Raw genomic sequence first — 56891 nt, forward strand, 5'->3', positions numbered from 1 at the left:
TTGGGGGCGCGGGCCTCGCGCAGCATCGCGTCGAGTTCGTCGCGCCCGAACTCCTTGGGGCGGCAGACGAGCGTGGCGAGGAGGCGGGCGGCGGTGTCGCCGGTGGCCCACAGGTCGCGCGCCAGCTCGTGGCGGGTCTTGAGCCGCTTGGCGATCGCGCGCAGCTCGGTGAGGTTGACGCCGTGGTCGTCGCCGCGCCGTTCGTTGACCTCGCGCATCCGGGGGTCCTCCAGCGCGGCCAGCTCGGCCAGCAGCTCGTCGACCGTCGCCCCGATAGCCCCGGCCTCGCCGGTCGTGCCCTTCGCCGTCCCGGCCATCCGGTCCTCCTGTCCCTCGCGTGCGGCCTTCAGCCTACGGGGGATGCGGGGGGAGCGGACGGGGTGGAGGATCGGTGGGGCGGTGGGGCCCCTTCACCGTCCGCCGCCCCTTTGCTTCCCATGAAAAGGCCGTCGCCCATGGAACTCCGCGATCCGAGGCTCTCCGACCGCCCCGCCGACGCCCTCCGCGTGGCGCCATGAGCGACGGGACGGACCGGGGCGGGTACGGCGAGGCCGTGTTCCGGCCCGAGATGGCGGGTGAGGGTGCGCGGATCGACTACGGGGCGCTCGCCTACGACGACCTCACCCTGGCGCGGCTGCGGGCGCTCGGCGCGGGGCCGGGGTGGCTCTGCCTCGACGTCGGGGCCGGTACGGGCACGGTGTCGCGGCGGCTGCTCGCGGAGGCGGGGGTGGCGGGGGTGCTGGCGGTCGACCGCGACGTGCGGTTCCTCGCCGGGCGTCCCGTGGCGGGGCTCCGGCTGCTTGAGGCCGACGTCACCGCCCCGGACTTCTCCCCCGGCCGGTTCCGGCTGGTGCACGCGCGGTTCGTGCTGATGCACCTCCCGGAGCGGGAGCGGCTGGTCGCGCGGCTGGCGGAGCTGGTCGAGCCCGGTGGGGTGCTGGTGCTGAGCGACGCCGTCGACCTGACGAGCGACGTGGCGCCCGGGACGCCGTACACGCGGGCGATGCGGGCGATGTGGCGGGGGCTGCGGGAGTCCATCGGCACCGACGTGTCCTGGGTGCCGTCGTATCCGGCCATGCTGCGCGCGGCGGGGCTGCGGCGGGTGGGCGCCGAGATCCATGTGCCGCCGCTGGTGCCGGGCGGCCCGCTCAGCCGGTTCTGGGCCGACACCTGGGAGCGGAGCAGGGCCGCGATGCTGGCCACGGGACTGGTCGACGACGCGGCCCTCGACGAGGCGGTGCGCTATCTGGAGTCGGAGGAGTGCGCGGCGCTGTCGGCCGGGATGCTGACCGTGTGGGGCCGGCGCCCCGACGCGCCCTAGAAGTCTCCTCGGGTTCAGGCGAGGGCGGTGACCAGCAGCGTGAACGCCGCGATGATGACGGCCACGCGGACGTAGTGGTAGCGGTCCCAGCGGTTCTTCTGCTCCTTCCAGTCCGCGGGGCGGTTCTCCGGGGTCCAGGTCTTGCCCCGGTTGTTGATCGGGACGAGCAGCAGGACCGACATGATCACGCTCACGATCAGCAGCGCGCCGGCGGTGACGACGAGTCCGGTGCCCTCGTGGCCCCAGCCGGTGGCGGCCCAGACCGCCACGAGGACGAGCGAGCCGATGTACCAGACGGGCATCACGGCGCCGAGCATCCGGCCCCCGTGGGCGCGGCCGAGTATGCCGCTGTCCTCCGGGAGGGCGTTGAGGATCGGGTTGATGACGAAGGCGACGGAGAACTCCACCCCCACCATCAGGCCGACGGCCACGGTGGTGAAGATCTCGAGTGCGTTGAGCATGATGACCCCTCCTGGGAACTAGCGGCGCTAGCTGTTGAGGCAACGCTAGTACTGCTGCCGCTTGATTGTCTAGCGGTGCTAGAATCCGAGCCATGTCGGTACAGGAACGCAAGGAACGGGAGCGCGCGGTCCGCGAGCGCCTCATCGTCGCGACGGCCCGCGAACTCGCCGAGCAACAGGGCTGGGACGCGGTCACCACCCGCCGGCTCGCCGAGCGCATCGAGTACAGCCAGCCCGTCCTCTACAGCCATTTCCGCGGCAAGCGCGAGATCATCGGCGCCGTGGCCCTGGAGGGTGCCGCCGAGATGGCGGTGGCGCTGCGGGCCGCGACGGCCGCCGCGTCGTCCGGCGCGCCCTCCGCCGCGGCCTCGGCTTCGGCTGCTTCGGCTTCGGCTTCGGCTTCGGAGGGGCGGCGCGCCCGGGTCGGCGCCCTCGCCCGCGCCTACCTCGCCTTCGCCGAGCGGCATCCGGCGGTCTACGACGCCATGTTCCAGCTCGACGGGGGCCTGTTGTTCGCGGACGCGGAGACCCCCGAGCCGCTGAAGGACGCCTTCGCCGCCCTGCTGGAGACGCTCGGCGAGGTCGCCGGGGAGGACGTCCACCCGGGGCTGTTCACCGAGGTGTTCTGGGCGGCCCTGCACGGTCTGGCGACCCTCACCCGGGCGGGGCGGCTGCCCGCGGCGGAGGCCGAGCGGCGAGCCGAGCTGGTGGTGGACCGGCTCGCCGTACTCTGACTCGACGCCCTAGGAGGGCGTACCGGCTCCCCTGCCTTCCCCCGCGCCGGTACGTCGCAGCAGGTACGCGGCGGCCGAGGCGACGAGCACCAGCATGCAGGCGATGAAGACCAGGCCGGCGCCCTCCAGGCCGAGGGGGTCGGCCAGCAGGCCCACGCCGATCACCGGGATCGAGATGCCGGTGTACGCGACGACGAAGAGCGACGAGATGACGGCGGCCCGCCGGTCGGGCGGCGAGGCCGCGGCGACGGCCGAGAGCGCCGCGCGGAACGCGAGGCCCTGCCCGGCGCCGCCCACGAGGGCGGAGAGGACCACGAAGACGAGCTGGTCCGTGGCGAGGGCGACGGCGAGCAGCACCAGGCCCGCGAACAGCACCGCGCAGCCCAGCGGGAGCGAGCGGGTCGGGCCCACGCGCCCGGCGGCGACCTGCCCGGCGGTGGAGGCGAAGAAGGCGAGGGCGACGACCAGGCCGCTGACGGCGTGGTTGTCGACGTGCAGGTAGCGGGCGAGGAAGGCGGGGCTGACGGAGGTGAAGACGCCGAAGAGGGCGAAGCCCACGAAGGACGCGACGGCCGCCGGGACGAACACGGCCCTCACGCGGGCCGGCAGGGCCGGCTTCCGGGGCCGTACGGCGCTGAGGGGCCGGGGTTCCGCCACCGTCTCGGGCAGCCACTGGAGGACCAGGGCCGAGAGCGCGACGAGGGCGAGGTGGACGGCGAAGGGCAGCAGCAGCGGCTCGGGCGCGTACTCGGCGAGCAGCCCGGCGAGGAGCGGGCCGCACCCGAGGCCGCCCATGTTCGCGGCGGTCGCGACGAGGGTGGCGCGGGCCGTGCCGCCGGGCGGCGCCAGCTCCATGACGTACGCGGTGGCGGCCCCGGTGAAGAGGCCCGCGGAGAGGCCGGACAGCAGCCGGCCCGCGTACAGCCAGCCCAGGGCGTCGGCGCACAGGAAGCAGACGGCGCTCGCCGCCGCGAAGGCGAGTCCCCAGCGCAGGGTGGGGCGCCTGCCGATGGTGTCGGAGGCGTTGCCCGCGAGGAGCAGCACGCCGATGACACCGAAGGCGTACACGGCGTACACCACGGTGACGGTGAGTTCGGAGAAGCCGAACTTCTCCTGGTAGAGGGGGTACAGCGGGGTCGGGAGCGTGGTGCCGGCCATGCACACCACGAACACCGCTCCGCCGAGCAGACACCGCAGCCACCCGCGTCGATCACCGGCCATACCGGCGACCGTAACCCGCGCGCCCGCTCCGCCCGCGGCAGCGCGGCGGACCGGCCACACCTCCGGCCGTCAGAGCCCCTTCCGAGGTCCCTTGGGGGCGCGATCGGTCAGTCGCCGGGCACCCAGTAGTTGTGGACGGACACCACGCGGGGCATCGGCTGGTCGTCCCAGCCGAGCTCCGCCGCGATCGGCATCATCTTCTCCGCGAAGGTCTTCATCTGCGCTTCGCTCGCCCAGATGTCGAAGATCTCCAGGCCGTCGTCGGTGGGCACGCAGGCGTGCGAGAGGCACCCGTCGAACATCCCGGGGACCGACTGGAGCTTGTCGTTGAGCGTGTCGTACTGGTCCGTGGTGACTCCGCCGAGGGCGGCGTGGACGAGGATCGCCATGATCCCTCCTCGTGAGGGACGGTCCACCCCCCCTCCCCACCAGCACACCACGCGGGGACGGGGGCGGCACCTACAGCGCGAATCCCAGGAGGGCCACCTCCAGCGGGAGCGCGGGCCGCTCGGGCAGGGCGGGCGGCTCCTGGCCCCGGCCCTCGTGGGTCGGCCGCACCGGGCGCAGCGCGGCGAGGCCGTCGGCGGCCCAGCCGGCGTCGGTGGCGGGGAGGGAGAGCGTCATCCTCCGGCCGTCGGCCAGGGTGGTCTCCAGGGTGTTCGGGTCGTTCGTCCGCATGGCACCTCGCTCGGGTCGCACACGATGGATCAACGTTTCCTGGTAGGAGGACGGCCGGACGGGCCGGAAGGTTCCCGGCCGCGACCACCCCTCCCGGTCCCCGATCGCCGCTTCAGCCCTCGGTTCAGCCCTCGGCTGAGCCCTCGGTTCAGCCCTTCTCGGGAGCCGTCGTCGACGTGGCCGGTTCCGGTTCCGCCGTTTCCATGGTCTTGGCGCGGCGGGTGAGGCGGGTGCCGATGCCCAGCTGGGCTCCGGCGGCGATGACGGCGACGGCGAGGCAGCCGATCCAGAGCGGGGCGGCGCCCCAGGTGTGGATCACCCAGCCGCCGACCAGCGGTGCCACGACCGCGGAGCCGGTCCAGGACACCTGGTAGAGGCCCTGGTAGCGGCCGCGCAGGTGGTCCGGGGAGATGCGGGCCACGAGCGCGAAGCTGGTGGGGGTGTTGCCGATCTCGCCGAGGGTCCACACGATGATGGAGGCGCCGTAGATCCAGGCGGAGTGGCCGAAGAGGAGGACCGAGTAGCCGACGCCGATCAGCGCGGACGATCCGGCCAGCACCCAGGATTCGGGGAAGCGTTTGTAGAGCCGGGTGAGCGGCAGTTGGACGGCGACGATCACGATGCCGTTGAGCGCGGCGACCTGTCCGAAGGTGCTCGGTGAGAATCCGTCCTGGCCCATCGCGATGGGCAGTCCGCTCTCCGACTGGAGGAGGACCGTGAGGACGAGGAACTGGGCGGCGACGAAGGCCACGAAGCTCCGGTCGCGCAGGACGGCGCGGAAGCCCTCGCCCTCCTCGCCGTCGGGCGGCGCGGCGACCGGGGCGCGGCCCGGGACCCGGATCGCGATCATCACGGCGCCGATGAGGGTGGTGGCGCCGTTGAGCCAGAAGAGCGCGGTGTAGCCGGTGAGGGAGACGAGGCCGACGGAGAGCATCGCGATGGAGTAACCGACGTTGATGGCCCAGAAGTTGAGAGAGTAGGCGCGGACCTGGTCCTTGGCGGGGATGACGTCGGAGATGAGCGCGTTGTGGGCGGGCCGGGTCGCGTTGTTGACCACGCCGACGACGAACGCGCCGAGGAGGAGGGCCCACGGCGAGCGGGCGTAGGCGAGGCCGATCATGCTGACGGCGGTGGCGCCGAGCGCGCCGACGAGCGTGGGCTTGTGGCCGAAGCGGTCGCCGAGCGCGCCGCCGAACGGGCCCGCGAGGAGGGATCCGACGCCGATGCCGGCCACGACGGTGCCGGCGAAGGCGGCGCTGCGGTCGAGCTCCTCGGTGATGTAGAAGGCGAGCAGGGGCATCACGAAACCGCAGGCGCGGTTGATGAGTTGAGCGGTCCAGAGCCACCAGAAGCCGGACGGAAGCCCGCCGAAGGTCGTGACGAAGGAGGAGCGCGCCCTCGTCAGTGGCTGGAATCGCATGCGTTCCCCTTCGTCGTGCGGCCCGTGGGACGGGGTGGATGGTACGAGACCCGCGTTCCGCCGGTCCGAACACCGAATGAATACCGGCCGGAGCGGTTCCGCGAAAGGCGTGAACGCGCCACTCGGCTCTCGGACATCGGGGCGGAGGGGATGCGTGAACCGCCCATGTATGGGGTTCACCGACGGGATAGGGAAGCTTTCGGCGGAAGAGTGCCGGTGTTCCCCGCCGGGCGCTACGTTGGTCTGCGGCCACGGCGCGAAGTAAGCGGATTCTCTTCGGAAATGACGAGGTGTCATGCAAATGACGAGGTCAGCGGGGTCTTTCGCCGCGCCCTCGCAAACTCTATGATCTTATCGATCAACGGCCCCATGCACGGATGTACCGCCTTTTATGAGGATCCGTCAGAGCCTTCGTACCCTGACCAGGTACGGGTACGGCGCATGCGGATCGGCTGCGTTCCCAGGCTGTTCAAGCACCTTCCGTACGGACGATCCACGACAGTTCGGAGGCGAAGAGCACGTGTCGGACATGGAGCACGCCCCACGGGCGGGGGCCACCGCCGGATGAACCCCCTGACCTACTCCCCGCGCCTGGTGAAGGCGCTGCCCCCGGTGCACGTGAACGGGCGGGCCCTGAAGGCGTACGCGATGTTCGCGGACCCGGAGCGCGCCGGCGACCTGCCGAAGCCGGAGTGGCTGGAGCACCACGCGGCGACCGTGCTGAGCGAGCCCCCGCGCGGCGGCGACCACGAGGCCGGCTTCCTGATCCTGCACCACGGCGCGGAAGGAACGTATCTGCTGGTGAGCCAGTGGTACGACGCCGACATGCTCAAGCACTGGGTGCGCGGTGCGGTGACCGATGCGGAGGGGAACACGGCCTTCGCCCCGCTCCCCGAGCGGGACCTGATCGCCTGCGTCTGGGAGCTGGAGGTCGTGAAGTTCGAGCGCGACGCCTGGATCAGCACCGTGCTCGCGCGGGGCAGTACCGACCGGGAAGCGATCGACGCGTACCTGGACACGACCTTCTCGGGGTGGGTGTGAACCACGACATCGAGGTCCGGCCGATCGAGCCGGACCACCTGGACGCGCTGCTCGCGCTCTGCGTCGAGCACGCGGCGTACGAGAAGGCGGAGTTCACCGAGAACGGCCAGGTGGAGCGCTGGCGTGCGGCGTTCTTCGCGGAGCGCCCGGCGGTGCACGGCTGGGTCGCCCTGGACGACGGCAGGCCCTGCGGCTTCATGACCGTCACCACGGACTTCGCCACCTGGAGCGCGGAGCCGTTCGCGTACATGGACTGCCTGTATCTCCAGGAGCCCTATCGCGGTCTGGGGCTCGGCCGCGTCTTCCTGGAGCGGCTGCGGGAGTTCGCGGTCGCCGAGGGGTGCGGCTGGGCGGAGTGGCAGACACCGCCGGACAACGAGGCGGGCATCGGCTTCTACCGGCGCATGGGCGCCCGTACCAAGGACAAGGTCCGTTTCTCCTACGACGTCGGGGCGGGGGAAGTCTCGTGACGCGGGGTTCCGCACCGACGGACCGGCCGGCCGCGCTGCCGCCGTGGTCGATCGATCCGGCCGACCAGGACGGCCCCGCACCGGAGTTGGGTGACCTCGTCCGCGCGGCGGCGGCGAACTGGCCGGACCGCCCGGCGCTGCACGACGGACGTCTCGGGCTGACCTTCGCGGAGCTGGAGCGGCGGGCCACGACGCTCGCCGCCTGGCTGGCCGGGCAGGGCGTCGGCCCGGGCGACCGGGTGGCGATCCTGGCCGAGAAGAGCGCGCTGATGCCGGTCCTGGCCATCGCGGCCTGGAAGTGCGGCGCCGTCTACGTCCCCCTCGACGGTACGGCCCCGGTGCCGCGGCTGCGCGGGCTGCTGGACCGGCTCGGGCCGCGGGTGGTGCTCGCGCTCGACGACCGGGAGCCGGTCGCCCCGGGGCCGCGCTGGGCGGGCCGGACGGAGCTGGACGAGGTGCTGTCGGGGCCGGACCGGGAGTGGCCGACCGTGCCGCACCGCCCGGACTCGACGGCGTACATCATCTTCACCTCGGGCTCCACGGGTGAGCCGAAGGGCGTGGAGATCACCGTCGCGAACCTGGTCGCGTACTTCGGGAACCACAACGAGGTGCTGCGGTTCACGCCGGAGTCGCGGGTGTTCAGCCTGTCGCCGTTCCACTTCGACGTGTCGATCGAGGACACGCTGCTGCCGCTGTCCCTGGGCGCGTACGTCCACCAGTTCCGCGGGATGCACGCCGGGGCCGTGATGCGGGCGATCATCATGCGCGAGCGGATCACCCATCTGATCGCGGTCTCCACGCTGTTGACGATGATCACCGAGGGCGGGCGGCACGTCACCCGGGAGAACTTCCCGGCCCTGGAGATGGTGATGACGGGCGCGGAGGTCTGCGACCCGGGTGTCATCAACGTCTGGAAGGACGGCCTGCCCGAGGTCCGGGTGATCAACGTGTACGGGCCGACCGAGGCGACGATCGTCTGCGTCGCCCACGAGATCGAGCGGGTCGACCCGGACCGCGTCAGCGCGTACCCGATCGGCCGCCCGCTGCGCGGGGTGACGGCCCGGATCATGGACGACGGGACGGAGGTCCACGAGCCCGACCGGGTCGGCGAGTTGTGGATCGGCGGCGAGCAGGTGATGCGCGGCTACTACGGGCAGCCGGAGGAGACCGCGCGTCGCGTGGTCGAGGTCGACGGCGTCCGCCACTACCGCACCGGCGACCTGTGCAGCTACGACGCGAACGGCGACATCGTCTTCCGCGGCCGGAACGACGACGAGGTGAAGCTGGCGGGCCGGCGGATCCATCTGGGCGAGATCCGGCAGACGGTGCTGAGCGCCCCCGGTGTCGAGCGGGCCGCCGTCGCCCTGGTCGAGCGCCTCGGCCACGACGTGATCGCCCTCGTGGTGATGGCGCCGGACCGGGCGGTGGTGGCGGACGTGGAGAAGCGGCTGGCCGAGCTGCTGCCCGCGTACATGCTGCCGACCGTCGTCGCCTGGTCGCCCGAGCTCACCGTCTCCTCCACGGGCAAGACGGACGAGAAGCTGCTGATGCGGCTCCTCGCCGACGCCGCCCGCGAGGAGAGCGCGACCCACTTCGTGTTCACCCCGGACGGGGACGTCGCGCCCGTCGGCGGGGACGGCCATGCCTGACACGGGAACGGCCACCCTCCACCCCGAGTTCGGGCGGCTCGCCGCCGCCCGCAGGATCATGGCGGTACGGGGACCCACCGGATCGCCCGCCGAGGACCGGGCCAACGCCGAGCGCTGGATCGCCCGCTTCGGAGGCGCGGCCGATCCTGACGACGGCGCCACGGTCGCGGCGGGACCGCACTCGGTCACCGTCCGGCCGGCCCGGGAGGCGGCGGACAGCCCGTGGGTCGTCTACGTCCACGGGGGCGGGATGGTCTACTACTCGACCGCCGTCTTCCAGCCCTTCTTACGCAGGCTGGCGACCGAACTCCGGTCGCCCGTCGAGGCGTTCGACTACCTGAAGGCGCCGGAGCACACCGTCGAGGAGTCGGTGGAGCGGCTGGCGGAGCGGATCGCCTCCCGCTGCCGGGAGTTGACGGACCGTCCGATCGTGCTGGCGGGCGACAGCGTCGGCGGACTCCTCTCGCTCTACCTCGCCCTGCGGGTGCTGCCCGGGGTGTTCTCCCGGGTCGTGCTCCTCTACCCGGTCCTCGATCTGCGGACCGAGCGCCCGTCCTACCGGGACTTCGGCGAGGGCCACTTCCTCGACCGCGACGTCATGCGGCTCTTCACCTCCTTCCTCGCCCCCTTCTTCGCCGCCCGCGACTTCGATCCGATGGACCTGGCGGAGGACGACCTGGCCCGGCTGCCGGACTGCTCGATCGCGACCGCCGGCTGCGACGTACTCCGCGACGAGGGCCTGGCCTGGGCCGAGTTCATGGCCGCCCGCTCGCCGGGCCTGCGCCACCGGCACTTCCCCGACCTCCCGCACGACTTCTGCCTGTACGCAGGACGGCTGGCCTCCGCCGGGAGCGCCGTCACCGAGATCGCCAGGACCGCCTTCCCTCTCGAAGAACGGGGCCGACCGTGGTAGCCCGAGCCCATCCGCCGACCCTGCCGCCCTGGTCGGCCGACCCGTCCGGCGCGGCCGGTCCGCCGCCCGCCCCGGGCGATCTGCTGGTGGCCCCGGCCCTCAAGTGGCCGGACCGCACCGCGATCGACGACGGGACGGCGAGCCACACCTTCGCCGAGCTGGAGGAGGGCGCCCTGGCGGTGGCGGGGTGGCTCGCGGGCCAGGGGGTCGGCCCGGGCGACCGGGTGGCGGTCCTCGCCGAGAAAAGATCTGTCATGCCCATGATCATCCTGGGCATCTGGAAGCGCGGCGCCGTCCACATCGCGCTCGACGCCACGGAGCCCGAGCCCCGGCTGCGGAGCCTGCTCGACCGGCTGCGGCCCGCCGCCGTCCTCACCCTCGGCGACCGGGAGCCGCCCGCCCCCGGCGCCCGTCTGCTCGGCGGGGAGCGGCTCGCGGAGGTCCTCGCCGGGCCCGCCGCCCCGCACACCACCGTGGCGCACGGGCCGGAGGACGCGGCGTACATCGTCTTCGCCTCCGGGGCGACGGGCGAGCCGCAGGGCGCCGAGATCACCGTCGACGGCCTGTACGCGCACTTCACCGGCCACAACGAGGTGCTGCGCTGCACCCCCGACTCCCGGGTGCTGAGCCTCTCCCCCTTCCACTTCGACGTGTCGCTCCTCGACACCCTGCTCCCCCTGTCCGTGGGCGCCTTCGTCCACCAGTTCCGCAGCCTCCCGGCGGGCGCCGTCATGCGGTCCGTGATCGCCCGGCAGCGCGTCACCCACCTGATCGCGGTCACCGTGCTCCTCGGCCTGATCACCGGCGACGGACGGCAGATCACCCGGGCCAAGCTGCCTGACCTCCAGCTGGTCATGACCGGCGCCCAGGTCTGCCACCCCGACGTCCTGCTCCCCTGGACCCGCGAGCTGCCGGAGACCCGGATCGTCCAGGCGTTCGGCCCGCCCGAGGCCACGATCTTCGGCTTCATCCACACGGTCACCCCCGAGGACACCGCCCGCACGGCCCCCTGCCCGGTCGGCAGGCCGCTGCGGGGCGTCCGGGCGCGGCTCGTCCAGGACGGCGCCGAGGTCCACGGGCCCGGCGCCGAGGGCGAGCTCTGGGTCGGCGGGCCGCAGGTCATGCGCGGCTACTTCGACCAGCCCGAGGAGACCGCCCGGCTCGTCGTCGAGGCCGACGGGACCCGCTGGTTCAGGACCGGGGACGTCTGCGTCCGCGACGAGGGCGGCGCCCTCGTGCTGCGCCGGCACGCCGACGAGCGGATCACCTGGCTGGCGGGACGCCGTACCCACCTCGACGAGATCACCCGGGCCGCCCTCGGCTGTCCCGGGGTCGACCGGGCGGTCGCCGCCTCGGTCCGGCGCGACGGGCGCGACACGGTCGCCCTCGCCGTCGCCGCGAAGGACCGCCGGACGCTCGCCGAGGTCACGGAGCACCTGCGCGGCCTCCTGCCCGAACCCCTGCGCCCGGCCCTGCTGGCCTGGACGCCCGCCGCACCGGCCCCGCAGCCCGAGGAGCGGGAGCTGGTCCGGCGGCTCACGGAAGCAGCTCAGCAGTCGCACGCCCCGTACGTCGCGCTGTCGGCCGACGGCGCCGTCGAGCCCATGGATGAGGTGGAGACATGCCCGTAACGGTGAACGACACGGTCAAGGAGAAGGTCGCCGAGTACCTGGAGGCGGCGCTGGGCAAGCCGGTGGACCTCGCCCCGCTGCCCGACAGCACCCCGCTCAACACCCTCGGCCTGGACTCGCTGCTGACGATCAGCGTCCTGGTCACCCTCCTGGAGGACTGCGGCGTCGACCTCGGCGAGCACGCGGACTCGCTGGTCACGCCGAGCACCCTCGGCGACCTGTACGCCATCGCCGACCGGTTCCTGGGCGAGCCGGAGGCGGCCCCCCAGGCCGCGGCCGCCGAGACCGCCGCCGAGACGCGCGAGCACAGCGCCCAACTCGCCTACTACCAGGCCAAGCTCGCGTACGAGATCGACTCGGCCGACCTCCGGGACGCGCTCGCCGCCGGGCAGGACCTCGTGGTCGTCGACGGGCGCGGCAGCGAGTCGTACGCGGCGGAGCACATCCCCGGCGCGGTCAGCATCCCGCACCGCTCGATCTCCCAGGACTCCCTGGCCGGCCTCTCCAAGGCGCCGCTGTACGTGACGTATTGCGACGGCATCGGCTGCAACGCCTCCACCAAGACGGCGATCAAGCTGGCGACGGCGGGCTTCCGGGTCAAGGAGCTGATCGGCGGCCTCGACTGGTGGAAGCGGGACGGCCACCCGACGGAGGGCCACGCCGCCCCCGAGCACACGCACCACGCCGCCTGCGGGTGCTGACCCGGGCGACGCGTCAGGCAGGTCAGGTCACGACAGGTCGGGCCGGTCAGGTCACGGCAGGAGTCCGTCCGAACAGAGAGTGGGAGCCGAACCATGAGCACCGAGGAGTACGACGACGCGCCGCTGGACGTGGCGGTGGTGGGCGGCAGCCTCGCCGGCTGCGCCACCGCCATCCACTTCGGCACGATGGGGTACCGGGTGGCGGTCTTCGAGAAGAAGGCGACGCCCGATCCGTACTACAAACAGCTCTGCACCCACTTCGTGCAGCCGCACACCGTGTCCCTCCTGCCCGCCCTGGGGCTGGCCCATCTCCGCGAGCCGTCCTGGTCGGTGCCGACCAAGGCCGTCTTCGTCACGCCGGGCGGCGTGGTCGAGACGCCCGGCACCGGCTACGACCCCGAGCGGCCGGACTCGTACGCGCTCAACCTGGAGCGGCGGGTGCTCGACCCGGCGATCCGGGAGTCCGCGCGGCGGCACGGCGTCCGCTTCGTGGAGTCCACCTCCGTGGAGAGCCTGGAGCGGGACGCGTCCGGCTGGACCCTCGACACCCGGAGCGAGGCCGGACCCCGGCGGTACCGGGCCCGGCTGGTGGTCGCGGCGGACGGGCGGCGCTCGCGGCTCGCGGGGCTGCTCGGCAACGAGACCGAGAGCCGTCCCAACGAACGCGCCGCGCTCTTCGGCTACTTCAAGGGGATCCCGGCCCCCGAGGACAACCGCTCCGTCTTCGTCATGAACGACCGTGACCTGGCCTGCACCTACCCGCTCGTCGACGGCAGGACCGAGCTCGTCCTCTTCGCGGACAAGGCACGCGTGGAGGGGTGGCGGGGCGCCGACGGGCGGATGCAGGAGTTCCTGAAGTACTTCGACGGGCTGGCGCAGGGGCCCGCGGTCGCCGACGCGGTCCCCGAGGGGCCCCTCCTCGGCTACGGCGACTACCCGAGCCTGATCCGCCGGCCGGTCGCCGGCTCCGTGCCGTTCGTCGGCGACGCGGCGCTGTCGCTCGACGCCATGAGCGGCGTCGGCTGCGGCTTCGCGCTGCTCTCGGCGCAGCTCCTCGCCCACGCCTTCGCCGGCCGCGCCCTGGACGCCGAGGGCGTCAGGGACGGACTCGACGACTACCGGCAGCGGTTCGAGAAGACCGTCCTGCCGCACGCCGAGGGAATCTGCGGGGACTCCCTCGTCGAGAAGGACGAGGCGACCCGCCAGAGGATGTTCGAGACCATCTGCGGCAATCAGGAACTCAGCCAGAAATACCTGGCGTTGACCGGCCGCATGATCCTGCCCGCCGAATTCCAGCGCGCTTTCATGCGGGGCCTCATGGCCCGTGGTTCCGGCGCCGCGCGGAAATAGCCTCCAGATTCCTCCTGACGAAATCGCCGGTTCCCACCGGGAATTCACCACGAAAGGACACAGGCCCATGTCGCGTGTCGCGTTCACGACGTTCGCGATCCTGAAGAAGCCGTACGGGAATCCCGAGGTCCAGGAGTTCGACGACCTGACGCCGCCGACCTTCGAGGAGGCGGAGCGCAGCCCGGGATTCGTCGCCCGGGCGAAGGAGGACCCCGGCCAGAGCCATCTCACCAACTTCCAGCGCGACTGGGGCGACTGGGGCAAGTTCGAGGTGCCGCGCTTCTACACCGGGGGCCGCACCGACGAGACCGACAGCCGGGCCTCCACGCTCTCCCTCTGGGCGGACCTGGACTCCGTCTTCGCGTTCGTCTACGCCGGGCTGCACCGCTCGACCCTGAGCCGCCGCCACGAGTGGTTCCTCAAGCCCGAGTGGCCCTCGTACGCGGCCTGGTGGGTCGCCGACGACGCCACCCCCACCTGGGCGGACGCCTGCGCCCGGCTGGAGCACCTGCACGACCACGGGCCCTCGCCGTTCGCGTTCTCGTTCCGCCGGCCCTTCGACGCCGACGGCGCCCCGACGAAGCTGCACGGTCCGGCCGAGCGGGGCGGCTCCGGCGCCTGACGCCGTACCGCCCGTCCCTTCCACTCCACCAGGGGGTCCCCTTGATCACGCGTGCCTTCGACCGGTCGGCGATGAGCTGGTCCTACGAGATGCACCTGCAACCCATGCTGTCCGCCACCGACATCGAGGGGCTGCCGTTCGGCTCCGTCTTCGGCAGCGTCCCCGGGCACACCGTCTCGAAGCGCCACGCCCACCAGGACGGCGAGATGTTCATCGTCCTGGCGGGCAGGGCGGTCGTCGTGCTCGGGGACGAGGAGCGCGAGCTGGGGCCGGGGCAGGTCGTGCACCTGACGCCCTTCGGCTTCCACGAGATACGCAACGACCACGACGAGCCCTTCGACATCGTGTCGATCTACTGGGAGCACATCCCGAGCGCCGTCGCCGTCCTGGACAAGGCTCCGCCGCGCGATCAACTCGCGGACCGGACCCTGGTGTTCTGCCCGCCGCCGACTCCCAATGGCGGCCTCCACCTCGGTCACCTCGCCGGCCCGTACGTCCGCGCCGACATGCTGGTACGCGCGCTGCGGAGCATGGGCCGCGACGCCCGGTACGTCACCGGCACCGACGACCACCAGTCGTACGTGGCCGCCGCCGCCCGGCTGCGCGGTGCGGCCCCGGCGGAGGTGGCCGCGGCCGAGGGCGACGCCATCGTGGCGACCCTGCGGGCGGCCGGGGTCGGCGTCGACCGGCTCACCCGCCCGGGCGGGGACCCGGAGCACGCGGGCCGGATCCGGGAGCTGCTGGCCCGGGTGGCGGCGTCGCCCGCGGTGCGGGAGGAGGAGCGGGAGACGGCGTACTGCGCGGACTGCGACCTGTCGCTGCACCAGGCGTTCGCCCGCGGGGCCTGCGCGCACTGCGAGGCGTCCAGCGACGGCGAGATCTGCGAGGCGTGCGGCCGGCCGAACGAGGCCCGGGAGCTCACCGGCGTCCAGTGCCGGATCTGCGGCGCCGCGGCCGCCACCCGCCCGGAGCGGGCCCTCTGGCTCGACCTGAACGCGTACGCGGACGAGCTGCGGGAGTACCTGCGGGTCTCCGCCACCTCGCCGGACCTCCAGATCCTGGTCGAGCGGCTCCTCGACGAGGGGCTGCCGCCGTACCGGCTGGCGCGGACCTCCGAGTGGGGCGTCGACCTGGGCGAGGGCCGCTCGCTCGACGCGTGGGCGGACCTCGCCCTCACCTTCCTGGACGCCGCCCGGAGCGAGGCGGAGGAGGGCGGGCCCGCGCGGATCGCGCTCTTCCTCGGCTACGACAACAGCTTCTACTACGCGGTGCTGCTGCCGGTGCTCGCCTTCGCGGCCGGTCTCGGCGAGCACCTGCCCGCCGCGTTCGTCACCAACCAGTTCCTGCACCTGGGCGACGAGAAGTTCTCCACCAGCCGGGGCCACGCCGTCTGGGCCGACGACGCGCTCGCCGCGGCCGGACCGGACGCCGTCCGCCTGGCGCTGCTGCGCGACGCCCCGGAGGGCCGCGTCACCCGGATCAGCGAGGAGCGCGCCGGGCGGCTGACCGAGGACCCGCTGTACGTCGCCGCGCACGCGTGGCTCGACGGCTTCGCGGCGCTGGACGAGAAGGGCGACGGCGCGGTGCCGGGCACCGGCGCGTGGACGGACGCGCACCGCGAGTTCTACCGCCACCTCAACCTGATCACCCGTCAACTCGACGGCCTGGTCCTGCCGGAGGCGTTCAGCGCGCGCGGCTACGTCGACCTCCTGGACTCCTTCGTGAAGCGCTGCGCCGAGTTCCGGGCGACGGAGCAGGTGGCCCGCCAGGTCCCGTCGCTGGCGGAGGAGGCCCGCACGAGCCTGGCCCTGGAGTACCTGGCGGCCAAGGTGTTCGCGGCGCTGGCCTGGCCGGTGACGCCCGGTCTCGCCGAGCGGGTCTGGGCGTGGCTGGGGCTGCCGGGCGAGCCGGTGCGCGAGGCCGACTGGTCCTTCCTGCCCTCCGGCACCCGGTGCGCGGCGCCCGCGCCCGGCCGCGCGGCGGAGCACGTACCCGCCGCGAGCGTACGGTCGTGAACGACCCCGGCGGGACCGGCCCGGCCGGCTCCCCCCACGGCGGGGAACTCCCCGCGGCGGCGGACGTCGTGGTGGTGGGCGCCGGGATCACCGGCGCCGCCGTCGCGCACCACCTGGCGCGCCGGGGCGCGTCCGTCGTCGTCCTGGAGCAGGCGCCCCGCCCCGGCGCCGGGGCGACCGGGGCCTCCGGCGGCATGGTGCGCGCCTACGACCCCGATCCGGAGACCGCCGCGCTGGCCCTGGCCGGGCTTGCGGTCTACCGGGACGCCTCGCGCTGGGCGTCGGGCCGGGCCCCGCTCCGCGCGGTCGGCGCGGTGACCGTCGCGGACCCCGCGGAGGAGGCGGCCTTACGGGCGGCCGCCACGCGGATCGGGGCGGCCCTCGGCACCCCGGCGCACGTGGTCGCGGGGCCCGCCGAGGCGGCGGGCGTCGGGCTGGCCGGCGGGATCGCCCTGGTCGAGCCGGAGGCGGGCTGGGTGGCCCCGGCGGAGGTCACGGCGGACTGGCTGGAGCAGGCGCGCGCCGACGGCGCCGTCGTCCGCTGCGGGGTGCGCGTCCGGGCGGTGGAGGCGCGCGGCGGGCACCCGGTGGTGGCCACGGACGCGGGCGAGGTCCGGGCCGGGGCGGTGGTGTCGGCGGTCGGGCCCTGGGCGGCCGACCCGGTGCCCGGGCTGCGGCCCGCCGCGCCGGTCCGCTCGCGGTCGATCCAGGTGAGCGTCGTCGGGCGCCACCCCGGCGTCCCGGCCCACGCGACCTTCGTCGACCTGCGGACCGGGCTGTACGCCAAGCCGGTCGGCGCGGACCGGACGCTGATCGGCATGCCGCACCTGGTCTGGGACGCGCCGGTCGACGCCCGGCCGGACCCGGCCCACGCGCGGGCGACCGCCGCCGCGCTCGCCGCCCACTTCCCGTGGCTGGCGACCGCGCCGCACCTCGCCACCGTCCGCGCCGCGGACGCGTACGGCCCGCCCGGCGACGGCGGTCCGGCGTCCGGGCTGCTTACGGGCACCGGCGTGCCGCACGTGTGGGCGGTGCGCGGCTGGAACGGCGGCGGCGTCAAGACGGCCCCGGAGGCCGGCCGCCGCATCGCCGCATCCCTCCTGGACGCACCGGAAACCAGCTCGGGAAGCGCCACCGGAAGCGCCACCGGCTCCGGCTCCTGTCCCGGCTGACGCTCCGCACCGGTTCGACCGCCTGCGCCCGCCGCCCGACGGCACCGCCGCCGGGACCGCTCCATCCCATCCGTCCGCATTCATCTGTCCGCATTCCATCAAGGGGGAACAGTGACGCGCTGCCACGACGTGCTCGGCATCGGCTTCGGTCCGGCCAACCTGGCACTCGCCATCGCCCTGGAAGAAGAGGGCCACGACCTCGACATACGGTTCCTGGAGGCCCGTCCGGGCCCGTCCTGGCAGAGCGCCATGATGCTCGACGGCTCGGACATCCAGAACCACCCCGTGCGCGACCTGGTGTCCCTGCGCAATCCGCGCAGCCGCTACAGCTTCATCAACTACCTCTTCGAGAACGGGAGGCTGCTCGACCACCTCAACCTCCCGATGGAGTACCCGCTGCGCAAGGAGTACGCGCAGTACGTCACCTGGGCCGCGGGCCACTTCGACCGGCTCGTCGACTACGGCACGCACGTCACCGGCATCTCCCTCGGGCAGGACGCCGACGGCCGGCCGCGCTACACCGTCACCACCTCCGCGGGCGAGACCCTCCAGGCGCGCGTCCTCGTCGTCGGCACCGGCCGCGCCCCGTTCGTCCCCGAGCCGTTCGACACCGTGGACTCCGCGCGGGTCTTCCATCTGACGCGCTACCTGCCGGCCCTGCGGGAGCTGGAGGAGCGGGGCGGGGCGCCGCGCAGGGTGACGGTCGTCGGCGGCAGCCAGTCCGCCGTCGAGCTCACCCTCGACCTCGCCCGGCGCTATCCCGAGGCCGAAGTGACCACACTCGTACGGTCGCTGACGCTCCGTGAGAAGGACACGAGTCCGTTCAGCGAGGAGGGGTACTTCCCCGGGTTCACGGACTACTACTACGGCGCCTCGCGGGAGCGGAAGCAGGCCATCGACCAGTTCATGCGGCTGACGAACTACTCGTCGGCCGACGGCGACGTGCTGCGCGAGCTGTACCGGCTCATCTACGAGCAGCGGCTCGACGGCGAGCAGCGCGTGTTCGTCAGCGGCAGCCGCCAGGTGCGCGCCGTCGAGGCGGGCGAGGACGGCGTGCGGATGACGGTCGACGAGCTGAACACCGGCGCGTCGGAGGAGCACGAGGCCGACTTCGTCGTGCTGGCCACCGGCTTCCGCGACCTCGGTCCCGCCGCCCACCAGGAGCGGGTCCCGGCGCTGATGCGCGGGATCGCCGAGGAGTTCGCGTTCGACGCCCACGGCTATCTGGCCGTGGGCCCGGACTACGAGGTGCGGCCGGTGGCGCCGGACACCCCGGCGCTCTTCCTGAACGGCCTGTGCGAGTCCACCCACGGCATCGGCGACGCCGGGTCCTTCAGCCTGCTGTCGCTGCGGGCCAAGGTCATCGCGGAGAGCCTCCGGAAGCGCCTCCCGTGAGGGAGCCCCCCGGGGCGGCCGGCGCGGGCGCGGCGCGCCGACCGGAGCGGGCGGTCGCGGGCCGGGTGGCCCGGGGCGTCCTCGGTGCCGGGATGCTGGTCATGCCTCCCGTCGTGGGGGCCCTGGCGGGCGGGGACGCGCTCCTCGTCTGGACGGCGCACGTCCTCCTGGGGTGTGCGGTGAGCCTGGTGCTCGCGGCGCTGGTCCGCACCCGGGTCGGCCCGGCCTCCCTGGCGGGGGCCGTCGGGGCCCTGCTGGGCACGTGGGCCGAGCGGGCGGTGGACGGCGTCTTCGCCGTGGCCTTCACCGCCGGGCAGGCGGCCATCGCCTGGTTCGCCGCCACCGCCCTGCTGACGGCCGCCGACGGCGCGCCGCCCGGGGCGGGGACCGGCGGCCTGCCGCTGGCCCTGGGCGTCCTCGTGGTGGCCGGGGCGGCGGCGACCGGCCCGAGGACGCTGCCCGCCGCCGTCCTGCGGTGGCGTCCCTGGGTCACCGGCGTCCTGGCCCTCGCGTGCGCCGTGTGGCTCTGGCCCGGCGACCCGGCGGCGCTCACCGGCAGCGCGCTGGCGCCGTCGGGGCTCACGGAGGGCGGTGCGCTGTGGCTGGCCCTCGCGGCGCTGTTCTTCGCCGGTGTCGGCTGGGAGGTCGTCACCGGCGCGGTCCCCGCGACCGCCGCCGGGGCGGGGCGGACCGCCGTCGGCGTGCTGCTGGGGGCGGCCGTGGTGGCCGCCGCCTATCTGGGCCTCGCGGCGGTCCAGGGGCAGGGGGCCTCAGGAGCGGCGCCCGCGCCGCTGCGCTGGGTGCTCGCCGGGGCGACGGCGGCCGTCCTCACCTCGTACGTCTTCACCAACGTGCGCACCGCCGCCCGGATCGCGGCGCGGCTGTACCCGGGCGGGCGGCGCTCCGCCGAGCGGGGCCCCGCCAGGGCCCTGGTCGTGGCCGTCGGCGCGGCCTGCTGCGCCTTCGCGTGGGCGGGGGCCGGGGGCGGCGGCGTACCCCTGCTGCTGCTCGGGCCGGCCGCGGCGGCGCTCGTCGGGTACTCGCTCGGCGCGGTCGCGGCCGTCCGGCACGGCGGGCCGCTCCTGCGGGGCGCCGGGGTCCTGCTGCTGCTCGTGCTCGCGGGCGTGGCGGTGCTCGGCGTACCGGCGCTGTCCGGTGCGTGAGGCACGGCCCGTGGCCCGTACCCCCTCGTGACTCCTCCCTTCCGTACGGCTCCCTTTCCACCCCCCATCTCCGAGGAGACCCCTCATGAACGCCTCCCCCCTCGAATCCGAGGTCCGCAGCTACAGCCGGAACTGGCCGGTGGTCTTCGACCGGGCCCGGGGCAGCCGTCTGTCCGACCGGGACGGGCGCGCCTATCTGGACTTCTTCGCCGGTGCGAGCGCCCTCAACTACGGGCACAACCACCCGGTGTTGAAGCGGGCGCTGATCGACTACCTGGAGCGGGACGGGATCACGCACAGCCTGGACATGCTGACGGTGGCGAAGGAGGACTTCCTGGCCGAGTTCGCGGCGCGGGTGCTCGGTCCGCGCCGGCTGGACTACCGGGTGCAGTTCCCCGGCCCGACGGGCACCAACAGCGTGGAGGCCGCGCTGAAGCTGGCGCGGAAGGTGACGGGCCGGCACACGGTGGTGGCCTTCACCGGCGGCTTCCACGGGATGTCGCTGGGCTCCCTGGCCGTCACCGGGAACGCGTCCAAGCGGGGCGGCGCGGGGGTGCCGCTGGGGCACACGTGGCGCCTGCCGTACGACGGCTTCGCCGGGGGCGAGCTGTCCGGGCTGAGGCTGCTGGACGCCATGCTCGACGACAGCAGCAGCGGCATGGACCTGCCCGCCGCCGTCATCGTGGAGACGGTGCAGGGCGAGGGCGGCGTGAACCCGGCCGGGCCGGCGTGGCTCGCGGACCTCGCGGAGCTGTGCGAGCGCCGGGGCATCCTCCTGATCGTGGACGACATCCAGATGGGCTGCGGGCGGACCGGGCCGTTCTTCAGCTTCGAGGTCGCCGGGATCACCCCGGACATCGTGTGCCTCTCCAAGTCCCTGAGCGGGTACGGGCTTCCGATGGCGCTGACGCTCTTCCGCACCGAGCTCGACGTGTGGCGGCCGGGCGAGCACAACGGCACGTTCCGCGGCAACAACCCGGCCTTCGTCACGGCGGGCGCGGCGCTGCGGGAGTTCTGGGCGGACAGCGCCCTGGAGAAGCAGACCGAGGCGCGGGGCGCGCTGTTCGACGAGCGCCTCGGCGAACTCGCCTCGCGGCACGCGGCGCACGTGTCCGGCCGGCGCGGGCGGGGCCTGGCGTGGGGCCTGGCCTTCCGGGACGCGCCGGTCGCCCGGCGGGTCGCCGACGCGGCGTTCGCCCGCGGTCTCCTGGTGGAGACCTCGGGCTCCGACGACGAGGTGGTGAAGCTGCTCCCGCCGCTGACCGCCACGGACGACGAGCTGGCCGAGGGCCTCGACATCCTGCGGGAGTCGGTCTCCGCGACCGTGGGCACCTGAGCCGGTACGAGCTCCGCGCGGTCACGCCCGCGCGGTGTCAGGCCGTCGGCAGTGCCGCCTCCTCCTCCGTGCGGGGCGTCGCCTCTCCGTCGGGGCCGCGTTCGGTGAACCAGTGGGTGCGGACGGCGTCCGTGGGCCGCGGGTCGCCGAGCGCGTCGAGGCCCCAGCCGGCCAGCGCCTCGACGACGGGGCGCAGTTCGGCGCCGCGCGGGGTGAGCTGGTAGACGGTCGCGTTGGCGGGGCGCTCCAGGCGGCGGCGCTCGACCAGCTCCTCGCCCTCCAGCTGCTTGAGCCGGCTGGCGAGGATGTCGGTGGAGACGCCCGGGAGGTCGGCGTGGAGGTCGGTGTACCGCCGCGGGCCGTGCAGGAGCTCCCGGACGATCAGCAGACTCCAGCGCTCCCCCACCGCGTCCAGGGCTCGGGCGACGGCGCAGTACTGGTCGTAGCTTCGGCGTGGCATGGTGGCCAGCATAGCCAAAGGGTTGGACTTTCCAAGTAGGTACTTGGTAGAACGAAGCAGCCATGGCGGCGCGGATGACGGTCACGGTCGGGAGGCCGCAGATGAATTTTCGACAGTCCAGCAAGTTGAAGGACGTGTGCTACGAGATCCGTGGCCCGGTCGTCGACCAGGCCAACGCCCTTGAGGAGGCGGGTCACAGCGTCCTGCGGCTGAACACCGGCAACCCGGCGCCGTTCGGCTTCGAGGTGCCGGAGGAGATCCTCCAGGACATCATCCGCAACCTGCCCAACGCGCACGGCTACAGCGACGCCCGGGGCATCCTGCCGGCCCGGCGCGCGGTGATGCAGTACTACCAGCAGCGGGGTGTCGGCGGCGTGACCGTCGACGACGTCTACCTCGGCAACGGCGCCTCCGAGCTGATCCAGATGGCCGTGCAGGCGCTGGTCGACGACGGCGACGAGGTGCTGGTCCCGATGCCCGACTACCCGCTGTGGACGGCCGTGGTGCGGTTCGCCGGCGGCAAGGCCGTGCACTACCTGTGCGACGAGGGGGCGGACTGGTTCCCCGACCTCGACGACATCGCGTCGAAGATCACCGACCGCACCAAGGCCATCGTCGTCATCAACCCCAACAACCCGACGGGCGCGGTCTATTCGAAGGAGCTCCTGGAGGGCATCCTCGAACTCGCCCGCCGCCACGGCCTGATGGTGCTCGCCGACGAGATCTACGACAAGATCCTCTACGACGGCACCGAGCACCACTGCCTCGCCGCGCTCAGCGACGACGTCGTGACCCTCACCTTCAACGGCCTCTCCAAGTCCTACCGGGTGGCCGGGTTCCGCAGCGGCTGGCTGGTCGTCTCCGGGCCGAAGGAGCAGGCCGGGGACTACCTGGAGGGCCTGACCATGCTGGCCGGCATGCGGCTCTGCCCGAACGTGCCCGCCCAGTACGCCGTCCAGGCCGCGCTCGGCGGCCGCCAGTCCATCCACGACCTGACGCTGCCGAACGGCCGCCTCACCGAGCAGCGCGACGTGGCCTGGCGGGCGCTGAACGAGATCCCCGGCGTGAGCTGCGTCAAGCCGAAGGGCGCCCTCTACGCCTTCGCCAGGCTCGACCCGGACGTGCACAAGATCGTCGACGACGAGCGTCTCGTCCTCGACCTCCTCCTGCGCGAGAAGATCCACCTCGTCCAGGGCACCGGCTTCAACTGGCCCCGCCCGGACCACTTCCGCTTCGTCACGCTCCCCCGCGCCGACGACCTGGAGACCGCGATCAACCGCATCGGCCGCTTCCTCTCCACCTACCGCCAGTAGACCGCCGCGGCCGGACCGTTTCCGGCCAATTCCGCCGCCCGGTCCACGAATTGACGCTTCGGCGGACCGTGGACACGGCGGGCGGGCAAGCTAGATCATTCAGTGACCGTTCCTCGCACCCGTCGCACCGTGGTGCACCCCATCGGAGGAGCTCCGTTGAACCGTCAGAGCGAACGCCCGCCCGCCGTGATCGTCATGAGCGACCTGGCGGCCCTGGCCCGCCAGCACCGCCTGATCACCGACATCGCGGAGCGCGGACTGGCGCCGCTGGTCGTCGTCGGCCCCACCACGGACCTGGCCAAGCTGACCGGCCACATCGAGGACCCGGCCCATCCGCTCTCCCGCATCGAGTCCGTCCGGCAGTTCCCGGACGCCGTGATCGCGGGCGTCCTCGCCTCGGTGCAGGACTGGATCGCGGCGTACGACATCCGCGGCGTGATCTGTAGCGGCGAGGTCTTCGTCGACCCCTGCGGCGTCCTCTCCGAGGCGCTCGGCCTCCCGGGGCCCGGCGCCTGGGCGGCCCGGGTCTGCCGCGACAAGGTCATGCAGCGGGTCCTGCTGCGCGACCACGGCCCCGCCTGGCGCGCCTTCGCCCCCCACGAGCGGGACTCCGCCGACTCCGACACGTACCCCGCCGTCGTCAAGCCGGCCGGCCGCATGTTCAGTTCCGGCGTCGTCCGCGTCGAGAACGACGAGGAGCTGCGCGCCGCGCTCACCGCCTACGAGCCGGACGAGACGATCCTGGTCGAGGAGCTCGTCACCGGCCCCGAGTTCTCGGTCGAGGCGCTCGTCCACCGGGGCGAGCTGGTGTGGAGCGGCGTCACCGCCAAGCTCACCAACGAGGACAGCAGCCGCTTCTTCACCGAGATCGGCCACACCAGCCCCGCCGACGTGCCGCTCGCCCACACGGACGCCCTGGTCGCGGCCAACGCCGCGATCCTCAAGGCCCTGCGCTTCGACAGCGGCATCACCCACGCCGAGTTCCGCCTGCGCGACGGCCAGCCCGTCCTCATGGAGATAGCCGCCCGCCTCCCCGGCGACGCCATCACCATGATGTGGCACCTCGCCACCGGCCTGCCCATCGAGCCGGCCATCGTCGACCTCGCCCTCGGCGTGCGCCCCGACTACCCGGCGCCCACCCGCCGGGCCGTGCAGCGCTTCGTGGAGCACCGCCCCGGGCGCCTCACGGACGTCCGCTACGAGGGCGAGCCGGTCTCCTGGATCGCCGACGACGCCTTCTGGCCCACCGTCGAGGCCACCACCCCCGACGCCCCGGCCCGCTGCGCCTCCGTGATGGTCGGGCTGCCCCGGGGCTCGCGCCTGGGCACCCTCAACGACTCCTCGGGCCGCTCGGCGTACGTCGTCGCCGACCTCCCGTGGGACGCCGACCCCGACACCGAGGTCCGGGCGTACACGGACCGCGTCGAGCTGACCATCGAGGCGGACCCGGCCTGACCCCCGCCCACCGGGGCCCGTACAGCGCACCGGCCCGGCGCGCCGTCCTGAGGACGGTGCGCCGGGCCGGTGGTGTGACGGGGAGGGGAAAGCCGGGAGGTCAGGCGGCGGGCTGCTGCTGGGTCACGCAGTGGATGCCGCCGCCGCCCGTGCCGAGGCGGTCGATGTTCAGCTGCTCGATCACCCGGTCCGGGTAGAGCCGGGCCAGGGTGGCCCGGGCCGCCTCGTCGGCGCGGGTGTCGCCGAAGTGGGCGCTGATGACGGCGTCGTTGCAGAGGTAGTAGTTGGCGTAGGAGGCGAGGAAGTTCCGGTTGGTGGAGCGGATCTTGTTGTAGTCGGGGCCCTGGAGCTGCGAGACGTCCATCGGGCGGCCCGTGGCGGTCGTCGCGGCGGACAGCACGGCGTACTGCTTGCGGGCGTCGCGGGCGTAGACGTCGTTGTCCGAGGACAGCGGCATCTGGACGAGGGCCTCGCCGTGGGCGAGGAAGCGGGACGTGGCGTCGACGTGGTCGTCGGTGATGTCCTGGCCGTAGACGCCGTCGAACCAGATGACCTTGGACGCGCCGTAGGCGTCGCACATCGCGGTCTCCAGCTGCCGCTCCGACATCCCGGGGTTGCGGTTGCGGTTCACCAGGCTGCTGCGGGTGGCCATGAGGGTGCCGGCGCCGTCCTGCTCGATGGCGCCGCCCTCGCCGACCAGGTCGGCGTAGGTGATCGGGACGCCGGTGTACGCGGCGATCCGCTCGGCGACCCGGGCGTCCTTGGCGTGCGCCTGCTTGTTGCCCCAGCCGTTGAAGTTGAGGCCGACGGCGTCGAGGCCGCCGGCGCCGTCCGTGCGGAAGACGGGTCCCGAGTCCCGCATCCAGCAGTCGTCGACCGGGATGGAGCTGATCACGGTCACCGTGGAGCCGCACATCGTGCGGGCCTTGGCGGCGCTGCCGGAGTTGGCGCACAGGACGACCGGCTCGTACTTGGCGATCGTCCGGGCGATCAGGGCGATGTCCGCCTGGACGCCGCTCAGCTTGCTGCCCCAGATGGAGGTGCTGTCCGGCCAGGCCATCCACGTACGGGTGTGCCGGACGTCCTCCAGCGGGACGCGGAACGCGCCGGCGGCGCGCGCCCTGCCCTGCGTGGTCGTGGTGGCGAGGACGGCGCCGGCGGCGGTGGCTCCGGCGGCGACGAGGAAGCCTCGCCGGTTCATGCCTCGGATCATTCATGCCTCCTGTGTGGGGGTTGCCTGCGGGGACGACAGCTCCTGGCGGGCCGCCGCGATCCGGTCCGGGTTCCAGCCCGGACGCGGGACCGAGTCCAGGAGCAGCCGGGTGTAGGGGTGGTGCGGCGCGGCGAGCACCTCCGCGGTGGCGCCCGCCTCGACGACGCGGCCGTGGCGCATGACGAGGACCTCGTCGGTGACGCACCGGACCACGCCGAGGTCGTGGGTGATGAACAGGTAGCCGATCGGGGTCTGTTCGCGGATGTCGGCGAGCAGGTTGAGGATCTGGGCCTGGACGGAGACGTCGAGGGCGGCGACGGCCTCGTCCAGGACGAGCACGGCCGGTTCGACGGCGAGGGCGCGGGCGATGGCGACCCGCTGACGCTGACCGCCGGAGAGGCTCCGGGGCAGGGCGTCGGCGGCGCGGGTGCCGAGGCCGACCTGGTCGAGGAGTTCGCGGACGCGGGGCTCGGGGTCCCGGTCGGGGAAGTGCAGGCGCAGCGTCTCGCGCAGCACGCGGTCGACGGTGGTCCTGGGGTCCAGGGACAGGTAGGGGTCCTGGAAGACCATCTGCACCTCGCGGGCCCTGGCGAGGCGCCGCTGCCGGCCGCGGACCCGGGCGGGCCGTTCGCGGCCCCGGAGCCGTACCTCCCCCTCGTCGGCCGTCTCCAGGCCGACGACGATGCGGGCGGTGGTGGTCTTGCCGGAGCCGGAGCCGCCGACGATGCCGAGCGAGCCGCCCTCGGGCAGGGTGAAGGAGACGTCGTCCACGGCGCGTACGGCGCCGAAGGCGCGGCTCAGGCCGGTGACGCGCAGCAGGGGTTCAGGCATCGAGGACCGCTCCTTGGTCGGCGAGCCGGTCGCTGTGGTGGCAGGCGGCGTGGTGGTCGGGCCGGCCGGGGGCCGGGTGCGCGGCCGGGGCCGTCTCCCGGCAGGTGTCGGTCGCGAGCGGGCAGCGGGCGGCGAAGGCGCAGCCGGTGAGCGGGGTGCGCGGGTCCGGCGGCTGCCCGGGGATGGCGGAGAGCCTGCCGCCGGGGGCGGTGTGGCGGGGGGTGGAGGCGAGCAGGGCGGTGGTGTACGGGTGCCGGGGCCGCGTGAACAGGACGTCGGCGGGGCCGGATTCGACGATCCGTCCGGCGTACATGACGTGGACGCGGTCGCTGATGGCCGCCGCGAGGTCGAGGTCGTGGGTGACGAAGAGGAGTCCGGTGCGGAAGCGCTCCCGGAGCCGGGCGAGCAGGGCGATCACCTCGGCCTGGGTGATGACGTCGAGCGCGGTGGTGGGTTCGTCGGCGAGGAGGAGGACGGGGTCGCCCATCAGGGCGGCGGCGATGACGACGCGTTGCAGCATGCCGCCCGACACCTGTCCGGGGTACTTGCCGAGGGCGGTGTCGTCGAGGCCGACGGCGCGCAGCAGTTCGCAGGCGCGGGCGGTCGCGGCGGCGGCGTCCAGGGTGCCGGAGGCGCGGACGCCCTCGGTGAGGAAGTCCCCGATGCGGCGCAGCGGGTTGAGGGTGGCGCGGGGGTCCTGGAAGACCATGGCGACGCTGCCGGTGCGCAGGGCGCGCAGCCGGTCCGGCGGGGCGGTGAGGAGGTCCTCGCCCTCGACGAGGACGGTTCCCTCGGTGACGGCTCCGGCGGGCAGCAGGCCCAGCGCGCTGCGGGAGGTGAGGGACTTGCCGGAGCCGGACTCGCCGACGAGGGCGACGGTCTCGCCGGGGGCGACGGTGAGGTCGACGCCGTCGAGGACGGGGCGGGCGGCGCCGGGGAGGGTCAGTCGCAGCCCTCGTATCTCCAGGGCGGGTGGGGTGGTCATCGGTCTCTCCTGGCGACACGGTCGGCCCAGCGCTCGCCGGCCACGTTGAAGGCGACGACGGTGAGGACGACGAGGACGCACGGCAGGACCGCGGAGAGCGGGTAGCCGTGCTGGACGGCGGTCTGCCCGTCGAAGACCATCCGTCCCCAGTCGGGCGTGAGCGGCGGCACGCCGAGGCCGAGGAAGGAGAGTCCGGCGAGGTCCATGAGGGCGTAGCCGAAGTTGATGGTGGACTGGGCGAGGACGACGGGCGCGATGTTGGGCAGGACGTGGCGGAGGCAGATCTGGAGGGCGGAGTGCCCCTGGACCTGGTAGGCGCTGACGTACGGGCGGGCGCGTTCGGCGAGGACGAGGGTGCGGGTGAGCCGGCTGACGTACGGCAGGTAGGCGACGCCGAGGGCGACGACGGGCGCGAGCAGGCCCTCTCCGTAGATCGAGACGACGAGGATCGCGAGGAGCATGCCGGGGAAGGCGAAGACGAGCTCGGTGGAGCGGGAGATCAGGGTGTCGAGGCGGCCTCCGCGCCAGGCGGCGGCGGTGCCGGCGGCGACGCCGAGGAGGGTGGAGAGGGCGACGACGCCGAGCGGGCCGAGGAGGGAGGTACGGGCTCCGTGGAGCAGCCGGGAGAGGGTGTCGCGGCCGGCGGTGTCGGCGCCGAGGAGGTGGTCGGCGGAGGGGCCGGCGAGCGCGGCCCCGAGGTCGACGGCGTTGGGGTCGTGCGGGGCGAGCCAGGGCGCGAACAGCGCGGCGAGGACGACGAGTCCGGCGAAGCCGAGCGCGGCGATGTGGAGGGGTGAACGGCCGCCGCGGGCGGCGACCTTGGCGAGTCCTGGGCGCCGGGTGAGGACGAGGGTCATGCGGCGGCCCCTCTCGTGCCGAGCGTGATGCGGGGGTCCACCAGGGGCAGCAGCAGGTCGACGACGAGGTTCACCGTCATGAACAGGGCCACGATGATCAGGGAGACGGCCTGGACGGTCGGGAAGTCCTTGGTGGTGGTGGCCAGTTCGAGGAGCTGGCCGATGCCGCCGATGCTGAAGGCGGTCTCGACGAGGATCGTGCAGACCAGCAGGGTGGCGACGATCAGGCCGCCGGTGGTGAGGACGGTGCCGAGCGAGTTGCGCAGCACGTGGCGGCGGATCACGAGGCGTTCGGGGACGCCCCGGCCGCGGGCCACGGTGACGTGCTCGCTGCCGAGGGCTTCGAGCATCGCGGTCCTGGTGACCCGGGCGAGCATGCCGATCAGGTAGAGCGCCAGGGCGACGGCGGGCAGGGTGAGGTGCCAGATCCGGTCGAGGAGGCCGTCGCCGGCGCCGCTGCTGGGGAACCAGCCGAGCCGGACGGCGAAGAGTCCCTGGAGGAGGACGGCCGCGACGAAGGACGGGGTGCCGACGGCGAGGGTGGTGGCGACGAGGACGGCGGCGTCGGTCCGGCCGCCGCGCACGGCGGCGATCCGGCCGAGGAGGAGCCCGACGACGACGACGATCGCCAGCGCCATGGTGACGAGGAGCAGGGTGGTGGGCAGCCGGTCGGCGAGCAGCCGCGAGACGTCGGTGCGGTAGGTGAGCGAGCGCCCGAAGTCGCCCTGCACCATGTCGCCGAGCCAGTGGAGGTAGCGCACGGCGAACGGGTCGTCGAGGTGGTAGCGGGCGTTGACGGCGGCCAGCGCCTCGGGCGAGGCGGAGCGGCCGTTGAGGAGGAAGCTCGCCGGGCTGCCGGGGGCGAGGTAGAGGGCGCCGAAGACGGCGAAGGAGGCGATGAGGAGGGTGACCGCCATCTCGGCGACCCGCCGCGCCGTGAACCTCAGGAAGGCGGCGGTGTTCACGGGGCGGCTCCCGCGGCGGCGGCGCCGATGTCGGCGGCCCACGGGTAGTACATGTACGAGATGGTGGTCGGGGCGCCGGTGATCCGCTGGTTGAGGAAGACGGCGGTCGGCCACTCCGCGACCGGGATCCAGGGGAGCTGTTCGGCGGTCCGCTTCTGGAGCTCGGCCTCGATGAGCAGGCGCCGGTCCTTGTCGTAGGTGGCGGTGGCCTGTTCCACGAGGGCGTCGTAGCGCTGGTCGCTGAACCCGGCGAAGTTGAGGTAGGCGCCGGTCCTGAAGTTGACCAGCAGGTCGAGCGGGTCGGTGATGGAGTCGTAGTAGGTGAGCGGGAAGGCGTCGATGCCCTCGCGTGCCTCGGGGTCGGTGAAGAGGGCGGTGAAGGCGTTGGGGGCGACGGACTTGAGCTCGACCCGCAGGCCGATCTCGCTGCCGGCGGCCTGGACGATGGTGGCGAGGAGGGAGACGTCCTGGCCGATGGAGCTGGTGGCGACGGTCAGGGTCTTGCCGGTGGCGCCGGCCTCCTTGACGAGCGCGCGCGCCTTCTCGATGTCCCGGCCGGTGGGCGGCAGTCCGCCGAAGGCGGCCTCGCGGACGGCGGGCGAGGCTCCCGCCCAGGCGGCGCGCGTGGTGAGGGAGGTGGTGGCGGTACCGGCTCCGCCGAGGCCGGCCTGCACGAAGCCCGCGCGGTCCAGGGCGAGGGAGAGCGCCCGGCGGACCCGGACGTCGCCGAGCGGGCCCTTCATGTTGGTGATGCCGAGGTTGACGGTGCTGAGGCCCTCGCCGAAGTAGAGGGTGCCGACGCCGCTGGTCTTGAGGCGGGCGTAGCTCTCGGTCGGGATGAGGTAGCCGCCGTCGGCCTCGCCGCTGAGCAGGGCGTTGGTGCGGGCGGACGAGTCGGTGAGGAAGCGGAAGACGACCTTGCCGGCCTTGGCGCGGGTGCCGTGGTAGCCGTCGAAGCGGCGCAGTTCGAGCGACTGCCCCTTCTGCCAGTCGCCGAGGGTGAAGGGGCCGGTGCAGGCGAGGCCGCCGGAGGTGCCGTAGTCGGCGCCCGCGGCGAGGACCCCGGCCTTGGAGGCGACGACTCCGGCCGCGGTCGCCATGTACTGCGGGAACTGCGAGTCGGCCTTCTTCAGCTTGACGGTGACCTGGAGGGGGCCGGTGGCACGGATGCTCGCGACGTTCTGGAAGTTCTGCGCCCAGGCGGCGGCGTTCGCCGGGTCCCGCTGCCGGCCGAGGCTGAAGACGACGTCGTCGGCGGTCATCGTCCGCCCGTCGTGGAAGCGCACCCCGCGCCGGAGGTCGTAGACCCAGGTGAGCGGGTCGGGGTTGGTCGCCTTCTCGGCGAGCCCGGGTTCGAGGGTGAGCCCGGGGGTCCACCGCATCAGGCTCTCGCAGACGTTGGAGAGGATCGTGTTCTGCGGGTAGTCGAACGCCGTCGTGTAGTCGAGCGTGGGCGGTTCCGCGTAGACGGCCCAGGTGAAGGAGTCGATCTCCCCCGCGGGCTTCGGCGTACCGGCGGAGAGCGCGTACGAGCCTCCGGCTCCGCCTCCCCCGCTCCCGGGCGGGCCGGCGCAGGCCGGGACGGCGGCGAGGAGGGCGGCCGCGACGAGGGCCGCGAGCGCGGTCCTGACCGGGCGGCGTCTCCGGACGCGGGGCGGGGGTGCAGCGGTGCTCATCGTCGCGCTCTCTTTCGGTACGGCGGGGGAGGGTGTGCGGGAGGGGGGTCCCGCGGGGTCACGCGCCGGGGCGCGCCGCCGGGATCTGCTGGGTGATGCAGTGGACACCGCCGCCGCCCCACGCGATGACCGGCGCCGGTACGCCGACGACCTTGCGGTCCGGGTACGCGGCGGCGATCACCTCCATGGCGGCCAGGTCCTGCGCCGCGCCGGCCACGGGGACGACGACGCCGCCGTTGGCCACGTAGTAGTTGAGGTACGAGACCTCGACGCGGACGCCGGCGACCTCGGCGAAGGCGGTCTGCGGGACGTCGACGATCTCCAGGGACCGGCCGCGCGCGTCGGTCGACGCCTCCAGGACGGCGCGGTTGGCGCGCATCCGGGCGTGGTCCGGGTGGGCGGGGTCGTCGGGCAGCGAGACGACGACCTTGCCGGGGGCGGCGAAGGCGCAGACGCCGTCGACGTGGCCGTCGGTCTCCGTGTCGAGCAGCCCGCCGTACGGGAGCCAGATGACCTTCTCGACGCCGAGCCGGGTCTTGAGCTCGGTCTCGATCTCCTCGCGGCTCATGTCCGGGTTGCGGTTGGGGTGGAGGAGGCACTGCTCGGTGGTGATGAGGGTGCCCTCGCCGTCGACGGTGATGGCCCCGCCTTCGAGGATCATCCCGGAGGCGATCCGGTCGACGCCGAGCCGCTCCAGGAGCAGGGCGCTGATCCGGTCGTCGGAGTCGTACGGGTGGTGCTTGCGTCCCCACGCGTTGAAGCGGAAGTCGACGCCCGCCCGGTTCCCGTCGCCGTCCAGCACGAACAGGGGCGCCGAGTCGCGGAACCAGGAGTCGTCGAGGGGCAGTTCGACGACGTTCACGTCGTCGCCGCAGTGAGCGCGGGCGTCGTCGCCGGAGCCGGGCGGGGCGACCATCGTGACGGGCTCGAAGCGTGCGATGGCGCGGGCGACCTCGGCGTACTCCTCCTGCACGGCGGAGAGGACGCCGTCCCACAGCTCGGTGCGGGTGGGCCAGGCCATCAGACAGCCCTCGTGCTCGGCCCACTCGGCGGGCATACGGAAACCGGTCATCGGGGTCTCTTTTCCTAGGTCTTGACTGAATATTCAGTCAAAGAGAGAGGGGTACACAGAGAGGGGGGTGATTCAGGGGACGGAGTCAAGGCTCGCGCGGCGCGGCCCGGCGGCTCCAGGTGACCTGGCGGGGTGGCCCTGCGGTGACCACACTGTGGCACTGACTGAAATTTCAGTCAATACTTTGGATAAGGCAGTGTGCGCGGCTGCGCACAGGTCCTTCCGGAGCGGTCCGCGTGCCTACGGCTGCCGCAGTCGCGCGAGCTCCACGTCGATCGCCTCGGCCATGAGCGCGCGGGCGTGGCCGATGGCGAGACCGCCGCTCAGCCAGCGCATGCTCAGGCCCTCAAGGAGTGCCGTGAGCCGCTCGGCCGCCGCCGCGAGCGTGGCCGCGGGCGCCAGCGGGTGCACCTGCCCCAGCAGGGCGGCCACCTCCTGGACCCACACCAGGGTCGCCCGGGCGAGGTCCTCGCGCAGGATGGGGTCGAAGACGGCGCTGGCCCGCAGCTCGCCCCAGGCGGTGCTGTTCTCCCGCACCTCAGGGGTGTCCTGGAGCTCCAGGAGCAGCACCTGGTCGAGCTCCTCGCGGGGCGTCGGCGGCTCCGCGTCCTCGTCCTGGGCCGTGGTGTACCGCTCGGCGCGGTCGTTGATGTACTCCAGCGTGCGGCGCAGGACTCCCGTGCGGTCCTTGAAGTGGTAGTAGATCAGGCCGGTCGAGACCCCGGCCTCCTCCGCCAGTTCCTCCACGCGAAGACCGCGGACCCCGCGCCGGGCGATGACCCGGGCGGCCGCTTCGAGGATCTGAGTACTGCGAGACGCCATGTCACGAACCCTATCGGGACGCCCGCGTGCCGTGTCCGCCGCCGTCGCCTTCCCCGGCGCGGGCGTCCCCGCGGTCCTCATCCGCTCTTCTCGTACTGGGTCGCCGCGACCGTCACGGGCCCGTCGCCGGGCGCCGCCTCGATCAGCCGGACGACGGCGAGCCGACCGCCGTCGGGGCTCCGCAGACAGAACGGCCGCTCGTCGGCGAGTTCCGCGAAGGACAGGTCCGTCACCGGCTCCGTGTCCAGCCCCCGCTCGCACTCGGACCTTCCGAGCTCGTAGCCGGGGGCGACGAAGGCATCGACGTCCGCGGGCACGACGAAGGCGTCCCGCTCGCGGGCCAGGTACCAGGACGCGGTGTCGGCCGGCACGACCTTCCCGGTGTCCAGGTCGAACTCGTAGCCGTCGTCGGGCGCGGTCAGCTCGACGTCCGCGTAGCCCCCCGGCCGGGCACCGGACGGTTCGGCGCCGCCGGGCCGGTAGAGCACCGCCGCCGCCAGGGCGAGACCGGTGAGAAGAACGGCCGCCCCCGCTATCAGGGCCGTACGGATACGTCGCCGGGGTCTGCCACGGCGGTCGCGTCGGCCCCGGCCCCCTTCCGTCCCCCCTTCCCTCCCTCCTTCCGTGCCCCCTCCCTGACTCTCGACCGCTCCACCCCGTCCGCCCGGCGTCGTGGCCGCCGCCCGGTCCTCCGGGGTGGCCGTCCGGGTGGGGTGGTCGTGCGGCGAGGGGGTGTCGAGGTGGGTCGGCTCGGGGGTGGGCGCCGGGTGCCCGGCGCGGCGTACGACCTCCCGGCCGACGGCGCCGGGCAGCCAGTCGGCGTCGAACTCGGGGGCGGGCCCCACGGCCGGGTGGGCGCGCACGGCGGCGATCAGGTCGGCCGGGGCGGGGCGCCGCTCCGGCGCCTTGGCCAGGCAGTGCCCGATCAGTTCCCGCAGTTCGGCGGGGACGCGGGAGACGTCGGCGGGCTCGTGGACCACGCGGTACAGCACGCCGGACTCGGGTCCCGCCCCGAAGGGCAGGGCGCCGCCGGCCACGTACGCGGCGAGGGCGCCGAGGGCGAAGACGTCGGCCGCGGGCGTCACGGGGTGCCCGAGCGCCTGCTCGGGTGCCATGTAGGCGGCGGTGCCGATCCGGAGGCCGGTGCCGGTGAGCCCGCTCGCGTCGGCGGCGCGCGCGATGCCGAAGTCGATGACGCGCGGGCCGTCCTCGGCGACGAGGACGTTCGCGGGCTTGAGGTCCCGGTGGATCACGCCGGCCCGGTGGATGGCCTGGAGGGCCTCCGCGATCCCGGCGATCAGGAGCAGGACCGTGCGCGGGGGCAGCGGGCCGTGGCGCTCGACCACCTGCTGGAGCGAGGGGCCCGCCACGTACGCGGTCGCGAGCCAGGGGACCGGGTCCTCCGGTCCCGCGTCCACCACCTGCGCGGTGAACAGGCCGTGGATGCGGCGGGCGCTGGCGACCTCCTGCGCGAACCGGCGGCGGAACTCCGGATCGGCGGCGAAGTCCTCGCGGACGGCCTTGACGGCCAGGGGCCGGCCGCCGGGGGTGCGGGCGAGATAGACGACGCCCATGCCGCCGGCGCCGAGCCGGGCCTGGATCCGGTAGCCGCCGATCTCGTACGGGTCGCCGGGCGCGGGCGCCGCGTGGGCCGGCGGGGTCGCTGGTGACGGAGTGGAGGACATGGGCGGCTCTTTCGGCGGTGCGGAACGGCCGGGCGGGCGTACCCCGGGCGGACCCGGCGCCGGTGACGGCCGACGGGCGCGGTCACGCCCGGCCCGATCGTGCCCGTTGACTAAAGTTTCAGTCAACACGAGAACGGACACATGCGCGGACCCGTTCATGGACCGATCGCTGATCAGCAGGGAGCACAGGGAGTGAAGGACAGGAAGACGGCGATCCTCGGAGCCGCCGCCCGGTCGATGGCGCGCCATGGGGTGCGCGGACTGCGGGTGGAGGAGGTGGCCGCGGGGGCGGGCGTCTCGACGGCGCTCGTCTACTACCACTTCGGCGACCGCACGGGCCTGCTCCGGCACACGCTGGCCTTCGTCGGGGAGCGCGCGGAGCGGTACACCCGCCCCGGGGTGCCCGCGCCCCGGCTCCCGCAGGACGCGCTGCGGGAGCTGGAGGGCAGGCTGGCGCGGGAGTTCCAGGACGTCCCCGAGGTCCGGGAGAACAGCACGGCGTGGGCCGAGCTGCGCGCCGGCGCGGTCTTCGAGCCGGAGCTGCGGGAGGAGCTGGCGCGGGCGGGCCGGGACCGGGTCGGGGAGATCGCGGGCCTGCTGGCCCTGATCGACGCGGCGGCCCCGGACCGGGCGCGGGTCGCCGCGGCCGAGCGCCTCGCCGTCCTGCTGGAGGGCCTGAGCACCCGGTGGCTGACCGGACTGCTGCCGGCCGGTCACGCCGCCGAACTGATGCGGGGCGCGGTGGCGGCGGAGGTGCAGGGGCTGCGGCGGCCCGAGGCGGTCGCTATTTGACTGAAAATTCAGTCAGGTGCCAGAGTGGGGGCACGGCCCACCCCCACGCACGCCCGGTCGGGCGTACCGATGCCCGCCGACCGCGTGAAGCCCAGGCCCGCGACTCCCGTCGCCGCGCCGCGTCTCCCCGACGCGCCCGCCGCCGCCGGTTAGTCTCGCCAGCCCACGATCGGAGCACACCGTGTCCCTCCTGCCCTTCTCCCGCCGCACCGCCCTGCGCGCCCTCGCCGGCGCCGGCGGCGTCCTCGCCCTCGGCACCACCGCCTGCGGACCCGAGGAGAGCGTCGGCGGCAGCACGACCACCGCCCCCGCCCGGACCCCGGCGGAGACCGAGCGCCGCTTCGGCGCCGAGTGGGACAGCCACACCCGCACCTTCATGTCCTGGCCGGCCCTCACCTCCGTCTGGGAGGACGACCTCCCCTACGTACGGGAGGACATCGCCCGCATCGCCCGCGCCGTCGGGGAGTACGAGGCGGTCGTGATGATGGCCCGCCCCGACCAGGTCAAGGCGGCCCAGCGGGCCTGCGGCCGGCAGGTCGAGGTCATCCCGCTCGCCGTCGACGACCTGTGGGCGCGGGACACCGTGCCGGTCTTCGTGGAGGACGGCGGCGAGCTCGTCGGCGTCGACTTCAACTTCAACGGCTGGGGCAACAAGCAGGAGCACACGAACGACGGCGAGGTCGGCCGCAAGCTGCTCGCCCGGTACGGCATCCCCCGCGAGGAGGCGCCGCTCGTCGCCGAGGGCGGCTCCTTCGAGACCGACGGCGAGGGCACCCTCCTCGTCACCGAGAGCTCGATCGTCAACGACAACCGCAACCGCGGGAAGAGCCGGGACCAGATCGAGGACGAGCTGATCGAGACCCTCGGCGTCGAGAAGGTGGTGTGGCTCGCGGGCGTCCGCGGCCAGGACGTCACCGACGCGCACGTGGACAGCCTGGTCCGCTTCGTCGCGCCCGGGGTCGTCCTGCTCGACCAGGCCCACCCCACCACTCCCCCGGACTCCTGGTCCCGCTCGGCCGACCAGGCCCGTTCGGTGCTCTCCAAGGCGACCGACGCCCGGGGCCGGCGCTTCGAGATCATCGACCTGCCGCAGCCCGACCTGGAGCGGATCACCGGCGAGGGCGACGACTTCGTGTCGACGTACGCGAACTTCTACATCGCCAACGACTCCGTCTTCATCCCCAGGTTCGGCGACCGGAAGGCGGACGCGACGGCCAAGGCGATCCTCCAGGAGCACTTCCCCGACCGGGACATCGTGCAACTCCAGATCGACACCATCGCGTCCGGCGGCGGCGGCATCCACTGCGCCACCCACGACCAGCCCGGCAAGCCCGCCGCGTGACGGCACCCACCCGGCGACGCGCCCCGCGCCCGCGGGGCGCCCTCGCCGCCACGCTCGTCGTCCTCGCGGTCGCGGCGGCCGTGCTGTGCGGGCTGTGGCTCCAGTACGGCGAGCGCCAGGACCTCGACACCCGGTACACGGCGGGCGATGCGGCCGAGGCCCCCGACCGGATCGACGTCGACGCGGCCGTCCAGCGCGTCGACGCGACCGGCCGGGAGCTGATCCTGCGCCTCCGGGTCACCCCGCGCGGCGCGCTCGCGGAGGCCGGCGGCCTGTCGCCCACCGAGGACCTGACCCTCCAGACGTCTCCCGCCGTCCGCGGCGACCTCACGTTCCCGGCCCACAGCCGCATCGCCACCGTCGACGTCCCCGTGGCGCTGACCGGCGGCCCCATCACGGACTATCCCTTCGACGCGTACGCGACAGAGCTGGAGTTCGCGGCGCTCCAGGGCGGCGAGACCGTCCCGGTGCGGATGACACTGGCCAACCGCGACGCGCTGTTCTCCCTCGCGGTCGACGCCTCGGAGCCCGACGGCGCGGAGTCCGGCGCGGCGGTCTTCTCGGCGGAGCTGTCCCGCTCCGGCAGCGTGCTGATCTTCGCCCTCTTCATGATGGCGGCGATGTGGGCCCTGACGGTCGCGGTCCTCATGGGCGGCTGGTACCTCGTCCGCCGGCGCATGGGCCTGACCTGGCCCGCCCTCGGCTGGATGGCCGCCACCCTGTTCGCCCTGGCCGCCTTCCGCAACACCGCCCCAGGCGCCCCGCCCATCGGCAGCCTCCTCGACTACCTCGCGTTCTTCTGGGCGGAGACCCTGATCGCGTTCTGCGTCGTCGTGGTCGTCACCCGCGCCGTCCACACCGAGGGCCCGCCCCCACCCCGCCCGGCGTCGGCACCCTGACCGCGCCGACGGACGACGGGTCCGCGGTCCTTGCACCTGCGCACCGGGAGTCCGGCGCCGACGCGTCCAGGCAGCTGCGCCAGCGGACACCTTTCATGCAGTTTTGGTGACCTTTGTGCAATCGGCGTCGACCGGAACGCCGGCGACAGTCAGTTCCCCACCACCGAGTCGGTCATCCGCGACGGCGTGATCCCGATCGGACTGTCGGTCCTCTTCGGCGCGGCCGTGGTGACCTGGCTCGGCTGGTGGGGCAGCGTCATGACCTATCGCGCGCCGGTGCGGCGCTGGGTGCGCTTCGTACCGATCTCGATGCTCGTCGTCGCCGTCATCGGGGTGAACTACCCCAACCTCGCCAACCAGCCGGTCTCCCTCGTCCTGAGCCTGATCGTGATGACCCTCTTGGTCGGCATCGGCGAGGAACTGATGTTCCGCGGCATCGGCGTGCAGGTCTTCAAGCGGGCCGGCCTCAGCGAGGGCAAGGTAGCCCTCTGGTCCTCCGTGGTCTTCGGTGTCGTCCATGTGAGCAACGCCTTCGGCGAAGGCGCCCAGGCGATCCTTCAGGCCGTGATCGTCGCCACGTCCGGCTACTTCTTCTACCTCTGCCTACGCGTCGGCGGCACCCTCCTCCTGCCCATGCTCGTCCACGGCCTGTGGGACTTCAGCCTCGTCTCCAACGCCGTCGGCATCGACCCGAAGGCATCCCCCGGCATGATCCTGCCGATCGTGCTCCAGATCGCCCTGATCGTCCTCCTGATCGTCAAGCGCCGCACGATCGAACCCGCCACCCCCACCGCCCCGCGCCCGCCGACCTGATCATCCGTTCGTGCCGCCCGCTCCCCTTACGCCTGCCGCGTGCGCGTCACCAGGTGGACGGGGCCGGTGGTGTGACGACCGGGGGGCGGTCGTCGCAGGTGAGGGTGTTGGGCAGGAGCCATGGGGCGAGCCAGCCGCCGTCGTTGCCGCCTAGGTCGGTGAGGGTGAACTCCGAACCCGTGGCGGGGAAGTTGAAGGAGCCGCAGTTGTTGACCCCGACGGCCCCGACGTTGCGGGCGTCGACGTTCTCGAAGGTGGCGGAGCCCTTCACCCGGGCGCTGAGGACGGAGTTGCCGGTGCCGTCGACGCGGATGTCCTTGAAGTGGACGGCCGGGACGTCGACCTTGTCCTTCACTCCGTACTCGCTGACCAGCATGATCGCGTTGTGGGTGGAGTCGAGGTAGTGGTCGCCGGTGACGCGGACGTCGGCGTCGATGCTCTTGTCCAGGGCGTAGAACCAGATGGCGCCGAGGCCGATCTTCCAGTTGAGGTCGAGGGTACCGGCGCGGACCGTGGTGTTGTCGGTGAAGCGGAGGGTGCCGGTGAAGGGTTCGGCGCCGAAGCGGGAGCCGGCGTGCAGGGCGCTGCCCTCGCGCACCGGGTCGGCGACGAGGTTGCCGCTGACGGTGTTGTCCTCGCCGCCGTAGATGGCGATGCCGTTGGCGAGGGTCGGGGACTGGACGGTGTTGCGGGAGAAGGTGTTGCGCGCGTCGGCGGTCGTGTCCGACCACATGGCCAGGCCGTCGTCGCCGGTGTTGCGGACGAAGTTGTTGTGGGCGAGCGAGTCGGTGACGCCGGTGTGGAAGTTGAGGGCGTCCGCGATCTGGTCGGTGATCACGTTGTTCGTGACCTTCACGTTCGACATCGGGCCGTCGAACCAGAGGCCGACCTTGGTGTGGTGGAGGTAGAGGCCGTCGATCGTGGAGTCGCTCATGGCGCCGCCGATGGCGTTGACCTGGTCGGTGTCGATCCGCTCGCGGACGTCGCCCTCGATGGCGAAGCCGGAGAGGTGCACGTTCCGGCTGCCGCCCTCGGCGGCGGGCTTGCCGTAGAGGCCGACGCCGGTGTGCCGGGAGCCGTCGGGGGCGGGTTCGGCGAGGGTGACCTGGCGGCCCTTGAGGACGGTGTGCCAGTTGCCCGCGCCGACGATCGTGACGTCGTCGACGGTGAGGTGCCGGTCGACGCGGAAGGTGCCCGGCGGCAGGTAGACGGGCCGGTCGAGGCGCCGGGCGAGGGCGATGGCCCGCTCGATGGCGGGGGCGGCGTCGCGGCGGCCGGTGGGGTCGGCGCCGAGGAGGCGGACGTCGATCCCGCCGCGCTCGACGTGCGGCGGGGCGACGCGTTCGGTGTCGAGGAGGTCGATCACCGTCCAGGCGGCGGGGCTGCCGGCCGGCACCGTGAGCCGTACCGTCTCCCCCGCGCTGTACGTCCTGCCGAGGTGCAGGCGCTGCTCGTCGTAGAAGTGGGTGGGCCGGAAGGGCTTGGTGATCTCCGGCGCCGGGGTGGTGGCCGCGGGGACGCAGGCGCACTCGGCGAGCCACCAGTCGGGATGGAGCAGGTCGGCGCCGGGGTCGTTGGTGAACGGGTACTGGTTGTAGAGCCAGGAGTACTGCGACGTCAGCGTCATCGTCCTGCGGTGGCGGCCGTCGACGGCGACGTCCAGGGGCGCGGTGATGCCGCCGCCCCCGGCCGCGTCCGGGATGCTGTAGCGGACGGTGAGCGCGTTGGCGTCGCGCGGAAGCACGAACTCGACGTGCTGCCCCGGCGCCAGCTTGACGGCCGAACGTCCCGACGCCTCGGAGGGCAGCGTGTACGGGGTGCGGTCGGGTCCGATGACCGTGCCGTTGGTGGCGGCGTTCTCCGCCTCCTGTTCGTCGAAGGCGACGGTGGCGCCGCGGCCGGCGACGAGCTCGGGAGCGAGGCCGGCCCGGGTGACCACGGGGCCGGCCGTGCCGACGGCGGTCTCCCGGCCCGGCGTCCCCGCGGTGGCCACGCCGTCGAGGACCACGCTCATGCTCAGGGCGAGGGCGGCGGTCGCCAGGACGGCTCTTCGGCCGCCACGAGCGCCGCGTCCAGATCGGCTCGCATGCATTTCGGGCTCACTTCTGTCAGAGGTGATAGGGGCATTCCCCGGCCGGAAGGGCCCGGGCCGTGGGAGCAGCGGGCCCGGTGCGCGGGCCCCTCGCAAGGGGCTCGCACACCGGGCATTTCCACCGTGCGCGGCGTGGTCAGGTACGCAGCCAGACGGCGGTGTCCGGGGGGAGGGCGCCGTCCGTCGGCAGCTCGTCGCTGGACAGCAGGACCTCCGTGTGCGGCGGAAGGGGCACGGCGGAGCCGGAGAGGTTGACGACGCAGCGGAGGTTCTCGCCGCGGGCGAAGGCCAGCACCCCCTCCGGCGAGGGCAGCCATTCCATCGGACCGTCACCGAATCCGGGCTCGCCGCGGCGCAGTCCGAGGGCGGTGCGGTAGAGGCTGAGCATCGAGCCCGGGTCGGCGGTCTGGCGGTCGACGGCGTAGCGGGCCCAGTCGGCGGGCTGCGGCAGCCAGGGATCCGTACCGCCGAAGCCGTACGCGGGTGCCTCGGCCTCCCATGGGAGGGGGACGCGGCAGCCGTCGCGGCCGGGGTCGGTGCCGCCGGAGCGGAAGTGCATGGGGTCCTGGATGCGGTCCAGGGGGATGTCCGCCTCGGGCAGGCCCAGTTCCTCGCCCTGGTACAGGTAGACCGAGCCGGGCAGGGCGAGGGTGAGGAGGGCGGCCGCGCGGGCCCTGCGGGTGCCGAGCTCCGGGTCGGTGGGGGTGCCGAAGCGCTTCCTGACGAAGTCGAAGCCGGTGTCGGCGCGGCCGTAGCGGGTGGCGGTGCGGGTGATGTCGTGGTTGCACAGCACCCAGGTGGCGGGGGCGTGGACGGGGGCGTGTTCGGCGAGTGTGTCGTCGATGGTGGCGCGGAGCCGGGCCGGCTCCCAGGGGCAGGCGAGGAAGTTGAAGTTGAAGGCGGTGTGCAGTTCGTCGGGGCGGAGGTAGCGGGCGAAGCGTTCGGCGTCGGGGAGCCAGACCTCGCCGACGAAGACGCCGTCGTACTCGTCCGCGATGGCCCGCCAGGAGCGGTAGATGTCGTGGATCTCGTCCTGGTCGATGTACGGGTGGGGGTCGACGCCCTCGGTGAAGTCGCGGAGCCCGGGGTCCTTGGTGAGGAGGGCGGCGGAGTCGATGCGGACGCCGGCGACGCCGCGCTGGAACCAGAAGCGCAGGACGTCCTCGTGTTCGCGGCGGACGTCGGGGTGGGACCAGTTGAGGTCGGGCTGTTCGGGGGTGAAGAGGTGGAGGTACCACTCTCCCCCGGAGGCTTCGCCCTGGGGGGTGCCCCCGTCGGGAACGCGGGTCCAGGTGGTGCCGGAGAACTGGGAGGGCCAGTCGTTGGGCGGGAGTTCGCCGTGCTCGCCGCGGCCGGGCCGGAAGTGGAAGCGGGCGCGTTCGGGGCTGCCGGGTCCGGCGGCGAGGGCCTCCTGGAACCAGGCGTGCTGGTCGGAGACGTGGTTGGGCACGATGTCGACGATGACGCGCAAGCCCAGTTCGGCCGCTTCGGCGATGAGCTTCTCGGCCTCGTCCAGGGTGCCGAAGGCGGGGTCGATGGCGCGGTAGTCGGCGACGTCGTAGCCGCCGTCGACCATCGGGGAGGCGTACCAGGGGGAGAACCAGAGGGCGTCGACGCCGAGTTCCGCGAGGTAGGGCAGTCTCGCCCGGACGCCCGCGAGGTCGCCGGTGCCGTCGCCGTCGCCGTCCGCAAAGCTGCGGGGGTAGATCTGGTAGATCACGGCGTCGCGCCACCAGGTGTCGGACTGTGAGGGGTGCTCGGCTGCCACGTAACGATCCTTTCGGGCAGGGGGGACCCGTCGTCGGCCGGTGCGGGGTCATGAGTGAGGTGGCCGACGACGGGTGCTCAGGAGGGCGGGGCTCGGTTGCGCGGAAGCAGCGCGGACTGACGCCGGGAGCGTCAGCCCTTGAGGCTTCCGGCGGTGAGGCCGGCCATGATGCTGCGCTGGAAGAAGAAGAAGACGATGATCATGGGGATGCTCGCGATCACGAGTCCGGCCATGATCTGGTTCTGCGTCACGGACCCGGCCGTCTGGGACAGCCCCACGCTGATCGTCATCTTCTCGCTGTCCGGCAGAACGAGCAGCGGCCAGACGAAGTCCTTGAAGACCAGGACCACGGTGAAGATGGAGACGACGCCGAGGATGGGCCGCGAGATCGGCAGGATGATCGAGACGAGGACGCGCCACGGGGGGATGCCGTCGATCTCCGCCGCTTCGAGGATCTCGTCGGGGATCGAGTCGAAGAAGCGCTTGAGCAGGAAGATGTTGAAGCCGTTGGCGGCTATGGGAAACCAGATGGCCCAGGGGGAGTTGAGGAGTTGCCATCCGAGAATGGGCACGTCCGTCACGGTGATGTACGCGGGGATCATCACCACGATCGGCGGGATCATGAGCGTGGCCAGCATGGCTCCGAGGATGACGTTCCCGAACATCGGCCGGAGCTTGGACAGGGCGTACGCGGCCGTGACGTCCACCGCGAGCGCGAAGAGCCACGCCCCTACGGCGTAGAGGAGCGTGTTCTTGAGAAGCAGCCCGATGTCGAAGAGTTCCCAGGCGTCCGCGAACACGGAGAAGTCCGGGTTCGCGGGGAACAGGGTGGGCGGCATCTGGGCGATCTCCTCGCCCGTCTTCATCGCCCCGGTGACCATCCAGTAAAGAGGGAACACGAAGACCAGAGTGAACACGGTCACGACGGCGGCGAGGAGCACCCAGTAGATTCTCGTGCCCCAGCGGGATTTCAGCTCCAGCGGTGACACGATGGTCCTGGCATGGCCGTCGGCCCATGCGGCCCGGCGCTTCTTCCTCACAGGCGGCTGCGGCGACGCCGTCTTCCCCGCTCTTTCGGCCACTTCGGCGTGCGTGGTGGTGTCGATCACGGTGTTACCTCTTCTCGTCGCGGGTCAGCCGGAGTTGAACTGCGGCGACCGCAAGAAGAACGATCATGAGCATCAGGCCGAGCGCGCTGCCGGCCCCGTAGTTGCCGCCGTACACGAAGGCGTACTGGTACATGAGGTACGCGACGGTGACCGTCGCGTTCTCCGGTCCGCCACCGGTGAGCATGTACGGCTCGATGAAGACCTGCATGGTGGCGACGATCTGGAGCATCAGCATCAGCATCAGGATGAGCCGGGTCTGCGGGATGGTGACGTTCCAGATGCGCTTGAGGATGCCGGCGCCGTCGAGCTCCGCCGCCTCGTACAGTTCGCCGGGGATGTTCTGGAGAGCCGCCAGGTAGATCAGCACCCCCGAACCCAGGTTCATCCAGGTGGAGACGATGACGAGCGAGATGAGCGCGGTGTCGGTGGAGTCGAGCCAGGACAGCGCCGGCAGCCCGACGAAGTCGAGGATCTGGTTGAACAGGCCCGGTCCGGGATCGTAGAACCAGCGGAACAGCAGAACCGACACGATCGGGGGCAGCATGACCGGCAGATAGACCACGAAACGGAGGTAACCGCGGGCGTGCCGCAGCTCGTTGAGCACGATCGCCACCGCGAACGGGATCACATAGCCGCACAGCAGGGCGAGCAGCGTGAAGGCGATGGTGTTCTTCCACGCCTGGCCGAACGCCGGGTCGTTCACCACCGTACGGAAGTTGTCCAGGCCGACCCAGGTCGGTTCGTCGACGAGGTTGGTCTCCTGGAAGCTGAGGACGACCTCCCTGACGATGGGCCACCAGGCGAACATCGCGAAGCAGAACAGCGCGGCGCAGAGGAACGCGTAGGCGGTGAGGTTGTTCTGTAGCGAGCGGCGCCGCTTCGAGGGTGGTCTGCGACGCGGCCTGGCCGGCCGCTTCGGCTCGGTGGTGAGTGTTTCCATGGTGATCTCCCGCTCCTGTCTCTCCTGCCGCGCACCGGGGTACCGCCCTCCCGTTCGAGCGGCACCCCGGGCTGTTGCCGTCAGCTCCTGGCCAGGATTCCGTTGGCCTTGGTCTCGGCGTCCTTGAGCAGCTTGTCGATGTCGGCGCTCTCCCGCGTCAGGACCGCGGACATGGGCACGTCGAGCACCGCGTAGAGCTCCTGGGCGTGCGGCGGCTCCAGCTTGAGCTCGACACCCTTCGAGGTGTCCACGTACGGCTGGTAGTACTCGACCGGCAGGACAGCGTTGGCCGTCCGCTCCTCGGCGATCTTCCGGCCGGTCGGGGAGTCACCCATGTAGTCGTTGTTGGGAACGCCGACGGCCTCGCCGTTGGCCTTGCCTCGGGCGTAGTCGTGACGGCCCTTGCCCGGGGTGTTGAACTGGAAGTCGATCCACTGCATCGCCGCCTTGGTCTGGGCGTCGTCCGCCTTGGGGTTGACCATGTACGCCTCGCCACCGGACAGCGACGCCTTGCCCTCGGGGATGCCGGTGATGCCGTAGTCGTCCTTCTTCCCCTGGAACTTCTGGACCACGTCCGTGACGACGTCCGGCGCGCCGAGCATCATGCCGGTCTTGCCGACGGCCATCTGCTGCATCAGCGCCTCCCAGCCGATCAGCACCCTGCTGCCGACGCTGTCGTCCTTCCAGCGCATGTCGTGCAGCGTCTGCAACACGGCCTTGCCCTCGGGGCTGTTGAACGCGGCCTTGCCGTCGACGACCATCTCGCCGCCGCGGCTGAAGATGGACTGCGCGAAGTGCCAGCCGCCGACGTTGCCGCCGCCGTACTCGCCGTATCCGACGTAACCGTCACCGAGGCCGGCGATCTTCGTCGCCGCGGCCCTGACCTCGTCCCACGTCTTCGGCGGGGCGTCGGGGTCGAGACCGGCGTCCTTGAACAGCTTGCGGTTGTAGACCAGTCCGACGCTGTAGCTGACGTTGGGGACGCCGTAGACCTTGCCGTCCTTGGTGACCATGCCCGTGACGTCCTGCCGGATGTCGCCGAAGTTCTTCACCAGGTCCGTGACGCCGGTGATGTCCTTCGCCTGCTTCTTGGAGATCACGTCGGCGTAGTTGGTGACGGGCACCATGAACACCGTCTCCATCTGCCCGCCGGCGAGCTTCGCGGCGAAGCTCTTCGGGTCGAAGCACGGCTGCTGGTCGGTGCTCTTGACCTTGACCCCCGGATGCGCCTTCTCGAACTCGGCGACATCGCTGTTCCACGCCTCGCGCTGCTTCGGTGCGGTCTTCGGCGGCTGACACGCCACGGTGATCGTCACGTCACCTCCCGCGTTGGAGTCCGACGAGTCACCGCCGCAAGCCGCGGTGGTCAGTACGAGGCCGGTGGTCAGCAGGACGGCGAGATTGCGGGGTTTCATTTCGGCTCCTCTGAGGTGATGCCCGAGGAGCGTCACGATAGGACGACCACCAGATGTACGCAATATTTCGATCCATAAATGCAAGGTCACGACTAGATCACGAACCTCCGCGCCGATGGCTGCCCTGAACCACCCCTGCCACTGGCCCCGAAAGGGCTCCAGGACCGAGCCAGGACACCGGCCGGCCACCTCGGGGACCAGGCATCACTCAGAGGAGGGGCAGACCCCCTTCAGAATGAGAAGCAGAAGACGCAAGAGCTTTCTAAGTTTGCTATAGCGTTGCGTGCATGACGCAATCTCTTGCACAGGTAGCGAAGAAGCTGGGAGTCAGCGAAGCCCTGCCTTCGCCGAGGTCATCGGGGGTGCTCTCGTGCAGCAGGGCCTCACGCCGGTGCTGTGCGCCCGAGCAAAGGGAGGCGCGGCCGAGCAAAGGGAGGCGCGGCCGAGGCCGAGTACGTGGACCTGCTGCTTCAACAGCAGGTTGCCGGGGTGGTCTTCGCCGGAGGGCTCATCGCGCAAGCCGACGCGCCCCACGAGCACGACCACCTGCTGGCCGGGCAGAGGGTTCCGGTCGTTCTCGTCAACACGTCGATCGACGGCCTGGACTTCCCGTGTGTCGCGTGTGACGACGCGGTCGCCATCGAGCAGGCATGACGCCACCGGCAGTGACCCGCTGGCCCTCGGGGCCATCAGGGCCGCTCACCGGCGCGGGCTCTCCGTCCCCGGCGACGTCTCGGTCGTGGGGTTCGACGACTCCGCCTTCGTGACATCGACGGAGCCGCCTCTGACGACCGTGCGTCAACCCATCGAAGCGACGGGCCGCGCGGCGGTCGACCTGCTGTGCGCCCGGATGAAGGGACCCCACCCCCGTCCCGGGGAGCTCCTTTTCGAGCCCGAACTCGTCGTCCGCGGATCGACCGCGCCGGCCCGGACGCGCTGACCGCCCACACCTGACACCTTCGGGTCAGGCGCTGAGGAAGCCTCAGTACGTGGGCATCTCCGGGTCGATCCGCTCCGCCCAGGACAGAATGCCCCCGCCCAGGTGGACGGCGTCATGACGACCGCCGCGCTTGACCACGGCGAGGACCTCCGCGGAGCGGATGCCGGCCCGGCACAGCAGCACGGTCCTACGGTCCGCGGGCAGCTGCGCGGCGGCGTCGCCGTGCAGGAACTCCCCCTGCGGGACGAGCACCGAGCCCGGCAGATGGGCGAAGGCGTACTCGTCCGGCTCGCGTACGTCGACCAGGTGGATCGGCGCGTCCGCGTCGAGCAGTTCCCTCAGCTGCTCCGCGGAGATGGTGGACCCCCGCGCGGCCTCGGTCGCCTCGGGCGAAAGCAGTCCGAAGAAGGGCTCGGCGGCGACGGGTTCGGCCGGGCGCGCGGCACGCTCGTGCGGGCGCAGCGCCACGGTCACGCACGTGCCGGCCAGGGCGTCGTACTCCATCACCCGGCCGACCAGCGGCTCGCCTTGACCGGTGAGCAGCTTCACCACCTCGGTGGCCAGCGCTACCCCCAGCCAGGCGCCGACCACCTTCAGCGCGCCGGACACGCCCCGGAAGTAGGGGGCGGGAGGCGTCGGGAACAGATCCCTGAGGCCCGGGCCGTGCCGGTCCCAGAAGACCGAGACGCGCCCGCCGGTAGCCCCCATGGAGCCCCACACGAAGGGAATGCCCGCCTCGGCGCACACATCGTCGACGAGCTGGCAGCGGGCCGGGTCCTCCCCCGCGCACACCACGAGGTCGTAGTCCCGCACCAGTTCGCGCGCACGGGGCAGCTCGAACCAGCTCTCCGTCACGGTACGCACGGCCGGATGGGTGCGCCCGAGCGCGCGGGCCCAGGCCGTGGCCCGGTCCGCGGGTTCCGCGTCGGGCAGTCCGAGACAGCGGTCCCACGGGTCCATGGGCGAGCCGTCGGCGATACCGATCGTCCCCACGCCGGAGTCGGCGAGGTGAGCGATGAGCGGGGCGCCGATCTCGTCGGCGCCGACGACCAGGACCCGGCCCCCGGCGAGCCGACGCTGCCCCTCGGAGCCGTGTCCGGCGAGTATCAGCTGGTGTGCCTGGCGGCTCGTTTCCCCGGTCGGCAGGTCGGTGACGGGTCGCGCAAGGGGAGGAAGCGACATGCGAGTCTCCTGCGGGTGTCGGGAGTGGTCACCGCTACGGGTGTACGCCTCGGCGACCCAGACGGATACGTGAGAGATCTTCGGCACGGCGGTGCTCGTCCCGGCACCGTGCGCCGGGTCGGTCAGCTTCGCGATCAGGGTGCGGGCCTTCCGCCGGCTCGGAGAGAGGCCCCGGTGGGGCGTACGTGGTTCAAGCGGCGGGCGGCGGCGCGGTCGACCCCCGCACCACGAGCTCCGGCTCGAAGAGCAGCTCACCAGGATGCGCCTGCGTCCCCTGGATCTGGGCACACAGGAGGTCTACGGCTGTCCGTCCCATCGCCTCGATCGGCTGCCGCACGGTCGACAACGGTGGCTCGGTGCAGTTCATGAAGGCCGAATCGTCAAAGCCGAGCACGGACACATCGGCGGGAACGCTGAGTCCACGTCGGCGAGCGGACTTGATGGCGCCTAGGGCCAGCGGGTCGCTCGCGCAGATGACTGCGGTCACTCCTCGGTCCCACAGCCGTCCCGCAGCCGCTTGCCCTCCCTCGAGCGAGAACATCGAACGCACCACGAACTCCTCGGCCAGCGCCGTTCCCGCTCCCGCTGCCGCCGCACGCGCCGCATCGAGTTTGCGGCGCGACGGAATGTGGTCCTCGGGGCCCAGGACCAGGCCGATGCGTTCGTGCCCGAGCGAGGCAAGGTGACGCCACGCCTGCTCCACCGCGGATATGTCATCGCAGGAGACGCACGGGAAATCCAGCTCCTCGCTGGGCGCGTTGATCAGGACGACGGGGATGTTGCGCTCCGCCAGCTGCTGGTAGTGCTCGTGCGGTGCGCCGGCTTGCGCGAAGAGCCCACCGGCGAAGATCACCCCGGAGACCTGCTGCTGGAGGAGCAGGTCGACATAGTCGGCCTCCGAGACCCCGCCTTTGGTCTGCGTGCAGAGCACGGGCGTGAGGCCCTGTTGCGCCAGAGAACCGCCGATGACCTCGGCGAAGGCCGGAAAGATGGGATTTTGCAGCTCGGGCAGAACCAGGCCCACCAGCCTGGCCCGCTCCCCACGCAACTGCGTGGGACGCTCATAACCAAGGACGTCCAGCGCGCTCAGCACAGACTGGCGAGTGGTCTCCGAAACCCCCGGTTTACCGTTGAGAACTCGGCTGACCGTGGCCTCGCTGACCCCCACCTTTTTCGCTACCAGAGCAAGTCGTCGCGTCACGCACGCAACTCTAGCGCAAGAAGAGTCGAGAAGTTACATCTTTCTTGCCAAACTACAGCAGGGCAGTGCGCCATCCTTGACGGTGAGGGACCCCCTTCGACGAGAAGACGTCCTATCTGCTCAGAGTCCGTTCCAGACGGCGGAAAGCGAGCATGAGGGCGGCTCCGCCCAGCACCAGCAGGTAGCCGGCCGGGAGCAGCAGCTCGGTGCCGAGGTGACCCAGGGAGGGCTGCCGGATCAGCTCGATGCTCTGGTACAACGGCAGGCACTGCACCAGGAGTTGAACCGGTCGGGGGTAGACGTCGAGTGGGTAGAAGGTGGTGGCGAACAGGAACATCGGCAGCATGGCCAGCTGGATGTACTGGAAGTCCTGCCAGTCCCTCAGATAGGTCACCACGGCCAGACCCAGCGCCGCGAAGGTGAATCCGACCAGCACCGCGCCGGGCACCACCAGAAGCACCAGCGGGCTGTGCACCAGCCCGAGGACGGACACGGCGATCAGGAATCCGACCGTCACCAGCGCACCGCGCATCAGGGCCCAGCACACCTCGCCCAGTGCCACACTGCGTACCGTCATGGGAGTGGTCAGGATCGACTCGTAAGTGCGCTGCGTCTTCAGCTTGTTGAACAGATTGAACGTCGTCTCGTTCATCGCGCCGTTCATCGCCGTGGTGGCGAGCAAGGCGGGAGCGACGAACTCCGGGTAGGGCACATCGGAGTCCGCGAGCCCCGGCACGGTGCCGACCAGTCCGCCTATACCGACTCCGAAGGCGAGGAGGTAGAGCACCGGCTCGAAGATCTCGGCCACCAGGAGCAGCCAGGTATGCCGGTAGATCATCAGGTTCCGCTCGACCATCGCCAGGGCGCCCCCGGTTCGCGCGGCCGGGGCGGGGGGAGCGGTGGCATGCGGGCCTAGCACGGCCGACATGGGATCCCTGCCTTTCAGGGGGTGGATGCTGGTGTTTCAGGAGTGCAAGTGCCGTCGGTAGGTGCGTCGCCCGGCCAGCAGGCCGACGAAGGCCAGTACCGCCAGGTAGCCGATGTGGGCAGCGGTGCCGGCCGCGGTGGCGGTGCCGAACGCTGCCGTACGGCACAGCTCGACTCCGTGCCAGAGCGGCGTCAGCTGTACCACTGCCTGCAACCACTCGGGCAGTTGCGTGAGAGGGAAGAAGGTGCCGGAGAACATGAACATCGGCATGACGCCGAACCGCAGCACCGCGAGCACCGCGGACTGACGCTCCGCGGTGACCGCCCAGGCGGCGGACGGCGCGGCGAACGCGGCCCCGACCAGCAGCGTGGCGAGTACCACCAGCGGGGCCCGCGTCGCGTCGACGGCGCCGAAGGCCACCGCGACCGCCGTGAACGCCGAGGAGGAGAGCGCCACCTTGAACATGTTGAACAGCAGGTGGCCGTAGAGGATGTCGACCGGCGACAGCGGTGTGGCGCTCGCCGCCCGGTAGTGGCCCTTGGACTGCACCGCCTGGTGGACAGGGTGCGCCGAGTCGATGTACGCCGTCTGCATGGCCGAGGCGGCCAGCAGGCCGGGGGTGAGAAAGGCCAGGTACGACAGACCGTGCAGGGCCGCACTGTCGTCGTGGTGGACAAGGGTGCCGAGCCCCGCGCCGATACCGGTCAGGAACAGGAGCGGGTTGGCCACGTTCAGCACCACGGTGCCCCGCCACGTGCGGCGGTAGCGGTGCAGCCAGTAGGCGCATTCCCGCAGGGCCGGCGGGATGGTGCGGGCACGGCCGGGTCGGCCGGAGGGGTGGGACGCGTGCGTGGTCATCGAGAACTCTCCGTTGCGACGCCTGGGCGGTGGGTGGGGCGGCGACGCGTCAGTCGATCAGGCTGCGACCCGTCAGGGTGAGGAAGACGTCCTCCAGGCTCGCCCGACGCGTCAAGGCGGTCAGCGGGACGACTCCGCGCGCGTGGGCGGCCGACAGCGTGGCCTCCCCCTCGTCGGTGTAGAGCAGGATGCGGTCCGGCAGTTCCTCCACCCGTTCCACCAGGTCGCGAGCCTGGTCCGTCATCGCCTTGCGCTCATCGGGGCCGAAACGCAGTTCGAGCACCTCCCGGGTGCAGTACCGCCCGATGAGCTCGCTGGGCGAGCCCTCGGTGACGATCAGACCGCCGTCCATCACCACGAGCCGGTCGCACAACTGCTCGGCCTCGTCCATGTAGTGGGTGGTGAGGATGAGGGTGATGCCGTCCTCCTTGAGCCGGAACAGTCGCTCCCAGAGGAGGTGGCGGGCCTGCGGGTCCAGGCCGGTGGTCGGTTCGTCCAGCAGGACGATCTCGGGTTCGTTGATGAGTGCTCTGGCGATCGTCAGTCGCCGGCGCATGCCGCCGGACAGAGCCTCGACCCGCTGGTCCGCCTTGTCGGTCAGCCGCGCGAAGTCCAGCAGTTCCGCGGTACGCCGGCGGATCTCGGGCTTCGGCAGTCCGAAGTAGCGCCCGTAGATCAACAGGTTCTCCCTGACCGTCAGTTCGACGTCCACGGTGTCGTCCTGCGGGACCACGCCGATCCGGGAGCGGATGGCGGCGCCTTCGGTCCGCGCGTCCATGCCGAGTACCTCAAGGCTGCCGCCGGTCGAGGGCGAGGTACAGGCGATCATGCGCATGGTCGAGGACTTTCCGGCGCCGTTGGCGCCCAGGATGCCGAAGGCTTCCCCGGGACGGACCGCGAAGTCGATGCCCGCGACGGCGGTGAACCCCTCGCCCCGCGCGGTCTCGTAGCGCTTCTGCAATCCTTTCGCGCGGATCATGGGGGACTGCCCCGGCAGTTCGGCCCGCGGCTGCATCGTGGTCTCAGTCACGGAGAGCTCCGTGGGGCCGGCGTCGGATCCGGTCGACGAGTTCACGTACCGGGGTTCCCGGTGTCTGGGCCGCCCGCACCATCACCTGCTCCAGCTCCTCCAGGAAGGCGCCCGCGGAGAAGGGCAGGAAGCGGGGATCGGTGCAGAGGGTGAGCACGCAGGAGTCGCGAAGCCCGTCGAGGAAGAGGAAGAACTTGGCACCGGACTGCCGTCCCTCCATGTCAGGACGGGACAGGCGGGTGCGGGCCAGGGCCTCCTCCAGCTGGGCGGGCAGCTTCAGGGGGTCGATCGCGGGCGCCGGGGCATTGCGCTCCTCGGCACTGAACCGGATGTCGTTGAAGAAGCAGTACCCGCCGGGGGTGATCCCCCGGCGGCAGGCGATCTCCTCCAGCTGCTCCTCCATTTTCACCGGGCATGCCTCCGCGTGCCGGTAGGCGTTCAGCGCGGTGCGGGTGGTGCGGGTGAGGAACTGCTCGGCGGACTCGTCGGCGATTTGCAGACGGACGAGGGCGTTCTGGTTGAAGGCCCCGACCAGCTGCTCGTCCTCGGGCTTGAAGCGGGTGGCCACGATGACTCGCAGGGCCGCCTCCGGCTCGCCCAGGCAGGCGGCCAGCAGCAAGGCGGTCGAGCCGAGCAGCGCTGTGGCCGTGTTGCCGCCACTGCGTCCGGCCAGCGCGTGGGCAGCCAGCGCCAAGGCGGGAGAGTCGATGTGCGCCCAGTCGCGGTCGAGCTGCTCCGGCGTCGAGGTGGTCGCCAGCATGGTGGCGGGGACCGCGTTCGCCTGGCGGGCCCAGTAGTCCAGCGTACGGCTCTCGCGCCGGGCGCCGGCCTCGGAAGCCTCGAACGCGGCCCGGTCCACGGGCTGTTGAGAGCGTGCTCGGAGATCCGCCGAGCTGCCTGGGGCGGCGTCGAGCAGGCTGCGCAATTCGTCCATGACGATGTGGAAGCTCCAGCCGTCGACCGCCAGGTGGCTCGCGGCGATCGCGACGACGGCCGGTACGCCCGCGCGCAGCCCGATCGCCGCGCGGACCGGCAGTCCGGCGGCGTTGTCGAAAGCGCCGGCCCGTATCCGTTCGCCCAGCGGGGCGACGGCCTCGGCGAGGTCGCCGGGTCCGAGCTCGGCGATCTGGAACTCGATCCCGCCCGAGGACGCGACGTGCTGGACCAGGCCGCCGTCCTGTTCGGCGTACGTCGTGCGCAGTGACTCGTGCCGCTCCACGAGCAGCCGGACGATGTCGCACACCTGCGCCACGGTGTGGGAGCCGACCGGAGCCCAGCCGAGTTGGTTCAGGGAGTCGTCGTCGGCCGGCAGCCAGCGGATCACCTCCCAGATCGCGCGTTGGCCCCAGGTCATCGGCCCGGTGCGGGAGGAGCCCACGTCGAACTGCACGAGGGTGGTCGTCGGGTCTGTCACCTGTCCTCATTTCGTCTTCTGCTGTTCAGCGGGCTAGCCATGTGCTGCTGAAGGATGGCGCATGGCGCAGCAATAACTCAACGGATCTCACTGAAATTCTCGACACTAGACTGTGAGCAGTGAACGCCCGCCCGAACCCGCGCCTGTCGGACCCTTCTGGTTGTGGCAATTTGCCGCGAAAATCGGCTAGTTGGGTAGTTCTTCCGGTCTAGGAGGGTCGACGGAGGTCGGCAGAAGCCACGTCTGCGGCATGTTTTTTGCTCAATGATGCAAAACATTTGCGCCATATCAGTTCTGGCGCTAACTTCTGGTTTCCGTGCTTCGGCCCCAGTGCTGCATCCCCCAGGAAACGAGGAGCAGATCGCGATGGAAGTGCGCAGAGAACCCCTTTGGGCGCGGATGGCAGTCCACCCGGGAGGGACGGGACGGCCGCCCGCTCTCCCCGTGACCGCAGGACTGCGCACCGCTCTGGCCGTGCTCGACCTGGGTATGGTCGGCATCGACAGCTCACGCCGGGCGGTGCCCTCGGCCGGCGCCACACACCCCTACGAGTGCTACGTCCTGACCGGGGACGAAACGGGTACGGCCTGCTTCTACCAGGTGGATCCGGGCCGACGGGTCTGCCAACTGGTCAGCCGCGGCCCTCACGTCGCCGAGGCACTGTGCCAGGCGGCACTCACCGTCCCCGAGGGCGGCGCGGTGGTCGTGCTGGCCACCAGACCATGGCTGTCCATGCGCAAGTACGGCGACCGGGGTTACCTCTACACCCAACTGGACGCCGCGCACCTGCACATGAATCTCGTGCTGGCGGCCGACAGCCTCGGTGGGCGTGTCGTGCTGAGCCGGCGCCCGCCGGGTCTCCCGTCCCTGGTCAGGGAACACGGTGAGTGCTCGGAGGTCCACTCGGCGCTGGCGATATCCGCGCTGTCGACCGACAACAGCCCTGACACCGCGACAACCGGCTGGGAAGTGCGCGACGTCCGGGCAGAACGGCAGCACGCGCTCCGCCGGCAGCAGCCACACTGGCTGGAGCGGATCTGCTGGGAGTCGCTCGCTACGCCACCCGAGGGAGCCGCGGCCGGACCGCTCGGAGCCGCGGCCGGTCCGCTCGGAGCCGGCGGCTCTCTGCCGATGCTCGTCCGGCGCAGGGGCAGGGCGCCGATTGTGCCCCGGGCGGCGTTCCACAACCGCCGGTCCGCCACCGGCTTCGCGCCCGGCACCGTCCGTTTACAGGACGTGCACAGCACCGTCGACCGCGCCCTGTCCGCCCTCGGCGCCGTGCTCCCCGGGGAGGGGCCGCTGTACTGCACCCTGGTCCTGCGTCAGGACGACCCCGGCGCAACCGAGAGGAGCTGGCCAGTTGGTCTTACTGTCCGTCAGACCACCTGCCTGGACAACGACTTGGTCACCGAAGCCTTCATGGCGCAGCCCCACCTGGCCGAGGCTTCGGCTGTGTTGCTGCTGCACGCGCCCACTGCCGCACTCACTGAGGAGACCGGCAGCTGGCAGCTGTGGACGGTGCTCTTCCGCGCGGGTGCACTGGCACAGCTGCTCTATCTGGAGGCCGCCCAGCGCGACCTGTCGGTCACGGGCGTCGGCGGGTTCGACAGCGAGCGGTGGAAGAGAATGGCCGGCCTTCCCGCCGATCACGACGTGGTGTACACGGTCGCCATGGGCGTGGACACCTCCGGCATGCCCAAGCTCGACCGTCTCTCGGTCGCCTACGCGCAGAATGAGCGCTCATGATTCTCGCCGCCGAGTTCGCGCGGTGCGCCGACCGGTACGCGGACGAGTCGGCGCTCTCCGGCCCCGACTCCTCGGCCGACTATCGCGGGCTTCACGCGGCAGGTGTGCGAGCGGCCGAGTGGCTCCGTGGCACGCGGGCTGTCGATGACCGGCCCCGGATCGGCCTGGCCGCGCAGAACAGCACCGCTTGGGTGACCGCGTACCTGGGAATCCTGTACGCCGGGGCGGTCCCGTTCCTGATCGACGCCTCGGCCGGCGACAGCGAACTGCACCGCGTCAGCGACGACTGCTCGCTCGACCTGCTCCTGCACGACCGCGATATGGCCGGCGAGGCGATCCCGGTGCTCCCGGGCCTGGCCGCCACCCGCCTCCCCGTCGACGAGCGCCGCTATCCGCTCCACCCCGACACCGAGGTGTGTCGCTTCACCTCCGGTACCACGGGCAAGCCCAACTGTCTGGAGTTCTCGGGCCGGGCGGTCCGCGCGGCGGCGGAGAACTGGGCGGTGGGCACCGTGATGACGGCCGACGACCGCATCCTGTGCTGCGCGGGCCTGTCCAACGGACTCGCGTTCAACACCTCCCTCCTGTCCACCTTCCTCGTCGGCGCGGAGCTGCACCTCTCGCGCGGACTGCCGACCAGCGGTCGGATCCGCCGCCTTGTCGCCGGCGCCCGTGCCACCCGGCTGGTCGCCTTTCCCGTCCTCTACGACTCCTTCATCCGCACGGGCGGCGGCCGTGCCGACTTCGCCTCCGTACGCGTCGCGATCTCCTCGGGGGCTCCGTTGCGCGCCGACACCAAGACGCGGTTCACCGAACTGACCGGGGTCCCGATAGGCAACTACTACGGCGTCGCCGAGGCTGGACCGTTGACCTATTCCGCTCTCTCCACAGCGGACAGCCTCGGTCGCCCCTTGCCGGGCGTGGACATCCAGACCCGGGGGGCGAACGCCCAGGCCGGGGCCCTCCACGTGCGCAGTGCCTCGATGGCCACCCGCTACCTCAACGCCCCCGGGCTGTTGGAGAGCCGCGTCGACGGCGGCGGTTACTACGGCACGGGTGACCGCGGGCGTCTGGACGACGGCGAGCTGGTGCTGACCGGTCGCTCCCACCGGATGATCAATGTGGGCGGCCGCAAGGTGGATCCGGTCGAGGTCACGGACGCCTTCAGCAGCGTGCCGGGCGTGGAGCAGGCCGTGGTTCTCGAAGTGCCGGACCAGCATGGCGAACCCGCCGTGGCCGCCGTGCTCGTGCTGCGCGAAGGGCTGGATATCGGCGAGGTACGCCTGCGGGTCCGCGACCGCTTGGCCGGCCACAAGGTGCCCACGCTGATGCGGGTGGTCGACGCCATCCCCACCACGGTCATCGGCAAGCCGGTGATCCACGAACTCCGAAGCCTTTTCGACGCCGGTCCCTCGTGATCCGGACTCATCGCCCTGCCTCGTTACGTCCCCACTCCCCCGGGCACCCCAGCCCGGACGCCCGTGCCCGGCGCCGCATCTCGCCGGCCCCATCCTGAGGAGTCAGTCATGCTTGCCGGCCCGCAGCTCGTACGTGAGGGCGTGATCCGCCTGATCGTCTCGTCCCACGAAGGCGAGATAGGTATCTCCGACCTCCAGGCGCACGGAGGCGTACTGGAGGCCGTCAACTACACCTCCCTCTCCTACATCCGGCTCCTGGACGCCATCGAGAACGAGTTCGGCGTCTATCTGGACGCCGATGAGGGGGCCGAAGCGCTCGGCACGGTGGACGGCATCGTCGCCGCCGTGCTCGCCGAGATGGGCTCCGATGCCGACCA

General features: G+C 72.2%; 51 protein-coding genes and 2 pseudogenes (3 of these 53 cut by a window edge). 26 read left to right on the forward strand and 27 right to left on the reverse strand.

Annotated features, from left to right (window positions below):
• Positions 1 to 317, reverse strand: partial view of a DNA alkylation repair protein gene (locus tag ACFXMG_RS28835; RefSeq protein ID WP_383824868.1) — the start only. It extends 391 nt beyond the left edge of the window; 317 of the gene's 708 nt are visible here — the first part of the coding sequence; it begins with the start codon at positions 315 to 317; its stop codon lies off the left edge, out of view.
• Between the two features lie 197 nt (positions 318 to 514).
• Between ACFXMG_RS28835 and ACFXMG_RS28840 the strand changes: the two genes are divergently transcribed.
• Entirely contained in the window at positions 515 to 1321 is an 807-nt protein-coding gene (locus ACFXMG_RS28840; protein ID WP_383824871.1) for a class I SAM-dependent methyltransferase, read from the forward strand.
• 14 nt (positions 1322 to 1335) lie between these two features.
• Here the strand turns inward: ACFXMG_RS28840 and ACFXMG_RS28845 are convergent, their stop codons facing one another.
• Positions 1336 to 1782: an anthrone oxygenase family protein gene (locus ACFXMG_RS28845; protein WP_383824874.1), complete on the reverse strand. Its 447-nt coding sequence runs from the start codon at positions 1780 to 1782 to the stop codon at positions 1336 to 1338.
• A 92-nt stretch (positions 1783 to 1874) separates the two neighbouring features.
• Between ACFXMG_RS28845 and ACFXMG_RS28850 the strand changes: the two genes are divergently transcribed.
• Complete coding sequence (locus ACFXMG_RS28850; protein WP_383824877.1) at positions 1875 to 2516, forward strand: TetR/AcrR family transcriptional regulator; 642 nt, start codon at positions 1875 to 1877, stop codon at positions 2514 to 2516.
• 9 nt (positions 2517 to 2525) lie between these two features.
• Here ACFXMG_RS28850 and ACFXMG_RS28855 read toward each other — a convergent pair whose 3' ends face one another.
• The 4 genes from ACFXMG_RS28855 to ACFXMG_RS28870 form a co-directional block, all read right to left on the reverse strand.
• Positions 2526 to 3737 carry an MFS transporter gene (locus ACFXMG_RS28855; RefSeq protein WP_383824880.1) on the reverse strand — a complete coding sequence of 404 codons (1212 nt, stop codon included), beginning with the start codon at positions 3735 to 3737 and terminating at the stop codon, positions 2526 to 2528.
• A gap of 107 nt (positions 3738 to 3844) precedes the next feature.
• On the reverse strand, positions 3845 to 4126 hold the full coding sequence (locus ACFXMG_RS28860; protein WP_383824882.1) for a hypothetical protein: 282 nt from the start codon (positions 4124 to 4126) through the stop codon (positions 3845 to 3847).
• A gap of 70 nt (positions 4127 to 4196) precedes the next feature.
• Entirely contained in the window at positions 4197 to 4415 is a 219-nt protein-coding gene (locus ACFXMG_RS28865; RefSeq protein ID WP_383824885.1) for a hypothetical protein, read from the reverse strand.
• Positions 4416 to 4563: 148 nt separating this feature from the next.
• Positions 4564 to 5835, reverse strand: a complete 1272-nt coding sequence (locus tag ACFXMG_RS28870) for an MDR family MFS transporter (protein ID WP_383824888.1) — start codon at positions 5833 to 5835, stop codon at positions 4564 to 4566.
• A 564-nt stretch (positions 5836 to 6399) separates the two neighbouring features.
• On the opposite strand from ACFXMG_RS28870, the gene ACFXMG_RS28875 reads away from it, so the two are divergent.
• The 13 genes from ACFXMG_RS28875 (at position 6400) to ectB (ending at position 21293) form a co-directional block, all read left to right on the forward strand.
• Positions 6400 to 6876, forward strand: a complete 477-nt coding sequence (locus ACFXMG_RS28875) for a hypothetical protein (RefSeq protein ID WP_383824891.1) — start codon at positions 6400 to 6402, stop codon at positions 6874 to 6876.
• On the forward strand, positions 6867 to 7346 hold the full coding sequence (locus tag ACFXMG_RS28880; protein ID WP_383824893.1) for a GNAT family N-acetyltransferase: 480 nt from the start codon (positions 6867 to 6869) through the stop codon (positions 7344 to 7346). Before ACFXMG_RS28875 ends, ACFXMG_RS28880 begins: the two co-directional genes overlap by 10 nt.
• Positions 7343 to 8995: an amino acid adenylation domain-containing protein gene (locus tag ACFXMG_RS28885; protein WP_383824896.1), complete on the forward strand. Its 1653-nt coding sequence runs from the start codon at positions 7343 to 7345 to the stop codon at positions 8993 to 8995. The genes ACFXMG_RS28880 and ACFXMG_RS28885 overlap by 4 nt, the downstream gene beginning before the upstream one ends.
• Positions 8988 to 9908, forward strand: coding sequence for an alpha/beta hydrolase fold domain-containing protein (locus tag ACFXMG_RS28890; RefSeq protein ID WP_383824898.1), 921 nt, complete (start codon positions 8988 to 8990; stop codon positions 9906 to 9908). Before ACFXMG_RS28885 ends, ACFXMG_RS28890 begins: the two co-directional genes overlap by 8 nt.
• A complete protein-coding gene (locus ACFXMG_RS28895; RefSeq protein WP_383824899.1) occupies positions 9902 to 11539 on the forward strand; it encodes an AMP-binding protein in 1638 nt (545 codons plus the stop codon). Before ACFXMG_RS28890 ends, ACFXMG_RS28895 begins: the two co-directional genes overlap by 7 nt.
• Positions 11530 to 12240: a rhodanese-like domain-containing protein gene (locus ACFXMG_RS28900; protein WP_383824901.1), complete on the forward strand. Its 711-nt coding sequence runs from the start codon at positions 11530 to 11532 to the stop codon at positions 12238 to 12240. Before ACFXMG_RS28895 ends, ACFXMG_RS28900 begins: the two co-directional genes overlap by 10 nt.
• A gap of 93 nt (positions 12241 to 12333) precedes the next feature.
• The gene (locus ACFXMG_RS28905; RefSeq protein ID WP_383824904.1) at positions 12334 to 13590 is read left to right on the forward strand and encodes an NAD(P)/FAD-dependent oxidoreductase; all 1257 of its coding nucleotides are present in this window, start codon (positions 12334 to 12336) and stop codon (positions 13588 to 13590) included.
• A 67-nt stretch (positions 13591 to 13657) separates the two neighbouring features.
• The gene (locus ACFXMG_RS28910; RefSeq protein WP_383824907.1) at positions 13658 to 14212 is read left to right on the forward strand and encodes a DUF3291 domain-containing protein; all 555 of its coding nucleotides are present in this window, start codon (positions 13658 to 13660) and stop codon (positions 14210 to 14212) included.
• Between the two features lie 41 nt (positions 14213 to 14253).
• Positions 14254 to 16227 carry a class I tRNA ligase family protein gene (locus tag ACFXMG_RS28915; protein WP_383824909.1) on the forward strand — a complete coding sequence of 658 codons (1974 nt, stop codon included), beginning with the start codon at positions 14254 to 14256 and terminating at the stop codon, positions 16225 to 16227.
• Positions 16224 to 17399: an NAD(P)/FAD-dependent oxidoreductase gene (locus tag ACFXMG_RS28920; protein ID WP_383824911.1), complete on the forward strand. Its 1176-nt coding sequence runs from the start codon at positions 16224 to 16226 to the stop codon at positions 17397 to 17399. Before ACFXMG_RS28915 ends, ACFXMG_RS28920 begins: the two co-directional genes overlap by 4 nt.
• Positions 17400 to 17510: 111 nt before the next feature.
• On the forward strand, positions 17511 to 18794 hold the full coding sequence (locus tag ACFXMG_RS28925) for a lysine N(6)-hydroxylase/L-ornithine N(5)-oxygenase family protein (protein ID WP_383824914.1): 1284 nt from the start codon (positions 17511 to 17513) through the stop codon (positions 18792 to 18794).
• Entirely contained in the window at positions 18791 to 19957 is a 1167-nt protein-coding gene (locus ACFXMG_RS28930) for an amino acid:polyamine antiporter (protein WP_383824917.1), read from the forward strand. The genes ACFXMG_RS28925 and ACFXMG_RS28930 overlap by 4 nt, the downstream gene beginning before the upstream one ends.
• A gap of 85 nt (positions 19958 to 20042) precedes the next feature.
• Positions 20043 to 21293: a diaminobutyrate--2-oxoglutarate transaminase gene (ectB, locus tag ACFXMG_RS28935; protein ID WP_383824921.1), complete on the forward strand. Its 1251-nt coding sequence runs from the start codon at positions 20043 to 20045 to the stop codon at positions 21291 to 21293.
• Between the two features lie 106 nt (positions 21294 to 21399).
• Here the strand turns inward: ectB and ACFXMG_RS28940 are convergent.
• Positions 21400 to 21753 (reverse strand): annotated as a pseudogene (locus tag ACFXMG_RS28940) (winged helix-turn-helix transcriptional regulator); the annotation flags it as partial.
• Between the two features lie 101 nt (positions 21754 to 21854).
• Between ACFXMG_RS28940 and ACFXMG_RS28945 the strand changes: the two are divergent.
• Both ACFXMG_RS28945 and ACFXMG_RS28950 read left to right on the forward strand, forming a co-directional pair.
• The gene (locus ACFXMG_RS28945; protein WP_383824923.1) at positions 21855 to 23066 is read left to right on the forward strand and encodes a pyridoxal phosphate-dependent aminotransferase; all 1212 of its coding nucleotides are present in this window, start codon (positions 21855 to 21857) and stop codon (positions 23064 to 23066) included.
• Positions 23067 to 23222: 156 nt separating this feature from the next.
• A complete protein-coding gene (locus ACFXMG_RS28950; RefSeq protein ID WP_383824926.1) occupies positions 23223 to 24521 on the forward strand; it encodes an acetyl-CoA carboxylase biotin carboxylase subunit family protein in 1299 nt (432 codons plus the stop codon).
• 100 nt (positions 24522 to 24621) lie between these two features.
• On the opposite strand, the gene ACFXMG_RS28955 is transcribed toward ACFXMG_RS28950, so the two are convergent.
• The 9 genes from ACFXMG_RS28955 to ACFXMG_RS28995 all read right to left on the reverse strand — a co-directional run bounded on the left by ACFXMG_RS28955 (position 24622) and on the right by ACFXMG_RS28995 (position 34627).
• The gene (locus tag ACFXMG_RS28955) at positions 24622 to 25722 is read right to left on the reverse strand and encodes an agmatine/peptidylarginine deiminase (protein ID WP_383816744.1); all 1101 of its coding nucleotides are present in this window, start codon (positions 25720 to 25722) and stop codon (positions 24622 to 24624) included.
• Positions 25723 to 25734: 12 nt separating this feature from the next.
• A complete protein-coding gene (locus ACFXMG_RS28960; protein ID WP_383816741.1) occupies positions 25735 to 26565 on the reverse strand; it encodes an ABC transporter ATP-binding protein in 831 nt (276 codons plus the stop codon).
• The gene (locus ACFXMG_RS28965; RefSeq protein WP_383816739.1) at positions 26558 to 27550 is read right to left on the reverse strand and encodes an ABC transporter ATP-binding protein; all 993 of its coding nucleotides are present in this window, start codon (positions 27548 to 27550) and stop codon (positions 26558 to 26560) included. The genes ACFXMG_RS28960 and ACFXMG_RS28965 overlap by 8 nt, the downstream gene beginning before the upstream one ends.
• The gene (locus tag ACFXMG_RS28970; protein ID WP_383816736.1) at positions 27547 to 28407 is read right to left on the reverse strand and encodes an ABC transporter permease; all 861 of its coding nucleotides are present in this window, start codon (positions 28405 to 28407) and stop codon (positions 27547 to 27549) included. Before ACFXMG_RS28970 ends, ACFXMG_RS28965 begins: the two co-directional genes overlap by 4 nt.
• Positions 28404 to 29372 carry an ABC transporter permease gene (locus ACFXMG_RS28975; protein WP_383816733.1) on the reverse strand — a complete coding sequence of 323 codons (969 nt, stop codon included), beginning with the start codon at positions 29370 to 29372 and terminating at the stop codon, positions 28404 to 28406. The genes ACFXMG_RS28970 and ACFXMG_RS28975 overlap by 4 nt, the downstream gene beginning before the upstream one ends.
• Positions 29369 to 31048: an ABC transporter substrate-binding protein gene (locus ACFXMG_RS28980; RefSeq protein WP_383816730.1), complete on the reverse strand. Its 1680-nt coding sequence runs from the start codon at positions 31046 to 31048 to the stop codon at positions 29369 to 29371. Before ACFXMG_RS28980 ends, ACFXMG_RS28975 begins: the two co-directional genes overlap by 4 nt.
• A 58-nt stretch (positions 31049 to 31106) precedes the next feature.
• Complete coding sequence (locus ACFXMG_RS28985) at positions 31107 to 32120, reverse strand: agmatine/peptidylarginine deiminase (protein WP_383816727.1); 1014 nt, start codon at positions 32118 to 32120, stop codon at positions 31107 to 31109.
• Positions 32121 to 32360: 240 nt separating this feature from the next.
• Complete coding sequence (locus tag ACFXMG_RS28990; RefSeq protein WP_383816725.1) at positions 32361 to 32942, reverse strand: TetR/AcrR family transcriptional regulator; 582 nt, start codon at positions 32940 to 32942, stop codon at positions 32361 to 32363.
• 77 nt (positions 32943 to 33019) lie between these two features.
• The gene (locus tag ACFXMG_RS28995; protein ID WP_383816722.1) at positions 33020 to 34627 is read right to left on the reverse strand and encodes a serine/threonine-protein kinase; all 1608 of its coding nucleotides are present in this window, start codon (positions 34625 to 34627) and stop codon (positions 33020 to 33022) included.
• A 192-nt stretch (positions 34628 to 34819) separates the two neighbouring features.
• Between ACFXMG_RS28995 and ACFXMG_RS29000 the strand changes: the two genes are divergently transcribed.
• The 4 genes from ACFXMG_RS29000 (at position 34820) to ACFXMG_RS29015 (ending at position 38473) form a co-directional block, all read left to right on the forward strand.
• Complete coding sequence (locus ACFXMG_RS29000) at positions 34820 to 35419, forward strand: TetR/AcrR family transcriptional regulator (RefSeq protein ID WP_383816719.1); 600 nt, start codon at positions 34820 to 34822, stop codon at positions 35417 to 35419.
• 181 nt (positions 35420 to 35600) lie between these two features.
• Positions 35601 to 36761: an agmatine/peptidylarginine deiminase gene (locus ACFXMG_RS29005; protein WP_383816716.1), complete on the forward strand. Its 1161-nt coding sequence runs from the start codon at positions 35601 to 35603 to the stop codon at positions 36759 to 36761.
• Positions 36758 to 37660, forward strand: a complete 903-nt coding sequence (locus ACFXMG_RS29010) for a DUF4436 domain-containing protein (RefSeq protein WP_383816714.1) — start codon at positions 36758 to 36760, stop codon at positions 37658 to 37660. Before ACFXMG_RS29005 ends, ACFXMG_RS29010 begins: the two co-directional genes overlap by 4 nt.
• A gap of 186 nt (positions 37661 to 37846) precedes the next feature.
• The gene (locus tag ACFXMG_RS29015; protein ID WP_383816711.1) at positions 37847 to 38473 is read left to right on the forward strand and encodes a CPBP family intramembrane glutamic endopeptidase; all 627 of its coding nucleotides are present in this window, start codon (positions 37847 to 37849) and stop codon (positions 38471 to 38473) included.
• A gap of 46 nt (positions 38474 to 38519) precedes the next feature.
• Here ACFXMG_RS29015 and ACFXMG_RS29020 read toward each other — a convergent pair whose 3' ends face one another.
• The 5 genes from ACFXMG_RS29020 to ACFXMG_RS29040 all read right to left on the reverse strand — a co-directional run bounded on the left by ACFXMG_RS29020 (position 38520) and on the right by ACFXMG_RS29040 (position 45797).
• Positions 38520 to 40565, reverse strand: a complete 2046-nt coding sequence (locus ACFXMG_RS29020) for a glycosyl hydrolase family 28-related protein (RefSeq protein WP_383816708.1) — start codon at positions 40563 to 40565, stop codon at positions 38520 to 38522.
• 136 nt (positions 40566 to 40701) lie between these two features.
• Positions 40702 to 42333, reverse strand: coding sequence for a glycoside hydrolase family 13 protein (locus tag ACFXMG_RS29025; RefSeq protein WP_383816707.1), 1632 nt, complete (start codon positions 42331 to 42333; stop codon positions 40702 to 40704).
• 131 nt (positions 42334 to 42464) lie between these two features.
• Positions 42465 to 43373 (reverse strand): carbohydrate ABC transporter permease, encoded by a 909-nt coding sequence (locus ACFXMG_RS29030; protein ID WP_383816755.1) that lies wholly within the window; start codon positions 43371 to 43373, stop codon positions 42465 to 42467.
• Between the two features lie 73 nt (positions 43374 to 43446).
• Complete coding sequence (locus ACFXMG_RS29035; RefSeq protein WP_383816704.1) at positions 43447 to 44382, reverse strand: carbohydrate ABC transporter permease; 936 nt, start codon at positions 44380 to 44382, stop codon at positions 43447 to 43449.
• Between the two features lie 80 nt (positions 44383 to 44462).
• Entirely contained in the window at positions 44463 to 45797 is a 1335-nt protein-coding gene (locus ACFXMG_RS29040) for an ABC transporter substrate-binding protein (RefSeq protein ID WP_383816702.1), read from the reverse strand.
• Between the two features lie 337 nt (positions 45798 to 46134).
• On the opposite strand from ACFXMG_RS29040, the pseudogene ACFXMG_RS29045 reads away from it, so the two are divergent.
• Positions 46135 to 46737 (forward strand): annotated as a pseudogene (locus tag ACFXMG_RS29045) (LacI family DNA-binding transcriptional regulator); the annotation flags it as partial.
• A gap of 42 nt (positions 46738 to 46779) precedes the next feature.
• On the opposite strand, the gene ACFXMG_RS29050 reads toward ACFXMG_RS29045, so the two are convergent.
• From ACFXMG_RS29050 to ACFXMG_RS29075, 6 genes are all read right to left on the reverse strand, one after another.
• Positions 46780 to 47919: a ThiF family adenylyltransferase gene (locus tag ACFXMG_RS29050; protein WP_383816700.1), complete on the reverse strand. Its 1140-nt coding sequence runs from the start codon at positions 47917 to 47919 to the stop codon at positions 46780 to 46782.
• 190 nt (positions 47920 to 48109) lie between these two features.
• Positions 48110 to 49120, reverse strand: a complete 1011-nt coding sequence (locus ACFXMG_RS29055; protein WP_383816697.1) for a LacI family DNA-binding transcriptional regulator — start codon at positions 49118 to 49120, stop codon at positions 48110 to 48112.
• Positions 49121 to 49232: 112 nt separating this feature from the next.
• A complete protein-coding gene (locus tag ACFXMG_RS29060) occupies positions 49233 to 50039 on the reverse strand; it encodes an ABC transporter permease (protein WP_383816694.1) in 807 nt (268 codons plus the stop codon).
• Between the two features lie 45 nt (positions 50040 to 50084).
• Positions 50085 to 50906, reverse strand: coding sequence for an ABC transporter permease (locus ACFXMG_RS29065; protein ID WP_383816691.1), 822 nt, complete (start codon positions 50904 to 50906; stop codon positions 50085 to 50087).
• 49 nt (positions 50907 to 50955) lie between these two features.
• The gene (locus tag ACFXMG_RS29070; protein WP_383816689.1) at positions 50956 to 51936 is read right to left on the reverse strand and encodes an ABC transporter ATP-binding protein; all 981 of its coding nucleotides are present in this window, start codon (positions 51934 to 51936) and stop codon (positions 50956 to 50958) included.
• Positions 51929 to 53350 (reverse strand): condensation domain-containing protein, encoded by a 1422-nt coding sequence (locus tag ACFXMG_RS29075; RefSeq protein WP_383816686.1) that lies wholly within the window; start codon positions 53348 to 53350, stop codon positions 51929 to 51931. Before ACFXMG_RS29075 ends, ACFXMG_RS29070 begins: the two co-directional genes overlap by 8 nt.
• 444 nt (positions 53351 to 53794) lie before the next feature.
• Between ACFXMG_RS29075 and ACFXMG_RS29080 the strand changes: the two genes are divergently transcribed.
• Positions 53795 to 55096: a nitroreductase family protein gene (locus ACFXMG_RS29080; RefSeq protein WP_383816684.1), complete on the forward strand. Its 1302-nt coding sequence runs from the start codon at positions 53795 to 53797 to the stop codon at positions 55094 to 55096.
• Entirely contained in the window at positions 55093 to 56514 is a 1422-nt protein-coding gene (locus ACFXMG_RS29085; protein WP_383816681.1) for a class I adenylate-forming enzyme family protein, read from the forward strand. The genes ACFXMG_RS29080 and ACFXMG_RS29085 overlap by 4 nt, the downstream gene beginning before the upstream one ends.
• Positions 56515 to 56622: 108 nt before the next feature.
• Positions 56623 to 56891, forward strand: the 5' portion of a protein-coding gene (locus tag ACFXMG_RS29090) for a hypothetical protein (protein WP_383816678.1). It continues 4 nt past the right edge of the window; the window shows 269 of its 273 coding nt (coding positions 1–269); it begins with the start codon at positions 56623 to 56625; the stop codon falls past the right edge of the window.
• Positions 56882 to 56891, forward strand: partial view of a hypothetical protein gene (locus ACFXMG_RS29095; RefSeq protein WP_383816675.1) — the start only. It continues 737 nt past the right edge of the window; 10 of the gene's 747 nt are visible here — the first part of the coding sequence; its start codon is at positions 56882 to 56884; its stop codon lies beyond the right edge, outside the window. Before ACFXMG_RS29090 ends, ACFXMG_RS29095 begins: the two co-directional genes overlap by 14 nt.

It is taken from the genome of Streptomyces sp. NPDC059201 (genome assembly GCF_042754585.1).
In the GTDB taxonomy this organism is placed as follows: Bacteria; Actinomycetota; Actinomycetes; order Streptomycetales; family Streptomycetaceae; genus Streptomyces.

Bases quoted from the DNA above. Each gene is read 5' to 3' on its own strand.
- ACFXMG_RS28840 (WP_383824871.1), top strand. From the start codon at position 515: ATGAGCGACGGGACGGACCGGGGCGGGTACGGCGAGGCCGTGTTCCGG.
- ACFXMG_RS29020 (WP_383816708.1), bottom strand. From the start codon at position 40,565: ATGCATGCGAGCCGATCTGGACGCGGCGCTCGTGGCGGCCGAAGAGCC.
- ACFXMG_RS28865 (WP_383824885.1), bottom strand. From the start codon at position 4,415: ATGCGGACGAACGACCCGAACACCCTGGAGACCACCCTGGCCGACGGC.
- ACFXMG_RS28860 (WP_383824882.1), bottom strand. From the start codon at position 4,126: ATGGCGATCCTCGTCCACGCCGCCCTCGGCGGAGTCACCACGGACCAG.
- ACFXMG_RS28905 (WP_383824904.1), top strand. From the start codon at position 12,334: ATGAGCACCGAGGAGTACGACGACGCGCCGCTGGACGTGGCGGTGGTG.
- ACFXMG_RS28875 (WP_383824891.1), top strand. From the start codon at position 6,400: ATGAACCCCCTGACCTACTCCCCGCGCCTGGTGAAGGCGCTGCCCCCG.
- ACFXMG_RS28990 (WP_383816725.1), bottom strand. From the start codon at position 32,942: ATGGCGTCTCGCAGTACTCAGATCCTCGAAGCGGCCGCCCGGGTCATC.
- ACFXMG_RS29035 (WP_383816704.1), bottom strand. From the start codon at position 44,382: ATGGAAACACTCACCACCGAGCCGAAGCGGCCGGCCAGGCCGCGTCGC.
- ACFXMG_RS28970 (WP_383816736.1), bottom strand. From the start codon at position 28,407: ATGACCCTCGTCCTCACCCGGCGCCCAGGACTCGCCAAGGTCGCCGCC.
- ACFXMG_RS28850 (WP_383824877.1), top strand. From the start codon at position 1,875: ATGTCGGTACAGGAACGCAAGGAACGGGAGCGCGCGGTCCGCGAGCGC.
- ectB (WP_383824921.1), top strand. From the start codon at position 20,043: ATGAACGCCTCCCCCCTCGAATCCGAGGTCCGCAGCTACAGCCGGAAC.
- ACFXMG_RS28910 (WP_383824907.1), top strand. From the start codon at position 13,658: ATGTCGCGTGTCGCGTTCACGACGTTCGCGATCCTGAAGAAGCCGTAC.
- ACFXMG_RS28955 (WP_383816744.1), bottom strand. From the start codon at position 25,722: ATGAACCGGCGAGGCTTCCTCGTCGCCGCCGGAGCCACCGCCGCCGGC.
- ACFXMG_RS28890 (WP_383824898.1), top strand. From the start codon at position 8,988: ATGCCTGACACGGGAACGGCCACCCTCCACCCCGAGTTCGGGCGGCTC.
- ACFXMG_RS28855 (WP_383824880.1), bottom strand. From the start codon at position 3,737: ATGGCCGGTGATCGACGCGGGTGGCTGCGGTGTCTGCTCGGCGGAGCG.
- ACFXMG_RS28900 (WP_383824901.1), top strand. From the start codon at position 11,530: ATGCCCGTAACGGTGAACGACACGGTCAAGGAGAAGGTCGCCGAGTAC.
- ACFXMG_RS28965 (WP_383816739.1), bottom strand. From the start codon at position 27,550: ATGACCACCCCACCCGCCCTGGAGATACGAGGGCTGCGACTGACCCTC.
- ACFXMG_RS29065 (WP_383816691.1), bottom strand. From the start codon at position 50,906: ATGACCACGCACGCGTCCCACCCCTCCGGCCGACCCGGCCGTGCCCGC.
- ACFXMG_RS28980 (WP_383816730.1), bottom strand. From the start codon at position 31,048: ATGAGCACCGCTGCACCCCCGCCCCGCGTCCGGAGACGCCGCCCGGTC.
- ACFXMG_RS28960 (WP_383816741.1), bottom strand. From the start codon at position 26,565: ATGCCTGAACCCCTGCTGCGCGTCACCGGCCTGAGCCGCGCCTTCGGC.
- ACFXMG_RS29040 (WP_383816702.1), bottom strand. From the start codon at position 45,797: ATGAAACCCCGCAATCTCGCCGTCCTGCTGACCACCGGCCTCGTACTG.
- ACFXMG_RS28945 (WP_383824923.1), top strand. From the start codon at position 21,855: ATGAATTTTCGACAGTCCAGCAAGTTGAAGGACGTGTGCTACGAGATC.
- ACFXMG_RS29050 (WP_383816700.1), bottom strand. From the start codon at position 47,919: ATGTCGCTTCCTCCCCTTGCGCGACCCGTCACCGACCTGCCGACCGGG.
- ACFXMG_RS28870 (WP_383824888.1), bottom strand. From the start codon at position 5,835: ATGCGATTCCAGCCACTGACGAGGGCGCGCTCCTCCTTCGTCACGACC.
- ACFXMG_RS29085 (WP_383816681.1), top strand. From the start codon at position 55,093: ATGATTCTCGCCGCCGAGTTCGCGCGGTGCGCCGACCGGTACGCGGAC.
- ACFXMG_RS28985 (WP_383816727.1), bottom strand. From the start codon at position 32,120: ATGACCGGTTTCCGTATGCCCGCCGAGTGGGCCGAGCACGAGGGCTGT.
- ACFXMG_RS28845 (WP_383824874.1), bottom strand. From the start codon at position 1,782: ATGCTCAACGCACTCGAGATCTTCACCACCGTGGCCGTCGGCCTGATG.
- ACFXMG_RS28995 (WP_383816722.1), bottom strand. From the start codon at position 34,627: ATGTCCTCCACTCCGTCACCAGCGACCCCGCCGGCCCACGCGGCGCCC.